A 56,973-nucleotide genomic window follows, 5' to 3' on the forward strand; every position below is an offset into this window, starting at 1 on the left:
GCAGTGACGGCGAGAAGAAGACCGTGACCGTCTACACCGCGGACGGCCTGGCCGACTGGTACAAGACCCGGTTCGACGCGTTCACCCAGAAGACCGGGATCAAGGTCCAGACCGTCGAGGCCGGCTCCGGTGAGGTGGTGTCGCGGCTGCAGAAGGAGAAGTCCAACCCGCAGGCCGACGTCGTCGTCACGCTGCCGCCGTTCATCCAGAAGGCGGACAAGGACGGGCTGCTGCAGAAGTACGACGTACCCGGCGCGGACCATGTGAAGGGCGTCAAGGGCGACGACTACGTGACGGTCGTCGACAACTACCTGTGTTTCATCGCGAACGCCCAGGCCGGTACGCCGAAGACATTCGACGATCTGCTCGACCCGAAGTTCAAGGGCAAGCTGCAGTACTCGACGCCGGGGCAGGCCGGGGACGGCACCGCCGTACTGCTGCTGCTCCAGCACCTGCTGGGCAAGGACGGAGCGCTCGAGTACCTGAAGAAGCTCGAGGCCAACAACGTCGGGCCGTCCGCCTCCACCGGCAAGCTGCAGCCGAAGGTCAGCAAGGGCGAGCTGTTGGTCGCGAACGGCGACGTGCAGATGAACGCGGCGTCGATCGCGAACGACAAGTCGGCGTTCAGCGTCTTCTTCCCGGCGGCGAAGGACGGCAAGCGGACGACGCTGGCGCTGCCGTACGTGATGGGGCTCGGTGCGGGAGCGCCGAACGCCGACGGTGGTAAGCAGCTGATGGAGTACCTGCTGTCGACCGATGCGCAGCAGACGATCTCGAAGGACGCGTTCGGGTTGCCGGCGCGGGACGACGTACAGCCGGCCGACGCGAACTTCACCTCGGTGCAGAAGGCGACCGGCGGGGTCGAGGTGTGGCAGCCGGACTGGGCGGCGGTGCTGACGGACCTGGATGCCGACGTCGCGGCGTACACCAAGGCTGTGGGATGACGGTTCAGCTCGAGGACGTGACGGTGCACTTTGGCAACAAGCACAGTGGCCGTACGTGCGCGCTGGAAGGACTGGACCTGAGCGTCGCGGCCGGTGAGACGGTCGCGCTGCTCGGGCCGTCCGGGTCCGGGAAGTCGACCGCGCTGAAGGCGGTGGCCGGGTTCGTCCGGCCGTCGCGCGGGCGGATCCGGCTCGGTGGCCGGGACGTCACCGATCTCCCGCCTGCGCGGCGGGGGATCGGGGTGGTGGTGCAGAACTACGCGTTGTTCCCGCATCTGCGGGTTTCGGAAAACGTGGCATTCGGTTTGAAGGCGGCGCACAAGCCGAAGGCCGAGGTGGCTGCGCGGGTCACGGAAATGCTCGACATGGTCGGGATGAAGGATTTCCGAACACGTTTTCCGCGGGAGTTGTCGGGTGGGCAGCAGCAGCGGGTGGCGATTGCGCGGGCGCTGGCGATCCGGCCGCCGGTGCTGTTGCTGGACGAACCGCTGGCGGCTCTGGATGCGCAGTTGCGGGCGGACATGCTCGGCGAACTGCAGAAGCTGCGGCGGGAGGTGCCGGACATCGCGATCGTTTACGTCACCCACGATCAGTCGGAGGCGCTGGCGCTCGCGGACCGGATCGCCGTCATGCGTGATGCCCGCCTGGTTGATGTGGCGCCCGCTGCAGAGTTGTACGCCGCTCCGCCGTCCGCCTTCACTGCTTCGTTTCTGGGCGGAGCGAACCTGCTGCCCGTCGAGGTCTCCGACGGTGCCGTGAAACTGGCAGGCCGCGAGGTCCCCGGACTGACAGCACAACCCGGCAAGAGCCTGCTGTGCATCAGACCCCACGCGATCCGTCTGGATCTGCTCGAGGCGAACGGCACGTCCGGCAGGAACGGCGTGCCCGGCGCGTCCGGCGCGTCCGGCGTGCCCGGCGCGAACGGTGGTGCGGGCGGCGCGACCGGTGCTGCGGGCGGTGCGGGCGGCGCGAACGGTGGTGCGGGCGGTGCGGCACACGGTGCGCGCGCTGAGGCAGGCGGTGGGCGCCTTGAGGTGAGGTTGGCCGGGCGGGTGGTTGGGGCGCAGTGGCGTGGGGCGTTCAATCAGGTCACGTGCACCGTTGACGGGTTGCCAGAGGTGCTGGTGCGGGTTGAGGTGCCGGCGGACAGGGCTCTGCCTGGGGTTGGGGAATCGGTCTCGGTGGTGTTTCCGGTGGGGGCTTGCAGTTTGGTGGTGGGGTGATGGCTGTCGAGGTGTTGGGAGCCTCGGTCGTCCCTCGTGGGGAGCGGCGGCGGGACGGGAAGTGGTTGTGGGTTTTGCCGCCGTTGCTGGTGATCGCGGTGCTGGTGGTCTATCCGTTGGTGCTGGTCGCTGTGGAGTCGGTGCCGGCCCTGGGGTGTGGTGGTCGGGTCGGCGGAGTTTCGGGATGCGTTGCTGCGGACCGTACAGATCGCGGTCAGTTCGACGATCGGGTGCCTGATCGTGGGGACGTTCCTGGCCGTGGTGATCAGCTTTGTGCCGTTTCCGGGAGCGCGGGTGGTCGCCGGTCTGGTGGACACCATGCTGGCGTTGCCGTCTTTCCTGGTGGCGTTGTCGTTCACGTTCATCTACGGGAGTACGGGGATCCTCCGAGCGGGCGGGTTTCTCACCTCGCCGTGGGCGGTGGTACTCGCCGAGGTCACGTTCTACACACCGTTCGTCATGCGCCCGTTGCTCGCGGCAATGAGTCGCCTCCCGCGCGCCCAGCTCGACGTCGCGGCCAGTCTCGGTGCGGGCCCCTGGCGGGTGCTGCGGCAAGTCGTACTCCCCGAAGTGCGACCGGCCCTGGTAGCGGGCGGCAGCCTGACGCTGCTGCTGACGCTGAACGAGTTCGGCATCGTCCTGTTCCTCGGCGCGAAGAACACCACCACGCTCCCGATGCTCGTGCACACCAAGGGCATCGTGATGTTCGACTACCCGGGCGCGTGCGTGATCGCCGTCGTCCAGATCGCGCTCTCGCTCGGCCTGTACGCCGTACTGCGGACTGCACTCGGAGGAGGTCGTCGTGCTCGTCTGGACTAAGTCCGGCAAGGCCGCCGTCTGGATCGCCTTCGCGGTCGTCTTCGGCGTACTCGTACTGGCGCCGTTCCTGGTCGTGATCGCCGCCGCGTTCGCCGGCTCCTGGAACGGCGTACTCCCGTCAGACCCCACAACCAGTCATCTCCAACAGGCCCTGTCCGGTGACGAGCTCGCGTCGCTCTCGGTCAGCCTGCAGACCGCGTTCATGGGCGGCCTGTTCGCGGTCCTTTTCGGCACCTGGGGAGCACTCTCGGCAGCGAACACCCGGTTCGCGCGAGTGGCCGACGCCCTGCACCACCTGCCGATCGCCGTGCCGTCCGTGGTCGTCGGCCTCGGCCTGCTGGTCGCGTTCTCCCGGCAGCCGATCCTGCTGAACGGCACCAAGTGGATCGTGGTGATCGCCCACCTCGTCCTGATGGTTGCCTTCAGCTACGGAACGGTGGCGGCCGCCCTGCAGCGCATCGATCCGTCGTACGCCGATGTCGCTGCTTCGCTCGGTGCTTCGCCGGCGCGTGTCCTGTGGCAGGTCCGGTTTCCGATGCTGCTGCCCGCGGTCGCCTCGGCCGCCGGGCTGTCCGTCGCGCTGTCGATGGGTGAGGTCGGCGCCACGATCATGGTCTACCCGGCGTCCTGGCGGACGTTGCCGGTGAGCATCTTCGCGTTGACCGACCGCGGTCAGTCGTTCGTCGCGGCCGCCGAGGCGGTCGTGTTGCTCACGGCAACCGTCGTCCTGGTGCTGGTCCTCGACCGGCTACGCGGCCGCGCCACAGAACGCTGACCGGCCACGCGTCCGTGCCACGGAACGCTGACCGGCGGCGCGACGCGCCGCGGAACGGCGAGCGGCTGCTGCGTCGTAGACGTGAGCAGCGCGGAGCGTCGGCCGGCTAGTGCGTCACCGACGCCAGGAGCTGGGAGAGGCGGCCCAGCTCGGGCTCCCAGCCCGTCCGGTGGTTCGCGGCGTCCTCCGCGTTCGCGAATCCCGTATGGCTGAGCCGCATCCGGGTACCGTCCGGCACCTCGGTCAGGTCGACCTCGACCCGGGTCGGCGCGTCCCCGGTCCCGTCCCACTGCCAGCTGAACACCAGCCGCGTCGGCGGCACGACCTCCAGATAGGTACCGCGGACCACATGCGGCCCCATCTCCACGACGTACGAACCGCCGGCCCGGACGTCCGCCCGCACTTTCAGCTCCAGCTGTGGATTCGGGCAGTACCACTTCACCAGCAGCTCGGCCCGCGTCCACGCGTCGTACACACGGGCGATCGTTGCCGGAAGCACCCTTTCGATCCGGATCTCAGTGTCCATCGTCGTCCTCCCGCAAGAGCTCTTCCAACCGGTCAACGGTGCTGTTCCAGTACGACGTGAGGTCGCCGAGCCATGACTCCACCTCGGAGATCGCCTCCGGCCGGAGCGTGCACACCACCGTCCGGCCGACCCGCCGACGGCGCACCAGGCCCGCGTCGACGAGGACCCGGACGTGCTTGGTCATCGCCGGCGGCGTGATCCGGTGCGGCTCGGCAAGCTCGCCCATGGTTGCCTCGCCGCGGCTCAGCCGGCCCACGATCGCCAGCCTCGTGGGATCTGCCAGGGCCCCGAAGGTCGTCGTCAGCACAGCCAACACTTCACCAACTGGTGAAGTGTCGTGTCAAGCCCGTACGCTGGCCGCATGCGGCAGCCGTTCACCGAAACCAGTGGAATCGCCCGGCACTGGGGCTTCGAGGATCTCGCCTCCACCGGACCCGTGCAGCGCTACACGATGTTCACCGGCGTCCCGGTCCAGCTCGTCACCGGGTACGCCGAGACCCGCGAGCTGCTCGCCCATCCGGACGTGGTGCGCTCGTCGACGGAGGGTCCGCACCGGGAGACGGTCATGGACGACCTGATCGCGAGCACCGAGCGGCACATGCTGAACGCCAACCCGCCGGACCACACCCGGCTGCGCAAACTCGTCACGGCCGCGTTCACCCGTCGCCGGATCGAGGCGCTGGAGCCGCGGATCCGCGAGATCGCCACCAGCCTGCTCGACGAGCTGGACGGCGCCGACGGGCCGGTCGACCTGGTGAACGCGTACAGCTACCCGTTGCCGATCACCGTGATCTGCGAGCTGATCGGCATCCCGGCGGTGCGCCGCGACGACTTCCGCCGCTGGTCGTCGGTGCTCGTGAACGCGGCCGTGCACACCGACGAGGAGTACGTCGAGGCGATCTCGCTGATGCGCGAGTTCGTGCACGAGCTGATCGCCCAGAAGCGGCTGGCGCCGACCGACGACCTCCTGTCCGGACTGATCGCCGTACAGGAGGACGGCGATCAGCTGAGCCAGGACGAGCTGACCTCGATGGTGTTCCTGCTGCTCGCGGCCGGCCACGAGACCACGGTCAGCCTGATCAGTAACGGAGTACATGCTCTGCTTCGGCATCCGGACCAGCTCGAGCTGCTCAGGTCCGAGCCCGAGCGACTGCCGGCGGCCGTCGAGGAGCTGCTGCGGTACGACGGCCCGCTGCAGGCGGCGATCCCGTACGTCGCCCGCGCGTCGATCGACGTCGCGGGCCGGCGGATCGACGCCGGTGACGTGATCGTGTTCGCGCTGCTGCCGGCGAACCGGGACGTCCGGAAGGTGGAGCGGGCCGACGAGCTGGACATCACCCGCTCGGACTCCGCGCACCTCGCGTTCGGGCACGGGATCCACCACTGCCTCGGCGCTCCGCTGGCCCGGCTGGAGGGCCGGATCGCGCTGGAGCTGCTGTTCGAGCGGTTCCCGCGGCTGCGGCTCGCCGTACCGAAGCAGGATCCGCCGCGGCACCCGAGCTTCCTGATGAACGCGATCCGCGAGCTGCCGGTACTGCTTTGAACATCGGGTGAAATGACAGCGATGGGATTGCCACCCGCTTGGCAGCCGGTGGCATCCTTTCGGGGTGACGGAGTTGATGGAGGTCGCGCGACACCTGCTGAGCATCGCGATGGCGTCGCAGTGGCTGCTGCTCATCCTGTTCGTCGCCGCCGCGGTCGACGCGGTGTTCCCGGTCGTGCCCAGCGAGGGCATGGTGATCACCGCCGGCATGGCCGCGGCCGCCGGCCATCAGAACCTGCCGCTGGTGATCGCGGTCGCGATGGCCGGCTCGGTGATCGGCGAGTCCTTCTGCTACCTCCTCGGCCGCGGCTCCGGCCCGGCGCTGCACCGCTGGATGATGCGCCAGGAGCGCCGCCAGCAGATCTACGACCGGGTCTCGGGCGCGCTGCACAAGCGCGGTGGGCTGATCCTGATGACGGTCCGCTACATCCCCGGCGCCCGGATGGTCGCGACCCTGACCGCGGGCGCGACCCGGTACTCGTTCAAGAAGTTCCTGGTCTTCACGTTCTTCGGCGTGACGATCGCGTACACGTACGTCGCGATGCTCGGCTACCTCGGCGGTGACGCGTTCGCGCACGACCAGCTGAAGGGGCTCGCGTTCAGCCTGAGTCTGGCGGCGGTGATCGGTCTCGTCCTGGAGACGTCCCGCCGGATCGCGAACCGGCCGCGCCGCGAAGGTCACAGGCGCCTAACGATCGCCGCGCCGGTTTGCCTCCCGGCGCGTGTCCCGGCCCAACCTTCCCGCCTTCCCGTGCGTCAGTAGGTAGGTGGTGAGGCCAGGGGTGAACCTCGCGGCCGCTGCGGTGGTCATCGCGGCGGTCATCGTCGGGTGTTCCGACGTACCTCCGGACGGCGCCCCGAAGCCCAGCAACGCCACGGTTCCGAGGACCGGTGTCACGCCGTCGGTGAAGCCGAGTACGCCTTCGGTCACGCCATCGACGGGGAAGTTGCCTGCCGCGGCTCCGGTACTGCGGTCCTTCCCGGCGCGGTTGCCGAACGGTAAGCCGCCGCTGTTCGTTGTGGTGTCGTTCGACGGCGCCGGAGATCTCGGGCTCTGGGCGCACTGGCGGGCCGTCGCCAAGCAGGTCAACGCGCGGATGACGTTCTTCCTGTCCGGGCCGTACCTCTACCCGGAGGACCACCGCACCGACTACAAGCCGCCGTACAAGAAGCCCGGCGCCTCCGACATCGGGTGGGGCGACACCGCGAACGTCCTCGGCCGTACGACGGTACTGCGCGCGGCGATCGCCGAGGGCCACGAGATCGGCACGCACGCGAACGGGCACTTCTGCGGCGCGAACGGCATCGGCCGCTGGACCACCGCACAGTGGACCGCCGAACTGAACGCGTTCGACCGGATGGTCCGGACCGGGCCGACGCTGGCCGCGGGCAAGTCCGTCGAGCCGCCGTTCGACCCGTCAACGGTGAAGGGCATGCGGACGCCGTGCCTGGAGGGCAACCGCGCCGCGTACCGGGCCGCGATGGTGCGGCGCGGCATGCTGTACGACGCCTCCGCGCCCGGCTACATCGCGTGGCCGAAGAAGGAGAACGGGGTATGGAACTTCCCGCTCGAGTCGGTCACGCTCGCGGGGACCAAGAAGACCACGCTGACGATGGACTACAACTTCTGGTACTCGCAGACCAAGGCGAAGCGGGCCCCGATCGCCCAGGCGCCGGCGATGAAGGCGCAGGTGCTCGCGACGTACCGGCAGGCGCTGGCCAAGTCGCGGTCCGGCGACAACCCGCCGCTGTTCCTCGGCAACCACTTCAACCACTGGAACAACAGCGTGTACTCCGACGCGCTCACCCAGTTCGTACTGGAGACGTGCAAGCAGCCCGACGTCCGGTGCGTGTCGAACATGGAGCTGGCCAGCTGGCTGGCGAAGAACGGCGTACCGGGCCGGTCATAGCTCCAGGTAGCCGAGACCGCTCTGCCAGGTCCCGCCGTCCTTGATCCGGCCGACCACCAGCCGCTGCAGGCTGGTGTCCTGCGGGAGCTCGTCTAGGTGGTCGGTGCCGTGCGTACGGAACGTGAAGAAGATCGCGCTGTCCTGGCTGTCGACCGGCGTCCCGTACGGCGTGAACCTGCGGCCGAACTTCACCATGTTCGAGTCCTGCGGGAGGTGGTCCAGCAGGTACGGGTCGATCAGCCACGACCAGAGCGTCGCGGTCCGCACCGGGTGCTCCGGGAAGTACCGCGGGAAGAACTCGCGCGCCTGCTGCAGGCTGTCGTCGACCAGCTCCGGTGTCAGCGGGCCGGTCTCCGGGATGTGTACGCCGATCACCCACTCGCCGGTCTCCACGCCCGGGGTCGGGTCCTTCTCGGTGACCTCGTAGAGCATGTACTGCAGCCGGCCGAGCGAGTAGATCTGGCCGTTCCAGAAGTGCCGCAGCCACCAGTGCGTCTCCAGGCCGTACTCACCGTGGGTACGGCGGCTGACCTTGAGCTGCTGCCCGAGGTCCGCGAGCGACGCCCAGCTGACCTCGTCCGGGATGCCGCGCTCCGCGTGGTACCGGCGGATGTCCGGCAGCGTGTCCAGGTACGCCTGGACCGAGTTCCGCGGGTCCTCGGGGAAGGTCGGCTCCGGCTCGCTGCCGAGCTTGCCGACCGCCGCCCGGAGCTGGTCGGCGAGATCCTTCACCGCCACCGGATCCGGCGCGAACGCCTCGGCCGCCTCCCGATCGAGCTCCGAAAACCCCAGCAGCCGGTACTCCTCAGCAGTCGTCACCGGTCAACCGTAACCGATGAAGGAACGGCCAGAACCTTACGATCTGAGGCGTGAGCTACGAGCGGTTTCCGGTGCCCGAGCGGTTGCGGGGTGTGATCGAGCACGTGTGGATGGTGGAGTCGGCGCCGTTGGCCGAGATCCGGCGGGAGATCCTGATCCCGACCGGGCGGCCCGGGCTGGCGATCGCGCTGGGCGATCCGGGGACGCGGCACGACCCGGTGACGCGGGCCGAGTGGATGAACGCGGCGTCGGTGTTCGGGGTGATGACGCGGCCGCACGTGCTGGGGCAGACCGGTACGTCGAGTTACGTCGGCGTGGAGTTCACGCCGTGGGGGCTCGCGGCGTTCGGGTTGCCGGCGTTGGTGGACGACGTACGGGAGCTGGCGGACTGGGTCGGCGCAGACACGACGGCCGGGTTGGTGGGTGAGCTGCGGGCGGTGTCCTTCGGGGCTGGGCGGGCCGAGCGGCTGGCGGGGTTCCTGGCGGCGCGGCTGACGGGTGTCGACGTACCGCAGGTCGTGGTGGAGGCGGTACGGGCGATCGACGAGCTGCGCGGGCGGGTCGCGGTGGCGGAGGTCGTCCGGCGGTGCGGGACGTCGTACAGCACTCTGTACCGGCTGTTCCGGCGGAGCGTCGGGATCGGGCCATGGGACGAATCATCCACGTCGAGATAGTTGCCGAGGACCACGATCGCGCTGCGGCGTTCTACACGAAGGTGTTCGGTTGGGCGGTCACCCCCGCACCCGTGCCGGACGGCTACCTGCTGGCGCGGACCGGCGCGGGCGAGGGCATCGACGGCGCGATCATCAGCAACCGCTACCAGACCCAACCAACCATCGCCTGGATCGAGGTCGACGACCTGGAAGCCACCCTGGAGGCCGCCCGCGCGGCAGGCGGCCGTCCAGTCGGCGACATCCAGGAACTGCCCGGCATCGGCCGCCTCAGCTACCTGCGCGACACCGAGGGAGTGCTGATCGGGGTTCGAGCTGTACCGAAGAACGGGTAGTGCACGGCTGACACACTGTACGCGCGACCGCGGGCGCGCTCAGGTGCACTAGGTGCGGACGCGGTACTGCCCGTCCTTCGGTACGCCGCTCAGCGTTCTTCGGCCAGGCCCAGGTAGAGGATCTTCGGGTTGGAGGGGTTGAAGGCGAGGGACGGGATGCCGTCGTTGCGGTTGTGGTGTTTGCTGAGGGCGCCGGTGGAGGGGACGAAGCGGTAGAGGTCGGCGCCGAAGTTGGCGAAGGACGTGCCGTAGCTGAAGTACAGGAGGTCCGGGTCGACCGGGGAGGCCCACATCCGGTTGCCGTTGATCAGGTCGGCGCGGCTCTGGTCCAGGACCTCGCGGAACTTCAGGCCGCCGTCGTCGGACTGCCAGATGAACCGGGTCGAGCGGTCCCGGTCGTACCCTTCCAGCCACACCTTCGACGGATCCGCGGGCGAGATCGTCAGGCTGAACGCGTTCACCCGCTCCACCGCCCGCGACCGCGCCCAGCTCCGGCCGCCGTCGTACGTCACGTAGACGCCGTCCGACATCACCCCGATGACGATGTGGTCCGGGTTCCGCGGATCCACCACCGCGTCGTACAGGTACAGGTCCCGCGCCGCCGGTACGCCGACCCGCTGCCAGCTCGTGCCGTCGTCGGTGGAGTCGTAGAGCTGCCCGTCGGTGGACACCGCCCGCAGCCGCCCGGCGCGAGCGTCGAGCGCGGCGAGGCCGTTCCACTCGACCGGCCCGAGGACCGTGCTCACCCGCGAGCCATGCACGCGGTGGATCGGCTGGTCGTTGACGCTGTAGATGTACGCCGAATCGCCCGGCCCCGGCTGGACGTCGTACGTGCTGAGGTCGTCAGGCGACTTGTCGAGCAGTTGCCAGCTGCAACCGGCGTCGCTGGACCGCTGGATCGAGCGTTTGCCGATGCTGATCAGCGTGTTGGGTTCCTGCAGCGCGGCGACCTTGGCGTACGTGACGGCCTGCAGCTTGCCGGTCGTCGGCGCGAGGGTCTCGCCGTCGGTCTCGGTGATCGTCACCGAGCCGTCGCCGTACACGGTGTCGCAGTGCGGCGGGTTCCAGAACCAGCCGGGATCCGCGGAGTACGACGGTACTAGTGCCAAGAGGACGGTCAGAGCACTCGTGATGGGGGTCATCCCTTAGATGTAAGGGCTTTCGGGCATGCCGATCCAGCGCCCGCCGTGGCCGACAGGCGTCATGGCGGAAAGCGGTCAGACTGCGCTCAGCCCGCGGCTGTGTCGATGTGCCGCGCGAGGACCAGGTCGTCCTCGGTGAGCCCGCCGGCCTCGTGGCTGCTGACCCGGAAGGTGATCGTCGTGTACCGGATGTCGATGTCCGGGTGGTGGTTCATCGACTCGGCGAGCTGCGCGACGGTCGCCACCAGCCGGATGCCGTCCAGGAAGTTGTCCCTCGTGACAATGCGGACCAGTTCGCCGTCCACGACCTTCCAGCTCGGCAGGTGGTCGCGCAGGGCGACCTCGATCTGGTCATCGGTCAAGAGGTCAGCCATGGGCTCACTCTAGGGCATGGCTCCTGAACCCACGCCTACCGCGCAGCACTCGGCACCGCACCTCGCCGCGCTCGTGGTGCCGCGAGGAAGCCAACCAGCGCCAGTACGGCGCCCATGGTGATGATCGAGCCGAAGACCCATGGTTGTGGGGCGTCGGCGTTGAAGGCGAGCAACGTGCCGCTGATCGCGAGGCCGGTGGCGATGCTCATCGTCGCCGCCATCTGACCGGCGCTGGTGTTGCGCCCGGAGTTGCTCCGGTCGGAGAGGTCGAGCGTCAGCACCGACAGGCTGGACGAGCTGAGCCCCATCCCGATGCCCGCGAAACCCCACCCGATCAGCCCGAACCACGTCGTCGCGTCGGTCCACGCGAGCAGCGACGTCACCGCCAGCCCGACCGTCATGAACGCCAGCCCGGTCCGCAGTACGACGACCCGCTCGAACCCGTGCTCCCGGCCCTGCAGCCACGACCCGAACGCCCAGCACACCCCCGTGATCGACAACGTCACCCCGGCTTTCGACGGGCTGAAGTCGTGCTGCAACGTCAGCAGCAGCGGCAGGTACGCTCCGACCCCGGCGAACGCCGCACCGCCGAGTGCACGGACCGCGACCACCGCCGGGAACCCCCTTCGCGCGGTGAACGTGCCCGCAGGCATCACCCGTACGGCGGCCCGTGCGAGGACCAGGAGCGCGACGAGTATCGCCGTACCGGCAAGCACCGGATGCGCTTCGAGGTGGTCGCCGGCGACGGTCATCGAGAACAGCGCGACCGACGCGGCGAGCGCCCAGGGGAGCGCCGCGCGCCACGCCTCCAGCTCGGCCGCGTCCTCCGCGGTGCGCTCCGGTGCCGGTACGTCGGCGGACTGGCGCATGGCCGGGCGGAGCAGGAGCCAGCTCGGTACGAGCAGAGCGACCGCGCCGAGGAAGACCCAGCGCCAGCCGAACTGCTCCGTGACGACACCGGTCAGCACCGGCCCGAGCACCGACGGCAGGATCCACATCGCGGCGAACAACGAGAACATCCGCGGCCGCAGTACGGCGGGCAACGCCCGGGCGACCAGCACCATCAGCGACACGTCGAGCAGGCCCTCGGCGAGACCGCTGAGCAGCCGGCCGGCGATCACCATCGGCATCGCGGCCGCCGTACCGACGAGCACCTGGGCGAGCGCGAACGAGATCGCGCCGGCCCGCAGGGTCGGGATCGGGCCGCGGCGGTCGGACCAGAGACCGGCGATCGCCAGCGAGATCAGGTAGCTGGCGTTCGGGGCCGCGTTCGCGAGCCCGAAGCTGCCCAGCGCGTCGAACTCGCGGACCATCGTCGGCAGCGCCGTACCGACCGCGCGGTTCTCGAACGCGCCGAGGGTGACCAGGCCGATCACCCCGAGGACCAGGGGCAGATGCTGTCCGGTGAAGAGCTTGGGGCGGTCCTCGGCGACGGTCATGCCCGCTATCGTCGAAGTTGAAGTGGGGTTTAAGTCAAGCGGTTGTCCGGGAGCCGGAAGATCAGCACCAGGACGCGGAGTACCAGCACCGCGCAGATCACCAGCAGGTTGTAGCCGAACAGCTGGAACAGCGACATCGTCGCGGTGATCCTCGGCCCGCCGGGCGTGCCGAGCAGCAGCACCGCCATGATGCCCGCGGTCGCGCCGAGGATCACCAGCAGCGCCTGATGGAGCAGCCCGGTGAAGTGCCGGCGGTCGCGCTCGTCGGCGAGCAGCCGGACGTTCACCCCGAGCCGCCCGCTCTCCGCGGCGGCCGCGATCCGGTCGATCCGGCGCGGCAGCCGGCGCAGCATCGGCAGCAGCTGGGCGAGCTCCTCGGTCGCCGTCCGGCGCAGCGAGTCCGGTGCGAGCCGGTCGATCACGTGCGCCCCCGCGAACTGCCGCGACGCCGCCACCAGGTCGAACCCGGGGGAGATCCGGGAGATCGTGCCCTCGATCGTCGCCAGCGCCCGGAACACGGCGGCGACCTCCGGCGGTACGCCGAGTTCGTGCGAGGTGATGATCCTGAACAGGTCGTTGAACATCGCCGGCCCGAGCGTGACACCCGCCGCCAGGTACTTCGTCATGAACTGCCCGACGGCACGCTCCAGCGAGCGTTCGTCGATCACGTCCGGACGGTAGACGATCTCCAGCAGCGCGTCGGTGGCCGCCACCGGGTCGCCGTGGTCGATGGCGAGCAGGAACCGTTGCAGCGCGTCCCGGGTGGCCGGGTCGAGGCGGCCGACCGAGCCGAGGTCGAGCATCCCGATCCGGCCGTCGGTGAGCAGCAGGAAGTTGCCCGGGTGCGGGTCCGCGTGGAAGACGCCGTCGATCGCCACCTGACCGAGCAGGCAGTCGAACAGCGTCCGCCCGAGCCGAACCGGATCGAGTCCGCGGTCGGCGATCGCCTGCCGAGCGTTCCCGAGGCCGATCCCGTCCAGGCGCTGCATGGTCAGCACCCGGCGGGTACTGCGCTCCGGGTACAGCCGCGGTACGACGAGGTCATTGCTACCGGCAACGGAACGGCCGGCCGCGACGGTGGTCATGTTCCCGGCCTCGACGGTGAAGTCGAGCTCCTCCCGCATCGCATCCGCAAACCCGTCGGCGAGCCCCCGAACACCCATCGCCCGACCCCAGTCGGTATTCCGCTCCAGCACCCGCGCAAGCCGCCGCACGATATCCAGATCCCGATCCACCAGCCCACCGATCCCCGGCCGCTGCACCTTCACCACCACGTCGGTCCCGTCGGTCAGACGGGCGGTGTAGACCTGGGCCACTGAGGCGGCGGCGAGGGGGGTTGGGTCGAAGTCGGCGTACAGCTGGTTGATCGGGGCGCCGAGTTCTTCGATGAGGACCTGCTCGACCTGGGGCCAGGGGGCCGGGGTGACCTGGTCCTGCAGGCGGCTGAGTTCGGTGGCGACCGACGCGGGGATGATGTCGCTGCGCGTGGACAGCACTTGGCCGAGCTTCACGAGCGTGACACCTGCTTCGTCGAGCGCCAGCCTCAGCGACCTGGCCAGCTCCGCCTGCCCGGCGGCGTTCTCCCGGCCGGGCCTCCGGCGACCGCGCAGGTACGGACCGAGCCCGTGCTTGATCGCGATCCGCAGGATCTGCAGGTACCGTCGGGTGCGCGCGATCCGCCCGCTCAGATCCCGCCGCAGATCCCGTGCCCGCGGCAACGACCCGGTCGGCACCAGCGCCTCCGCCAGTACCAGGAACACCAGTCCGGCCACCATCGAGACCAGCGCGATCAGTGCCATGAACGCGATCGCGGCACCGTTCGACCCGGTCCACGGCGGCGTACCGATCATCGCCACCGCCAGCGGACCGGACACGCTCAACGTGATCAGCGCCCCGACCGCGAGCCGCCCGAACCCGAACCGCACCCCGAGCAGCCGCTGCGCGATCGGCACGAAGATCACCATGAACACGACCAGGTTCCCCAGCCGCAACACGACAACGTCCATGCCCGAACCCTAGGCGCTGACCCGCCGCCCACAACTCCCCCACGCGAGGGGTTCCCCCCTGACCCGGAGGCTTGCCCCCTCAACTGGAGGGTTGTGCACAACGGGACGAGCCCCTGGCTCCGGATGGGGCCAGGGGCTCGGGGGTACTGCGTTCGTGCGGGTCAGGCGCGGCGGCGGATCTTGTTGCCGAGCCAGACGAGGGGGTCGTACTTGCGGTCGGCGACGCGTTCCTTCATCGGGATCAGCGCGTTGTCGGTGATCTTGATGTGTTCGGGGCAGACCTCGGTGCAGCACTTGGTGATGTTGCAGAACCCGAGGCCGTGCTGCTCCTGCGCCGCGTTCTGGCGGTCGGCGGCGTCCAGCGGGTGCATGTCCAGCTCGGCGATCCGCATCAGGAACCGCGGACCGGAGAAGTTCTCCTTGTTCTCCTCGTGGTCCCGGATGACGTGGCAGGTGTCCTGGCACAGGAAGCACTCGATGCACTTCCGGAACTCCTGCGAGCGCTCCACGTCCTCCTGCTGCATCCGGTACTCACCGGGCTTGAGGTCCGCCGGCGGCTTGAAGGCCGGCACCTCGCGGGCCTTCTGGTAGTTGTACGAGACGTCCGTGACCAGGTCCCGGATCACCGGGAAGGTCCGCATCGGCGTGACCGTGACGACCTCGTCCTCTTCGAACGTGTTCATCCGGCACATGCACATCAGCTTCGGCATGCCGTTGATCTCGGCGCTGCAGGAGCCGCACTTGCCGGCCTTGCAGTTCCAGCGGACCGCCATGTCCGGTGTCTGGGTGGCCTGCAGCCGGTGGATGACGTCGAGGACGACCTCGCCCTCGTTCACCTCGACCTCGTAGTCCTTCAGCTCGCCGCCGTCGGAGTCCCCACGCCACACGCGGAATTTGCCTTTGTAGCTCATGTGCTCGGCAGCTCCTCTTCGGTCAGGTACTTCGACAGTTCGTCGACCTCGAACAGCTCGAGCAGGTCCGCGCGCATCGGGATCTGCTGCTCCTCGGTGACGTTCACCGAGCCGTCGGAGTCGAGCGCGCAGACCAGCAGCTTCTTGCGCCACTCGGCGTTCATCACCGGGAAGTCGTCCCGGGTGTGACCGCCGCGGGACTCCTGCCGCAGCAGCGCGGCGCCCGCCACGCACTCCGACACGGTCAGCATGTTCCGCAGGTCGAGCGCCAGGTGCCAGCCCGGGTTGAACTGCCGGTGACCCTCCACCGTCATCTTCGCGATCCGGCCGCGGAACTCGGCCAGCCGGCCGAGCGCCTGCTCCATCTCGGCCTCCTTGCGGATGATGCCGACCAGGTCGTTCATCGACTGCTGGAGCTCCTGGTGGATCGTGTACGGGTTCTCGCCACCCTCGAGCTCGAACGGCGCCAGCGCTTCCGCCGCGGGCCGCGTCGATGTCGGCCTCGTCGATCTTCGGCCGCTCCTTGAGCGAGTCGACGTACGTCGATGCACCCATGCCGGCGCGCCGCCCGAAGACCAGCAGGTCGGACAGCGAGTTGCCGCCGAGCCGGTTCGAGCCGTGCATGCCGCCGGCCACCTCACCGGCAGCGAACAGCCCCGGCACGACGGACGACGCCGTGTCGGGGTCGACCTCGACGCCGCCCATCACGTAGTGACAGGTCGGGCCGACCTCCATCGGCTCCTTGGTGATGTCGACGTCCGCCAGCTCCTTGAACTGGTGGTGCATCGACGGCAGCCGCCGGGTGATCTCCTCGGCCGGCAGCCGGGTCGACACATCCAGGAACACCCCACCGTGCGGAGTACCCCGGCCGGCCTTCACCTCGGAGTTGATCGCCCGGGCGACCTCGTCCCGCGGCAGCAGCTCCGGTGGGCGCCGGTTGTTGTCGGCGTCCTTGTACCAGCGGTCGGCCTCTTCCTCGGTGTCCGCGTACTGCGCCCGGAAGACATCCGGCACGTACTCGAACATGAACCGCTTGCCCTCGGAGTTCTTCAGTACGCCGCCGTCACCGCGGACCGACTCGGTGACCAGGATGCCCTTCACCGACGGCGGCCAGACCATGCCGGTCGGGTGGAACTGGATGAACTCCATGTTGATCAGCGTCGCGCCGGCCCGCATCGCGAGGGCGTGACCGTCACCGGTGTACTCCCACGAGTTCGAGGTGACCTTGAACGACTTGCCGACGCCGCCGGTGGCCAGAATGACCGCAGGCGCGTCGAACATGATGAAGCGGCCCGACTCGCGCCAGTACCCGAAGGCGCCGGAGATCGCGTCCCCGTCCTTCAGCAGCTCGGTGATCGTGCACTCGGCGTACACCTTGAGGTTGGCCTCGTAGTCGCCGGTCTTCTCGAAGTCCTCCTGCTGCAGCGAGACGATCTTCTGCTGCAGCGTGCGGATCAGTTCCAGGCCGGTGCGGTCGCCGACGTGCGCGAGCCGCGGGTAGGTGTGGCCGCCGAAGTTTCGCTGGCTGATCTTGCCGTCCGGCGTGCGGTCGAACAGCGCGCCGTACGTCTCCAGCTCCCAGACCCGGTCGGGAGCCTCCTGCGCGTGCAGCTCGGCCATCCGCCAGTTGTTCAGGAACTTGCCGCCGCGCATCGTGTCGCGGTAGTGCGTCTGCCAGTTGTCGTTGGAGTTCGCGTTGCCCATCGCGGCCGCGCAACCGCCCTCGGCCATCACCGTGTGCGCCTTGCCGAACAGCGACTTGCAGATGATCGCGGTCTTCTTGCCCTGCTCACGGGCCTCGATCGCCGCCCGCAGACCGGCGCCGCCGGCCCCGATCACGACGACGTCGTACGAGTGTCGTTCCAGCTCAGTCATGAATCCTCAATTGATGAAGCGCAGGTCGGAGAACCATCCGGCGGAGACCGCCATGATGTAGAAGTCGGTCAGGATCACGGTGAACAGCGAGGTCATCGCGAAGGTGCCGTGCTTCGGGTTCAGCTTGGACACGAAGGTCCAGTACCGGTAGCGCATCGGGTGCTTGGAGAAGTTCTTCAGCCGGCCGCCGACGATGTGCCGGCAGGCATGGCAGGACAGGGTGTACAGCCACAGGCAGACGAGGTTGATCCAGATGATCAGCGTGCCGAGGCCGATGCCGAAGCCGCCGCCCTTGCCGTGGAAGGCCTGGATGCCGTCGTAGACGTTCAGCAGGCCGAAGACCAGTGCACCGTAGAAGAAGTAGCGGTGCAGGTTCAGCGCGATCAGCGGGAACTTCCGCTCACCGGTGTACTTCTTGTGCGGCTCGGGCACCGCGCACGCGGCCGGCGCGAAGAACAGCGACCGGTAGCCCGCCTTGCGGTAGTAGTAACAGGTGCCGCGGAAGCCGGCCAGGATCACGAACGTGATCAGGCTGAACGGCAGGAAGCGCGGGAAGTGGCCGAACCAGGTGCCGAGATGGCTGGAGCCCTCGACACAGCTGCTCGTCACACACGGCGAGTACAACGGGGTGAGGTAGTGGTACGCGCCGACCCAGTACCACTTGTTCATGAAGATCCGGATCGTCGCGTAGACGATGAAGAACGCCAGGATCACACCGATCCGCAACGGCGCGAGCCACCACTTGTCCGATCGTGCGGTCTTCAGGCCCACTTGAGCGCGGCCCGGTGCGCTTACTCCGGTGGCCATCAGAACCGTCCTCGCTTCGCTGCGGGCGATTCTGCCGGCCAGAACGCGCTCTGCTCAATTGTTCGCTCGCTGCGCTCGTTCACGGGGCGTGCCTGTCCGGTGCGCCGAAGCCTTCGTGCTCCGCGTCGGTCCACATGGACGCGTCATACTCCACGTCGGGAATCTCCTCGAGTTCCTCCGGAACTGGTCCGGGCCTGTGCCTGGCGTCGGGCGGGCCGAGTTCTGCGAGATCGTCGTTCAACCGAGCCACATCGGACACCAGGCGGCGAATGCCGAGGGTGTCACCGTACTCCTGGCTCAGCCGGCCGACGGCGGCGTGCAGTCCTTCGAGTGCTCGGGCGACTGCGGCAACCTCGCCTGCCCCCGCAGTGAACTCAGCGCTCATGCCGACTCCAGTAATGGTTGTGTAGCTGTCAGTATGGGCACACTTTGCCCCTGCCGAGCGCCCAACGGAAGACCCCTCGGTACGGCGTGTTTCCAGTTAGGGTTACCTCAGTTGCGACCTGCCGACGGGTGGAGTAATGGAGCGAATCCGCCCTGCAGCACAAGAAGATTCGCCGGCGGCGTCAGCGTCTCGACTTCATGAATACCGACCGGCCGGACCGGCATCCCGTACCCCTCCCAGGCCCACGGCAGCAGCCGACCGCCCAGCACCAACGCGGGCGAACCGTCGAACCGCACCATCGCACCGTCCGGCAGCTCGGAGAAGTTCTGGGTAGTCGTGAGCTGCCGCCGGGTCCGTGATTCGACCCGCTGATGATGCAGCACCGCATCCATCTCGGCCGCGCGCGGACGTTCGGTAAGGCCATGAGCAGTCGCCCATGCCCCGGCGTACAGCAGATAATCCCTGCGCCTGCAGTAATGACACGGCCGATGTCCCGCCGCCAGCGCCACCGCCTCGTCGAAGAAGAACAGTGCGGTCCACCGCCCCGGCGGCATCGGATCGCGCCGGATCCCTTTCCACTCAAGGACGCAGCAGATCCACGCCTTCGAGCGCCAGCGGGTCGTCCCGAGCGTCCGGTCCGGCCGGTGGATGCTGCCGCGGTTGCCCATCAGCAGCCCGCGGCCGGCCTCGGCCACGATCTCCTGGGTCGGCAGAACCCTGTTCGGTAAGGGCATAGCAGCATCGTGCCGCATCCCGCGGACAGTTTCTGGCAGAGTCGCGACAGTGAAGACAGTCGTCGGAGTGGCAGTAGTAGCGGACAACCGGGTGCTGGCGGCGTACCGGCCGGACCCGGACGGCGGCTGGGAGTTCCCGGGCGGGAAGGTGGAGCCGGGGGAGACCGACGAGCAGGCCGCCGTACGGGAGCTCCGCGAGGAACTGGACCTGGAGATCAAGGTCGGCGCGTCGCTCGGGCCGGCGGTGAACATCTCGCCCGAGTACCAGCTGCACGTCTATCTCGCGACAGTCGTTTCCGGCGACCCGGTACTGCGGGAACACTCGGAACTGCGGTGGTTCGCGGCCCCCGAGCTGGACGAAGCGGGCTGGCTGGTCCCCGATCGGCCTTTCGTACGGGAGCTTCGGGGCCGGCTCTGAGTGTTAGAAGTCACACTGCCGCCCGCCGCCGGTCGCTCACGCTCCGGAACTGTATGGGTCGTTTGTATGGGTTGTACCTGGTGAGTCGTCTACCGGCCGGACGAGAATCCTTGCCTGACTCTTGGGGAGGAGTGACCTATGTCGGTGTACCCGGCAGTCCCGGCGGTGCGGCGCGAGGCCAGGTACGAGGTCGATGGCGCGCCGGAGGTCGTCTGTGAGGTGTACGAGCTCGGCTCGCACCGGCGGACGCCCGTGGCGGTCCGGGAGCTGACCAGCCGCCAGGTGGCGATCGGCCGGATGATGTCGGCCGGTGCCAAGGACGCGGCGATCGCCCGCGAGCTCGGGCTCTCGCTGCGCACGGTGCGCGCGGAGATCAGCGCGCTGATCAAGGGCCTCGGCGCGAGGTCGCGGTTCCAGGCGGGCTGCCTGCTGGTCCGCCGCTTCGGCTGACCGGTCGGCCCCGGACTTCGCGCCGGCGCCGAAAGTTGTCGGCGGGCCGACGTAGGCTTTCGGCATGGTTGAGCTTGCTGAGCACCGGCTGCTGCTGGTGCACGCCCACCCGGACGACGAAACCATCAACAACGGTGTGACGATGGCGCGATATGTGGCCGAGGGAGCGCACGTCACGCTGATCACCTGCACTCTCGGCGAAGAGGGCGAGGTGCTGGTTCCCGAGCTGGCGCACCTGGCCGCGGATCAGGAGGACGACCTCGGCCGGCACCGGATCGGCGAGCTGGCGAACGCGATGTCCGAGCTCGGCGTCACCGACCACCGGTTTCTCGGTGCGGCGGGCAAGTACCGCGATACCGGGATGATCTACAACGACCAGGGGAACGCGGACGTCCCGCCGGACACCCGCAAGGACAGCTTCTGGCAGGCCGACCTGCTCGACGCGGCGAACGATCTGGTCCCGGTGATCCGCGAGCTCCGGCCGCAGGTCCTGGTCACCTACGACCAGTGGGGCAACTACGGCCACCCGGACCACATCAAGGCGCACCGGGTCGCGATGTACGCCGCGGACCTGGCCGCCGCCCGGTCGTACCGGGAGGACCTCGGCGAGGCCTGGGACATCCCGAAGATCTACTGGACAGCGATGGCCGAGTCCCGGATGCGCGAGCAGTTGCGGGCGCTCCGCGACGCCGGTGACACCACCACCTTCGAGGGGATGGACCCGGACGGCCCGCTGCCGCCGATGATCACCCCGGACCGGCTGATCGACTGCGTGATCTCCGGCGACGAGTTCCTGGACCGGAAGATGAACGCGATGAAGGCGCACGCCACCCAGATCACCGTCGACGGGCCGTTCTTCGCGCTGTCCAACAACAACGGCAACCAGATCTGGGCCTCCGAGCCGTACCGGCTGGTCAGGGGCACCGCCGCCCCGGACGCGGACGGCCTCGAGCACGACCTGTTCGCCGGCCTCTGAGAGGTGACCGTTCCCACACGCTCGGTCGAGCCGAGGTCAGTACAGGAGGCATAACCTGCTGACGTGTCCTCGACCGAGCCCAGTGGGAGCGTGCCCGCCGCGGAGTTCCGTGCTGCGCTCGGGCGGTTCGCGTCCGGCATCACGATCATGAGCACGCTGCAGGACGGTGTCGCGCACGCGATGACCGCGAACGCGTTCACCTCGGTGTCGCTCGATCCGCCGCTGGTGCTGGTCTGTGTGGACAAGGGTGTCCGGATGCACGCCGCCGTACTGGACTGCGGGTACTGGGCGATCTCGGTGCTGTCCGCGGAGCAGCAGCCGGTCGCGGAGCGGTTCGCCCGGTCCGGGCGGGACCTGTACAGCCAGTTCGACGGCATCGCCACGACGGCCGGCCCGAAGACCGGGTGCCCGACGGTCGACGGGGCGCCGTCCTGGCTGGAGTGCCGCACCTGGGCGACGTACGACGGGGGAGATCACACGATCGTGGTCGGCGAGGTGCTGAGTCTGGGGACCGGCGGGACGGCCGATCCGGGAGCGCTGCTCTACTCCTCCGGTCACTACCGGAAACTGCCCGGAAACTGACCGTTGTCCCCGGGCGACCAGGGGCTGCCCCGAGGGACGGCCAGACCGCTGGTGTCCCGTAGGATGTGCGCTTGTGCCCTGACCATGCACTCGAGCAGGAGGACTCTTTCCGGTGGGGAGAAAGCAACTCGCGGGGATCGTCGCCGCTGCGGGGCTCGGTGTGATCGTCGTCGGGTACGGCGCCGCGTTCGCATTCGCGGGCTCCAAGATTCCCGGCGATACGACAGTGCTCGGGATCCCGATCGGTGGCCTCTCGAAGGACGCCGCGCAGGCGAAGCTGACCGACGGCCTGAAGGACCGGGTGGCGGCGCCGATCGCGCTGTCCGCGGGCGGGTCGAAGTTCCAGGTGGTGCCGGCCGAGGCCGGGCTGTCGGTGAACGTCGGCAAGACCGTCGACGCGGCCGGCGCCGGCCGCAGCCTGGCACCCGGGCGGATCTGGCACGCGCTCACCGGCGGCGACGTGGTCGACCCGGTGCTGACCAAGGACGACGCGAAGCTGAAGGCCGCCGTCGACAAGCTGGCCGGCCAGGTGAACCGCAAGGCCACCGAGGGCACGATCACCTTCAGGGGCACCCAGCCGGTCAAGCACGAGCCCGCGGAGGGCCTGGAGCTGGACATCGCGAAGGCGGCCGGCGCGGTCGTCGCGGCGTACCCCACGGACGGGAAGGCCAAGGAGCTGCCGGTCAGCACGACCAAGCCGCAGGCCGCCTCCGAGGCGATCGACCAGGCCGTCAAGGAGTTCGCCGAGCCGGCCATGTCCGGTCCGGTCCGGCTGGCCGTCGGCTCGAAGTCGGTCGACCTGACGCCGGCCGAGCTCGCCCCGGCGCTGTCGGTCACCGTGCAGGAGGGCAAGGTCATCCCGGCGCTGAACACCAAGACCCTTGAGCCGCTGTTCCAGCAGCGCTTCAAGACTCTGGAGACGCTGCCGAAGGACGCGATGGTGCAGATCGTCGGCGCCGGCCCGAAGGTGGTTCCGGCGGTCGACGGGATGACCGTCGACCGGGCGAAGGTCGGGTCCGCGATCCTGTCGGTGCTGCCGAAGCCGGCCGGCCAGCGGCGGGCCGCCGTACCGCTGATCCCGACCAAGGCGACGTTCACCACCGAGCAGGCGGCCGCGTTCGGGATCACCCAGAAGATGGGCGAGTTCCAGACCGAGTTCCCGCCGGCGACGTACCGCAACGTCAACATCGGTACGGCGGCCGGCCGGATCAACGGCACGCTGCTGAAGCCGAACGAGATCTTCAGCCTGAACAAGATCGTCGGCGAGCGGACCAAGCAGAACGGGTTCACCGAGGGCACGATCATCAGCGGCGGGAAGTTCAAGGAGGACCTCGGCGGCGGGGTGTCGCAGTCCGCGACCACGACGTTCAACGCGGCCTTCTTCTCCGGGCTGAAGATCCTCGCGCACAAGGCGCACAGCGTCTACATCTCGCGGTACCCGGTCGGCCGGGAGGCGACCGTCGCCTGGCCGACGGTGGACCTGAAGTTCCAGAACGACTCCGGGCACGGCGTGCTGGTGCAGACGATCTTCAAGGCCTCGACGCCGGGCAGCAAGGGCAGCATCAAGGTCGTCATCTGGGGCACCAAGGTCTGGGACATCACCGCCGGGCAGTCCGGGAAGAGCAACGTCCGGCAGCCGAAGGTCGTCTACAACACCGCCGCCGACTGCAAGGTGCAGGCGCCGACCCCGGGCTTCGACATCACGGTCTACCGGTACTTCGCGAAGAACGGCGCACGGCAGAAGACCGAGACGTTCACCACGAAGTACAACGCGGCCGACGACATCCGTTGCGGACCGGATCCGGGCACGGTGACCCCACCGCCGGGCACCACGACGCCTCCCGCGGGCGGCGTCACCCCACCGGGCCGGAAGCCGAACTAACTGCGGTGCAGTTCGTGTAGCTGCGCCGCGACCTGGTTGAAGAGTTCTTCCTCGATGACCGCGCCCTCGCGGCGGACCTGCTGCGGGTCGATGCGCAGCACCCGGTCCAGCCGGACCTCGCTGTTGCGGTGTTCCTTGTCCCACGGGCCGCTGCCGATGTCCATCCAGACCCGGCCCCAGCGCGCCTCGTCCGCGGCGTCCCGGTCGTGGTCCTTGCTGGTCAGGATCAGCGCGAGCAGGTACGGCTCGTCCCAGCCCATCACCAGCACCGGCCGGTCCTTGCCGCGCGTGTAGTCCTCCTCGAACGGCACCCAGGTCCAGACGATCTCACCGGGATCCGCCACCCCGTCGTCCGGATGCGGCGCGTACTCCACCTGCACCGTCCCCCCGAAATCCCCCGCGTACTCCGGCCGCTCAACCACGTGATCCGCCATGGCAAGCGAGCCTAACGCCCTCACATCTCGACGGTCTCTCACCGTTCTATCTGCGTGCTCATCACTCGCAACCGGGGCGCGGTGCTCGCCGTGCTGCTCACCGGTCAGTTCATGGCCAACATCGACACCGCGGTGGCGAACATCGCCGGCCCGTCGATCGGGACCGACCTGCACGCCTCGCCGGGCGCGGTCGGGCTGGTCGTCTCCGGGTACGTCGTCGCGTTCGCGGTCCTGCTGATCACCGGCGCCCGGCTCGGCACGTCGCTCGGTTACCGGCGGACGTTCCTGCTCGGCCTGACCGTCTTCACCGCCGCGTCGCTTGCCTGCGGTCTCGCGCCCGGGATCGGCGCGCTGGTCGGCGCGCGCTTCGTCCAGGGCGCCGGGGCGGCGCTGATGGTTCCGCAGGTGCTCAGCGGCATCCAGCTGCACTTCCACGGCCGCGACCGGCTCAAGGCGCTCGGGTACTTCTCGATCGCGCTGTCCGGCGGCGCGGTGGCCGGGCAGCTGCTCGGCGGCGTACTGATCGCCGCGGACCTGTTCGGTACCGGCTGGCGCCCGATCTTCCTGGTCAACGTGCCGATCGGCGTCGCGCTGGCGGTCGCCGGACGGCGCCTGCTTCCGCCCGACCCGCCGGGTCGCCAGGACCGTCTGGATCTCGGTGGCGTCCTCGTCCTGTGTACGGCGGTTGTGCTCGTCATCGTGCCGCTCCTGCTCGGGGCCGAGCGCGGCTGGCCTACCTGGTCCTGGCTGTGCCTCCTGCTGAGCCTTCCGGCGCTCCTGCTCTTCGAGTACGGCGAACGGCGTACGGCTGCACGTGGTGGTCGACCGCTCATCGCACGGGAGGTGCTCGGCAGCAGGTCTGTCCGCGCCGGTCTGCTCGCCCACGGGTGTACCAGCGGCTCGTACTTCGCCCTGCTGTTCGTACTGGCTCTTTACCTGCAGGGCGGTCTGCACAAGGGCCCGGCGTACTCCGGGTTCGCCATGGTCGTGTGGGTGGCCGCTTTCGGGCTGGCGGGGCCTGTGCTGCCGAGACTGCGCCGGGGAGTGCAGTGGATGCCGGTTGTGGGCTGCCTGGTGCTGGCGGGGGGCTATGTGTGCGTGCTGGCGTACTTGGTGCTTGGTGGGCGTAGCGGGCCGTTGCTGTTCGTTCTGCTCGGTGTTGGTGGGTTGGGGCTGGGGATCAGCGCCAACACGTTGATCGGCGCAGTGACGTCCAGTCTGCCGCCGGAGTACGCCGCTGACCTGTCTGGGGTGGTTGCTACTAACGCACAGTTGTCCGGTGCGTTGGGGGTTGCTGTGGCGGGCTCTGCCTACACTGCGCTCGCGGCCGACCCTGGGAGGGCGTTGAGCGTCGTACTGGCTGGGTTTGCGGTGCTGGCGCTGGTTGGGGCCGGGGCTGCTCAGCGGTTGGTGAGATACCGGTAGCGGTAGGCCTCTTGGTAGCCGAGGCGGGTGTAGGTGGTCATTGCTGAGGTGTTCTCGAGCAGGACCTCCAGGTAGGTGCGGCGGCCGCCCTCGGGGCCCGCCCAGCGGGCGAGGCCTTGCACGATGGCCGTGCCGAGGCCGCGCCGCCGGAAGCTGTCGGCCACGTGGATGGCGTCCACGCCCAGCCAGTGCCCCGTCATGGACCCTCGCCCTACGGCGACCACTCGCCCGTCTAGGACGACCGAGGCAAACATCGCCTTCGCCGCCCCCTCGAGTACCTGCGGTGCAACAGCCGGTACAGGGCCTTCGAATGCGGCTCCGTACCACGTGGCGTCCGGGCGGTCTGTCAGCTGTACGTCGTACCTAGGAGCAGCGTTCACGTGGTCGAGCGTCGTGTGCATGACCAGTACGTCGGACTGCTCCGGGCGGGCGTCTACCCAGCCGAGGGCGCGAATCTGCTGCTCCTGGGGACTGCCGACGCGGACCTGTACCAGTGGAGGGAGCTGACGTTTCCGGTAGAAGTCCTCGGCCTGGGAGAGCGCGTCGGCGACCGGGACGCCGGGGTCACCTGCGGGGAGGAGGGAGTTGCCGCGGCCGGTCCAGCCGGCGGACGCGCGGAGCAACCAGTGGCCGATGTACGCCCGCTCGACGGCGGGGCGGCCGAGCGCGGTGGTCAGGAACATTTGCTCGACGTCGACCGGGCGGAGCGGCAGCTCGGGGATCCGTTTGGCGGCCGTGATGTCCGCGACCGGGATCTCGTACAGCGTGCTGTCCGCGTGCCGGACGGTGACGAGTTCCGGCGTACCGGCCTGCAGAACGCCGATCACGTCGGTCAGCCCGCCCGGAATCCGGTGGCGGACGACGACACGGTGGCCGATATCACGGCTACCAAGGCCTGACACGATCCGGACTCCTGGCACAGTGGGCGAGGTACTACCGTGATACTAGAGATACTTGCATCACCGCATCGCAGCACCCCGAATCCCGCGCTGCGCTTGCCTGCCATAGGAGGAGTAGCAGTGACCTACGTCATCGCGCAGCCGTGTGTTGACCTGAAGGACCTCGCTTGTGTCGAGGAGTGCCCCGTCGACTGCATCTACGAGGGCAACCGGATGCTGTACATCCACCCCGACGAGTGCGTCGACTGCGGAGCCTGTGAGCCGGTCTGCCCGGTGGAGGCGATCTACTACGAGGACGACACACCGGAGCAGTGGAAGGACTACTACACCGCGAACGTCGACTTCTTCAACGACCTGGGGTCGCCCGGAGGCGCTTCCAAGCTCGGCAAGATCGACAAGGACCACCCGTTCATCGCGGCCCTCCCGCCGCAGGAACACGACGAGTAAAGAGCAAAAGCAGTTGTGAGGGAGTTCGCCGCCTTGCCGCCGCAGGAACACGACGAGTAAAGAGCGAAAGCAGTTGTGAGGGAGTTCGTGGCTCTGCCGTACCAGGAGCACGACGAGTAGCCAAGACAGCACGTAGCGTCCGAAGATTCGTGGCCTGGAGGCCACGGTTCTTCGGACGTTGTGCTTTGGGGAGCTACTGCGCCAGGACGTCGACGTGGACGTGGTCGAGGTGGCGGAGAATTTTGGGGTCGCCGGTGCGTTCGGGTGGGGTGTACGGGCGCCAGCCCGCGTCCGACTGGCCGCCCGCGGTCCAGATCTTGTCGCTGAAGATCACCGTCTGGATGTTCAGCAGCTTCGCCCGGGCGACCAGGTACTGCGCGATCGCCCACCCCTTGGTGGTGTGCGCCGCCGAGATCGGCCGGACGAACACGTCGATCGCCCGCCCGTCGTAGTGCGCCGACCCCGCCGTGTGCCCGGTCCGCACCCCGCCGGCCGTGTACCCGCCGGTCGACAGCTTCCCGAACGTCCGCGACAGGTCCTTCCGCACCGCCTCCGCCCGCGGCGTCAGCCCGTTCCTGCCGATCGTCTCCTGCGGTACGTCGGAGCTGTTCACGGTGCAGCTGAACACGCTCTCCGACTGCCCGGTCAGCGCCGACGCCAGCACCCGCGCGTCCGCCTCGTGGTCGGCGTACGCGTTCGGGAACGCGCTGCGCTGCACCTTGTCCGCGGCGACCGTGATCGCGAGGCTCTGGTAGTTCTGGATCTTCACCAGCGCGTCGTAGAACTTCCCGGTCGAGTAGTACGGGTCCTGGACCTCTTTCGCCGTGCCCCAGCCCTGCGACGGCCGCTGCTGGAACAGCCCGAGCGAGTCCCGGTCCCCGTGCGCGAGGTTCCGCAGTTTCGATTCCTGGTACGCCGTGGCCAGCGCGATCGTCGCCGCCCGCGGTGGCAGCCCGCGCCGGACCGCGATCCCGGCGATGATCGCCGCGGACTCGGCCTGCTCGAAGTCGAGCACGACCTGCTGCCCGTTGACCGTCGCGGTGCACTGCTCGGTCGGCGGCAGGATGTTCGCGATGTTCTTCCCGCCGAGCCACGCGATCCCGGCGCCGATCGCGAGGCTGAGCACGCCGATGCCACCCAGGACCACGAGGGCACCACGCTTCATCGGCATATCGCTCCCAACGTACAGGCGCGGGTGACAGGTTCCTGCCTCACGAGAAGATTGACGTGCACAGCCTCACGCCGGTTGGCGAATTCATACTTTCGTATGGTCAGGCGTTGGCGTGCAGCGCCTCGTTCAGCGTGATGCCCTCGCCCTTGCGCGGGCGGGCCTCCACGGCGCCGGTGACCGAGTTGCGGATGAACAGCAGGCCCGGCTGCCCGGACAGGTCGCGGGCCTTGACGACCGTACCGTCCGGAAGCGTGACCTTGGTGCCGGCGGTCACGTACAGCCCCGCCTCGACCACGCAGTCGTCGCCGAGCGAGATCCCGGTACCGCCGTTCGCGCCGAGCAGGCAGCGCTTGCCGATCGAGATGACCTGCTTGCCGCCACCGGACAGCGTGCCCATGATCGACGCGCCGGCGCCGATGTCGCTGCCGTCGTCGACCACCACACCGGCCACGATCCGGCCTTCGACCATCGACGTACCGAGGGTGCCGGCGTTGAAGTTCACGAAGCCCTCGTGCATGACCGTGGTACCGGAGGCGAGGTGCGCGCCGAGCCGGACCCGGTCCGCGTCGCCGATCCGGACCCCGGACGGTACGACGTAGTCCGTCATCCGCGGGAACTTGTCGACGCTGGTCACGCTCAGGTGCTGCCCCGCGGCGCGGGTGCGGAGCCGGACGTTCTCGACCTCGTCGACCGGGACCGGGCCGAGCGAGGTCCACGCGTTGTTCGGGAGGGTGGCGAAGATGCCGTCCAGGTTGACGCCGTGCGGGCGGACCAGGCGGTGGCTCAGCAGGTGCAGCCGCAGGTACGCGTCCGCCGTACCGCTCGGGGCCTCGTCGAGGACCAGCTCGGTCACGACCACCTCACGCCGTACCTGCCGGAGGCCGTCGTTCCCTTCGGCGGCGACCAGCTCGGCCGGGGCCTTGGCGTCGTCCGGCCGGGACCCGAGCGCGGGCGCCGGATACCAGACGTCCAGGACATTCCCGGCGGTCGTAACGGTGGCGAGGCCGTAGCCCCAGGCGTGCGTGGCGTTCTCCGTCATGGGGACACCCTAATTCGAGAGCATCGAGCGACGAGGCGTGGTCTACTTTTCGGATGCTTCCTGGGTGGATTCCGAGGGCTGTGGTGCTGGAGGCGACGGCGGCTCCGGCTGTCGAGACGGTGAATCCGGAGCTGCTGCGGCAGTGGGGATCGTCCGAGGTCTGGCGGCTGTCGTACGGGTTGCGCAGCGTGGTCGTGAAGCGCGGGACCGGCACACAGTCCGGCGAGGAGACGGCGTACCAGCGGTACGTCGTACCGCTCGGGCTGCCGGCGCCGGAGCTGCTGTACGGCGCTGACGGCGTGATCGTGCTGGCCGATGTCGGCCGGGTGACCCTGGAACAGGAGCCGGCCGCGGACGGGTTCCTCGCGGCGGCCGAGCTGGCGGCGCGGATCCACGGCGCGACTGTGGACGGTGTGAGCGGGTTCCCGCCCGCACGGGTGAAGGAGCTGGCGGGGCGGATCGGGCGGATCGACCTCGATCTGGATCCGCTCGTGGAGGCGGTCGACCGGCTGCACCGGGAGGCGCCGCTCGGGGTCGTGCACGGTGATTTCGTACCGAAGAACCTGGTCACGGACGGCACCCGCTGGACCGCCGTCGACTGGCCGTTGGCGTATCTCGCTCCGCACCTCAGCGACCTCTACACGCTGATCCGGGACGCCGTTGCCCTCGGCTACGACCGCGGGCCGATCGTGGCGCGGTACGTCGAGGTCTCGGGCGCGGATCCGTTCCTGGTGGACCGGCAACTGCTGGTCGGCGGGGCGTGCTTCTGCCTGCTCGCGCTGACGTTCGTGATCGAGGAGGGCGTCCGGACGATCCCCGGCTCCGAGGACTGGATCGATCCGCTGCTCGCCGAGCTCGCCGACGTCGTCGGGCAGTTGTCGTGAGGCTGCTGGTCCTCGGCGGTACGAAGAACCTCGGCCGGCACGTCGTCGAGGCGGCCCTGCGCGACGACCACGAGGTGACCCTCTTCAACCGCGGCCTGACGAACCCGGCGCTCTTCCCCGACGTACGCCGGATCACCGGCGACCGCGCCGCGCCCGACGCGCTGGCCGCCGGCGAGTGGGACGGCGTGATCGACATGTCCGGCTTCCTGGTCCGCGACGTGTCGCTGAGCGCCGCCGTACTGCGGGACCGCTGCGGGCACTACACGTACATGTCCTCGATCGCGGTGTACGCGAGCCAGACAGACCTCGGCATGACCGAGTCCGCCCCGCTCCTGGGCTGGCCCGCGGGCGCACCGGAGGACCACTTCACGATGGACCTCTACGGCCCGTCGAAGGTCCGCAACGAATCGTTGCTCACCGCCACCTTCGGCACCCGCACCGCGGCCGTCCGCTCCGGCTTCGTGATCGGCCCGCACAACCCCGACTTCGGCAACTGGGGCTGGGCCCTCGCCCACGGCCGGCCCCTGGAATGCGCCGCCCGCCCCGGCCAGCCGATCCAGTACGTCGACGCCCGCGACCTCGCCGCCTTCCTCCTGCTGGTGACGGTGGCCGGGCTGCCCGGCCCCTTCAACGCGGTAGGCCCCACCCAAACCCTCGCCACCCTCGCCGAAACCTGGCGCGCCGTGGTCCCCGACCCACCACCCATCAACTGGTCCCCGTCGATGGACCGCTTCCACCTCCCCCACGACGGCTCCAACGACGGCACCTTCCACCTCTCCAACACCCACGCCCGCACCAACGGCCTCCACCTCCGCCCCGACACCGAGACAGCCCGCGACTACATCACCTGGGTCCACGATGGAAACACCCCACCCGACCCACCGCACTGAGTCGGGGCAACCCGGGGCATCGTGGGGCAGATATCCACAGGCCCGTTTCGCGGCCCGCCGTACCCCTGGCGTGACACCTGAGGTGTCACCCCATGTACTTCGAACGACCTCTTGTACGTGCCTACGTGGACGAGACCGGCGACCGTGGGTTGTCGTCGCGCGCGTCGCGATACTTCGGCATGGTCGCGGTGGTCGTCGCGGACGAGGACGACCCGCTGCTCCGTCGTGCGATCGCAGAGTGCCGCCGACGGCTCTCGGTCCCACTCGGCAAGCCGCTGCACTGGACCGAACACGTCAAGAGGTTTCCACGCCGGCAGTTCGTCGCCGGCCAGCTCTCGCTCGTCCCAGGAGTGGTGCTCAACGTCGCGCTGGTCGAGAAGGCAGCCGTCGCCCAGGACATCCCCGACCAGGTCGCCTTCTACAACTTCGTGGCGGGCATTCTGCTTCAGCAGGTCCTGGACACGGCCGATGAGGCTGCCTGAGTCCACGATGGAAACGTTCCGCCCGTGGCGCCGCATTGATTCGTAGGATTGCGGGGTGGATATCGAGACTGGTGGTGGGCCCGGTGGGGCTACGAGTTCGCGGGGCGGGTTCGGCAGTGTGGACGGGACGCGGTACTCGGGGGTCGGCGGCGGGCGGCAGGAGGTGGAGTGGCCTGGGGGTGGGCACGCGGTCGCGATGGGGGATCGACTGCGGTACAAGGTGTATCCGGAGCTTGACGAAGGGCTGACGTACGCGGCGACGTACGTGGCGGTCGAGGTGGTGTTCGCGGACGGGACGCGGTACGCCGGGGTCGACCAGTACGGGAAGCCCGCCGACGCGGCGGGGCAGGGCGCGGCGAAGATCCTGTACGCCGACCAGTGGAACGACGTTCAGGTCGACCTGAGTGCGGCGGCGGGACAGACGATCGCGCAGCTGGTGCTCGTGGTGGATGCGCCGGGCGACGGGCACGAGTTCGCGGGATGGATCGACGACGTCGAGGTCGGGCCGGCGCCGCTGGAGCCGGACGGGTCGGATCTGGCGGCGTACGTCGACACGCGGCGGGGTACCAACGCGAGCCACGACTTCTCCCGCGGCAACACGCTCCCGATCACCGCCTGGCCGAACGGGTTCAACTTCCTCACCCCGGTCACCGACGCCTCGACGTGCCGCTGGCCGTACGAGTACCACCGCGCCAACAACGCGGACAACCAGCCGGAGCTGCAGGGTCTCACGTTCTCGCACCAGCCGAGCCCGTGGATGGGCGACCGTAACCAGCTCACGATCATGCCGGTCGCGGCCGCCGAGCCGCTCGGCGACCCGGCCGAGCGGGCCGTCGCGTTCAGCCACGACGACGAGATCGCGCGGCCCGACCTGTACTCGGTCGCGCTCGCGAACGGCGTCCGTGCGGAGCTCGCCCCGACCGACCACGGCGCGATCTTCCGGTTCATGTTCCCGGCGGACGCGGCCGGGCGGCACCTGGTCTTCGACACGATCGACGAGAACGGCGGCTTCGGGTACGACGGGACCGCGGTCACCGGCTGGGTCGAGAACGGGTCGCAGCGGTCCGAGTCCGGGCTGACCCGGATGTACTGCTACGGCGAGTTCTCCAGCGCGCCGACCGGCTTCGGCCCGGCGTCCGGCGGTCGCGACAACGCGCGCGCCGCGAGCTTCGACGTACCCGAGGTGACGCTGCGGATCGCGACCTCGTTCATCGGCCTCGACCAGGCGCGGCACAACCTGTCGCTCGAACTCGCGGGCCGGTCCTTCGAGCAGCTCCAGGCCGCCGCGAACGCGATCTGGAACGAGCGCCTCCAGGTCGTCCGACCCGAGGGCGCGACACCGCCGCAGCTGCGGACCGTGTACGGCAACCTGTACCGGCTGAACCTCTACCCGAACTCGCAGTTCGAGAACACCGGGACCGCGGAACACCCGGAGTACCGCTACGCGAGCCCGGTCCTGCCCGTCGACGGTGCGGCGACGGAGCTTGCGACCAATGCTGTCGTGAAACCCGGAAAGATGTATGTGAACAACGGGTTCTGGGACACGTACCGGACCGCCTGGCCGGCGTACGCGTTCTTCTATCCGGAGCTGTCCGCGGAGCTGGTGGACGGGTTCGTGCAGCAGTACCGCGACGGCGGGTGGATCGCGCGCTGGTCGTCCCCGGGGTACGCCGACTGTATGACCGGGACGAGCTCCGACGTGTCGTTCGCGGACGCCTATCTCAAGGGCGTCGCGCTGCCGGATCCGTTGGCGACGTACGACGCCGGCCTGCGGAACGCGACCGTCGCGCCTCCGGCGACGGAGGTCGGGCGGAAGGGCGTCGACACCGGGTTCTTCGCCGGGTACGTGAGCACGGACACCGAGGAGAGCGTGTCGTGGTCGCTCGAGGCGTACCTGAACGACTTCGGGTTGGCGCAGATGGCTTTGCAGCTGGCGGAGGAGTTCCCCGAACGGCGTGAGCAGCTTCTCGAGGAAGCGGAGTACCTGCGTCGCCGGTCGCTGAACTACGTGCTGCTGTTCGACGACGCGGTGAACTTCTTCCAGGGGCGGCGGCCGGACGGGACGTTCGCGAAGAGCCCGGCGGAGTTCGACCCCGAGGAGTGGGGCGGTGACTTCACCGAGACCGACGGGTGGAACTTCGCGTTCCACGTCGCGCACGATCCGCGCGGGCTGGCGAACCTGTACGGCGGTCCGCGCGGACTGGAGGAGAAGCTCGACGGGTTCTTCGCGACGCCGGAGCTCGCCGTCAAGAAGGGCACGTACTCGATCGTCATCCACGAGATGGTCGAGGCACAGGCCGTCCGGATGGGCCAGTTCGGCTTCTCGAACCAGCCGGCGCACCACATCGCATGGATGTACAACTACGCCGGTACGCCGTACAAGACGCAGGCGATCGTCCGCGAGGTGCTGGACCGGCTGTACGTCGGGGAGCAGATCGGCCAGGGGTATCCGGGCGACGAGGACAACGGGGAGATGTCCGCGTGGTACCTGTTCGCCGCGCTCGGCCTGTATCCGCTCCGCGTCGGCGCACCGGAGTACGCGATCGGCTCACCGCTTTTCCCGCGCGTCGTGGTCTCCCCGCTGGGCGGCCGACCGCTGACGATCACCGCCTCCGGTGTGGAAGACCCATATGTGCAAGACGTCCAGGTCGACGGGAAGCAGTTGCCCGTAGCATCCATCACCCACGCCGACCTGACCGCCGCCACCCAGCTCGACTTCACGCTGGGCGCCGACCCGTCGGACTGGGCAACCCTGGACTCCCCGCCCTCCCTCACCGCCGACGACGCCGTCGCCGCGCCGCTGGTCGACCTGATCCCGGTCGACCCCGGCAACCCCCTCTTCGACGACACGTCCGCAACCTCGACGACCGTCGACGAGATCAGCTGGACCCTGCCGGCCGCTGCAACCCCGACGCTCTACACGCTGACGTCAGGCTCGGGCCCGGCCCCCAGCACCTGGACGTTGGAGGCCTCCACCGACGGCACCACGTGGACCGTCCTGGACACCCGCACCAACCAGTCCTTCCCGTGGCCGCACCAACTCCGCCCCTTCAGAATCACCACCCCCGGCCAGTACCAGCACTACCGCCTAACCCTCCCCGCCCCCACAACCCTGACCCAACTCGAGCTACTCACCTGACGATCGAACCGCTCGCCCACCGAGTCGTGGAAATCGGTCGCGTTTCACAGCCAAACTCCACGACTCGGCGTCGGGGATCCGAGCCATTCACCACGACTCGGCGGCCCGCGGGGACGTGGGCGGGCGAACGTCGGCCAGGTGACCGGACGTCGGCAGGTCGGGCGGCGTGGGGCGTCGGGCGTGGGGTGGGTGGGTCAGGTTGGGGGGTGGAGGGTGAGGGAATGTAGGCGGGTGGTTTTTTCGGGGATGGGGTCGGCTACTGGGCGGGTGATCAGTAGGCGGACGTAGCGGGCTGTGAATGGCGGCACCTCGCGGGCCGTGGTGGGGGCGGTGTTGTTGGTGACGGTGTCGCGGGTGGTCCACTGCTTGTTGTTGTTGCTGGACTGGAGCTGGAAGTCGCGGGTGTTGAGGTCTGCCTCGCCGGCGTGGGTGATGGTGTAGCGGGCGATGGTTCGGTCGGCGCCCAGGTCTATGGAGAGCCAGGCGTTGGGGGAGGGGTTGATCCACAGGCCGGCGGTGGGGTCGGTGAGGTGGTGGGCGGTGGTGTTCTCGGCGCTGGCGAGTACGGGGCGGTAGCGGGCGAGGTCCGGTACGTCGGCGACCGCGGCGACCGCGGCGACCGCGGCGAACTCGAGTACGCGGATGGTCGTGTCGTCCGACTGGGTCGGCCGCTGGACGGTCAGGCGGAGGTAGCGCGCGGGGACCGGATGGGGAAAGCGGCGGTCGGTCAGGTTGTGGATGTTGCCGGTGACAACATCCACCGGGCGCCACGGACCGGTGGACCGCTGGGCGGCCTCGACGGTGAAATCCCTGGTGTTGAAGGCGGTCTGACCACTCTCGTACCCGGCGTGTTTGATGCGATACCCGGACACCGTCCGCAACCCACCCAGGTCCAGAACCCGGCCGCCGGCGACCAGATCGGTGGTCGCCCGTGGCGCGGAGGGCTCGTCGGCGAAGCGGTGCAGGTCCAGCCAGACGAAGCGGGGCCGGTAGATCTCGGTCGTCAGCGGATCGGCCCCGAGCCGGTTGACGTTGTAGCTGATCAGCAACCGCCCGTCCTCCGACAGGCTCGGGTGCGCCTTCGCGTTGTAGCAGTACGTGCCGCCCGCGGTCTGCGCCTCGTACACATAAGGCTCCGGGCAGTTGTAGAACCGTACGCCGGGACCGAACGGCCCGATCGGCGACGACCCGATCGCGTACTCCAGCCCGGTCGAGTTCACGTTCCGCAGGTAGACGAGCAGGTACCGCCCGCCCGGGATCGGCGTCACGCTCAGCTCGGTCGACACGTCGGCATGCAGTACGGCGGCATCGGAGACGCTGACCGTGATGTCCGGGCTCCACGTCGTACCGCTCCAGAACCGCCAGGACGCGATGTCGGCGAACTCCTCGCGGCGTACCCGCGCGCAGACCAGGTCCTTCTGCCCGCCCGCCAACGTGTTCCGGTACCCGTAGACGTACACGAATCCGTCGGTACCTGGCATGATCCCGACGCCGAACATCACGATGTACGTGCCGTCCCGGACCAGCAGCCGGACGTCCTCGGTCCGGCGTACCGCGGTGTAGTCCGGGACCCCGTCGGCCAGCGGTACGGCGATCAGGTCGACCCGGGCCGCGTTCCAGTCGGCGTCCGGTGCGAACCCGGTGGCGTACAAGGTGTCGCCGATCGCGATCCCGTCGTTCATCCAGAACCCGTTGCCGAAGGCCCCGTTCTCCGGGACGACGAACGTCGTACCCGCCGGGTCGGGCCGGTTGCCGACGAGGACGGCCGACGAGTTGTTGACGAACCCGGTCTGCCGGTACGTCAACGTGTCCGGGTCGACGGTGCCGATCCGGGTGTCGCTGAAGATGAACGCGGTCCGCGAGCCGGGTGTCGCGGAGCCGATGCCGTCGCGGCCGTCGAGCGGGACGGAGTAGATCCCGTCGGCGCCGATCCAGCCGGAGCGGCGGTCGAACAACTGGGTCCACTCGTCGGCACGGGTGGCACGTAGCGGCCGGCCGGAGGAGGAAGTGGTGGGGGCGGACCAGGAGGGCGCCGGCAGCGCGGCGGAGACGCTCAGGCCGGCGGCCAGAGCGGCGTTGGTGCGCAGGAAAGTACGGCGGGAAACGGTGCTCACTGCAGGCACTTTAGGAAGAAATGTCAACGTTGACAAGGCTATGTCAACGTTGACATCATCAAATCGCTTCGCACCTGTTGCTGTCACTCAGTGAGGGAGTACCAACCGTGCGTCAACCCCGCATCCCCCTCGTCCTCGCGGCGCTGCTCGCCGCCACCGCCCTCTCCGTGCCGGCCGCGGCCGCCCCGGCCCTGCCCCCACCCGTCCAGCCCGGACCCGCCCAGCCCGGACCCGCTCAGTCCGGACCCGCCCAGGCCGGACCCGCTGAGCCCGGACCCGCTCAGAGCAGGCAAGCCCGGCATCGCTCCTCGAACCTGGTGGTCGAGAGCGCGACCGAGCTCGGCCCGATCACCCAGAACCCGCACAACGCCGCCCGCGACAACGGCCAGAGCGTCCGGTACGGCAACCAGTCGGTGTGGTTCTTCGACGACACGATCCTGAAGAACCCGGACGGCTTCCTGACCAGTACCGCCGCGACCACCAGCGACCTCGACGCGAGCGACAACATCACGCTGACCTCGGCGAACCCGCTCGACGAGCACTCCACCGGCGTACCGCCGGAGTTCGTGCCGTTCTCCGCCGCCGAGCTCGCGTTCCAGCAGCAGCACGCGTCGACGGACTGCACGAACTCGACCGACGAGTACTGCGGGACCGTGTTCGCGCACTGGCCCGGTCCGGCCGTGGTCGACCAGGCGCGGCACCGGATCCTGGTGTCGTACGGCAAGCTCTGCCGTGGCGGCCGCGTCGGTACGCCGTGCGAGTCGGGCTTCGTCGGCCAGGCGCAGGGCACCGGCCTGGTCTCGGTCGACATGAACAGCAGGACCATCACCCGGCTCGCCGCGACCAACCGCCCGGCCGACATCCCGAGCCCGGAGGGCGCCGACAACACGCTGTTCTTCCCGCCCGGGCAGGACTGGGGCGGTCAGGCGATGGTGCTGGCCGGCAACACGCTCTACGGCTACGGCAAGTGCACCCTGGACGGCTGCGCGGTCGCGAAGGTCCCGGTCGCGCAGGTCACCGACATCTCCCAGTGGCGCTTCTACATCGGTGCCGACGGCAACGGTAATCCGCAGTGGTCGACGGACCCGAGCAAGACGGTCCAGGTGAAGGCGAACGGCGCCGCCGGCTCGACCGTGTACTGGGACAGCGCGTTCGGCGCCTACGTCAACACGTTCATGCAGTTCCAGTCCCAGGACGTCCAGTACCAGACGGCGCCCAACCCGTGGGGTCCGTGGAGTACGCCGACCAAGCTGTTCACAGCCGCGAAGACGAGCGGGATCGAGTACGCCGCGTTCGCGCACCCGGAGTACACCAGCGCGGACGGGCTGACGAAGTACTACACGTACTACACCTCGTCCACCGGCGCCCAGATGCTCGTCAAGGTCCGCTTCGCGAAGGGGTCGTGATGCATCAGCATCCACAACGCACGATCGACCGGGCCCGCCGGATGCTCGACGAGCGGGTTCAGCCCGCCGTCGAGCGCCGTGCGGCGGCGCTGACCGTCTCGGTACGGCGCCTGCCCGGCGAACCCGAGCCGTTCGAGCTGGCGACCGCCGGACCGTTCGAGCCGTTCACCGCCGGATCCACCTGGGGTCCGGCGTGGACGACCGCATGGTTCCACCTGCAGGGCGACGTACCGGCCGGCTGGGACGCCTTGGTGCCGACAACCTACTCGGTCCACAGCGCCGCGGTAGTGGTCGACCTCGGCTTCGACGGCGGCCCGGGCTTCCAGTCCGAAGGCCTCGTGTACCGCGCGGACGGCAGCATCGTGAAGGGCGTGCACCCGCGCAGCCGGTACGTCCGGCTCGACCCTGGCACGACGACCGTCGACCTGTACGTCGAGGCCGCCGCGAACCCGGACATCGCCGCGCGGGCGTTCCGGCCGACCGTGCTCGGTGACGGGCTGGACGCCGACGGCGAACCGCAGTACCGCTTCCGCCGGGCCGAGCTGGTCGCGCTCGACGACCGGGTCGACGCGCTCGCGGTCGATCTCGACGTACTGATCGGCTGGGCGGCCGAGCTGGCCGCCGACGACCCGCGCCGGTCGAAGATCCTGCGGGCGCTCGACCGCGCCTGCGACGTGATCGATCCGGACCGGATCCACGACTGCGTCGACGCCGCGCGGGCCGAGCTCGCGACGGTGCTCGCGCAGCCGGCCGCGGCGAGTACGCACCGGGTCGCGGCGGTCGGGCACGCGCACATCGACTCGGCCTGGTTGTGGCCGATGCGGGAGACCGTGCGCAAGTGCACGCGGACGTTCGCGAACGTGCTGGCGCTGATGGACGACTACCCGGAGCTGCGGTTCGCCTGTTCGCAGGCGCAGCAGTACGCATGGATCGAGGAGCACCAGCCGAAGCTGTTCGCGCGGATCAGCGACGCGGTCGCGGCCGGCCGGTTCGTGCCGGCCGGCGGGATGTGGGTCGAGTCCGACACCAACCTGCCGGGCGGCGAGGCGCTCGTCCGGCAGTTCGTGCACGGCAAGCGGTACTTCGCCGAGCGGTTCGGCGTCGAGCCGCGGGAGGTGTGGCTGCCGGACTCGTTCGGGTACTCCGCCGCGCTGCCGCAGATCGCCGTACTGGCCGGGTTCCGCTGGTTCCTGACCCAGAAGCTGGCGTGGCATCCGACGAACCCGTTCCCGCATCACACGTTCTGGTGGGAGGGGATCGACGGCACCCGGCTGTTCGCGCACCTGCCGCCGGTCGACACGTACCTGGCCGAGCTCACTCCGGCCGAGCTGAACCACGCGACGCAGAACTTCCGCGATCACGCCGGTGCGACGACATCGTTGGTCCCGTTCGGGCACGGCGACGGCGGCGGTGGACCGACTGCGCTGATGATGGAACGGGCTCGCCGGCAGGCCGACCTGGAGGGTGCGCCGCCGATCGAGCACCTGACGCCGACGGCGTTCTTCGAGCGTGCCGAGGCGGAGTACCCGGACGCGCCGGTGTGGGTCGGCGAGCTCTACATGGAGGCCCACCGCGGTACGTACACGTCGCAGGCTGCGATGAAGCGCGGCAACCGGCGCAGTGAGCACCTGCTGCGTGAGGCCGAGCTGTGGTGTGCGACGGCGACGATCCGGACCGGGGCGGAGTACCCGTACGACGCCCTGGACCGGATCTGGAAGACCGTGCTGCTGCACCAGTTCCACGACGTACTGCCCGGCTCCTCGATCGCCTGGGTGCACCGGGAGGCGCGGGAGGCGTACGAACAGGTCGGGGCCGAGCTCGAGGAACTGATCACGACCGCGCTTGGGACGCTTGCCGGTGAAGGCGACATCCCGATCCGGTTCAACGCCGTACCGCTGCGGGTCGCCGGCATCCCGGCGCTGGGCGCCTCGGACGCACCGGAAGCGGCCGGCCAGGCGGTGACCGCGCGGCTGGACGGTAATCGGTGGATTGTCGACAACGGCGTACTGCGGATCACGATCGCCGCGGACGGGACGATCACGTCGCTCGTCGACACCCGGTACGACCGTGAACTGGTCGCCGAGGGTGCCCGGCTGAATGACCTGGTCCTGCACCACGACCTGCCGAACGCCTTCGACGCCTGGGACCTGGACTCCTTCTACCGTACGACGGCCTCGCCGCTGCGGACGGTCGACTCGTTGCGCGTCGCCGAACGTCCCGACGCGGTGCTGGTCGAGGTACGACGTGTGCACGGTGCGTCGACGTACCACCAGACGATCACGATCCCGGCCGGCGTGGACCGGGTGGAGTTCGCGATCGACGTCGACTGGCACGAACGGGAGAAGTTGCTGAAGGCAATGTTCGGCGTGGACGTCCGGGCCGAGCACGCGACCGCGGAGATCCAGTTCGGGCACCTGCGGCGGCCGACGCACGACAACACCACCTGGGACGAGGCGAAGTTCGAGGTGTGCGCGCATCGCTGGGTGCACGTCGGCGAGCCCGGCTTCGGCGTAGCGGTCGCCAACGACTCGACGTACGGGCACGACATCCGGAGGCTGCCGGGGGAGTCCGGCGATCCGCTGGCGGGCCGTGCGGGCACCGGGATCGGGCTGTCGCTGCTGCGCGCGCCGCGCTACCCCGACCCGGAGACCGACCAGGGCCGGCACCACGCCCGCTACACGCTGGTGTCCGGCGCCGGAATCGACGACGCGGTCGAGGCCGGTCTGCGGCTGAACCTTCCGGTCCGGGAGATTCGCGGTACGTCGGCACCGGCGCCGCTCGTCGCGGTCGACGGCGACGGGGTGGTGATCGAGACGGTCAAGCTGGCCGAGGACCGGTCGGGCGACGTGATCGTCCGTCTCTACGAGTCTCTCGGTGCGCGTACGACGGCGCGGCTGAGCTGGGACTTCGTTGCCGTGGGCGCCGAAATCGTCGACCTGCTCGAACGGCCCCTCGCGACCGTCGGCGAGCCCCGGTTCGAGCTCCGGCCGTTCCAGATCCTCACCGTACGGATCCGGGTCCAGGAGGTGACTGATGACTAAACGACACCGGGACACGATCCTCGGGTACCTGTTCGTCTCGCCCGCGATCATCGGGTTGCTGCTGTTCGTGGCGTACCCGATGGTGACGTCGCTCTACCACTCGTTCACCCAGTGGAACGGGCTGACCCCGGCCAAGTGGGTCGGGCTGGACAACTACAAGTTCCTGTTCACCAGCGATCCGACGTTCTGGCCGTCGTTGAAGGTGACCGTGCTGTGGGTGGTTATCTCGGTACCGGCCACGTTGGCCGCCGGGCTCGCGCTCGCGGTCGTGGTGAACCGGACGATCAAGGGCGTCAAGGTGTTCCGGACGATCTTCTACCTGCCGGTGGTGCTGCCCGCGGTCGCCGTACTGACGTTGTGGAAGTACATCTACGACCCGACGTACGGGCTGGCCAACCAGGTGCTGACGTTCCTGCACCTGCCGACCAGTCTGTGGCTGGGCGACGCGCACGTGGCGCTGCCGGCCATCCTGATCGTCGGGGTGTGGAGCGTCGGCGGCACGATGATGATCTTCCTGGCCGGCCTGCAGGCGGTGCCGGAGGAGATCCAGGAGGCGGCCAAGGTCGACGGCGCGAACGCGTTCCGGCGGTTCACCCGGATCACGCTGCCGATGATCGGGCCGATCATGATGCTCCAGCTGATGCTGGCGCTGAACGGCGCGTTCCAGACCTTCAACCAGGTCGCGATCCTGACCAAGGGCGGACCCGGGCACTCGACCAACCTGTTGATGTACAAGATCTACAACGACGGGTTCGCCGACTTCATCACCTCACCGCAGCTCGGGTACGCGACCGCCGAGGTGTGGGTGCTGTTCGTGATCGTGATGCTGGTGACCGTCGTGATGCTCCGGCTCACCCGCAGCCGCGTCTATCAAGGAGAAGGCGCATGACCGCCGAAGCTCTTGTCCTGGCGCGCCCGGCGGCGCTTACGCAGCGGGTGCCGTTCATGGTGTCGCGCGTTGCCTGGTACGCGTTGTGCGGGCTGCTCGCGGTCTCGATGCTGCTGCCGCTGGTGTGGATGATCAGCATCGCGCTGAAGGGCAACGGCGACATCAACCAGCTGCCGCCGACGTTCCTGCCGCGGGAGTTCCGGGCCGCGAACTTCGTCGACGGCCCGGCGCAGATCGGGTTCTACCGGTTGCTGCTGAACACCGTGATCGTCACCGTACTGTCCACGATCGGCGCGGTGGCCAGCTCGATGATCGTCGGGTACGGCATCTCCCGGATCGACTTCCCGGGCCGCCGGTTCTGGTTCGCGCTGATCTCCGGCAGCATCTTCGTCCCGGGCATCGTCGGGCTGATCCCGCTGCAGCACCTGTACATCAGCCTCGGGCTGATCGACACCTGGGTGCCGCTGATCCTGCCGGCCTTCTTCGGCAGCCCGATCTTCGTGTTCCTGGCCAGGCAGTACTACCAGTCGATCCCGAAGTACCTGGACGAGTCGGCCACGATCGACGGCGCCGGGCACTGGATGATCTTCACCCGGATCATGATCCCACTCACCAAGCCGGTCTGGATCACGATCGCGATCATGTCCTTCCAGTTCGCCTGGAACGACTACCTGAGTCCGTTGGTCTACCTGCAGGACGCGAAGAAGTTCACGCTGCCGCTCGGGATGGCCGCGTTCCTCTCCGACCAGGCCGGCTCTCAGTACAACTACTACATGGCGACGAACCTGCTGTTCGTCGTACCGCCGCTGGTGCTGTTCTTCCTCGCCCAGCGCTACTTCATGGAGGGCCTCGGCGCCCTCGGAACCATCGCGAAATGAGGAGATCGATCATGCCCACACTCAGGGCGACAGCAGTACTCGTCGTCGCCGGGCTGGCCCTCGCCGGGTGCGGCGGCGGTTCCGGCGCCGCGAAGGGCGGCGGGTCCGTCAGCTACATGACCTGGGAATCCGTTCCCACCAACCAGGCCCTGGACAAGAGCATGGCCAAGCTGCAGGGCGTCACCGTGCAGCGCGAGGAGTCGCCGAACGCGGACTACGCGCAGAAGCTCGCCTCGCTGATCATGTCCAAGAAGGCGCCGGACTTCTTCTGGTGCTCGAACTCGCAGGAACAGAACCTGGCCGCGGAAGGCCTGCTGTACGACTGGTCGTCGTACCTGAAGAAGGGCGACGGACTGCAGGAGGACAAGTTCTCGCCCGGCTCGCTCGATTTGTGGCGGAACCCCGAGGGCAAGCTGTACGGGATCCCGACGCTCGCGAACACGTACGGGTTCTTCTACAACAAGGCCGACTTCGACAAGGCCAAGCTGAAGGCCCCGGCGATCGGCTGGACCTGGGACGAGCTGTACGCCGACATCGCCGCGCTGCGGCGTACCGACGCCAAGTCCACGCCGCTGGTGAACGCGTGGGCGTTGCTGGAGAGCCCGCAGGGCGTTTCGGCGTACTCGGTCGCGAACGGCGGCGCGCCGATCGTCGAGAAGCCGATCGGGTCCAAGCAGGTCCAGGCCGACGCGACGTTCCGGACCGGGGCCGAGCGGATGGCGAAGGCGATCAAGGCCGGCGAGATGACCAACCCGGACTACGACGGCTCGAACGCGGTCGCGAAGTTCGCGAACGGCGGCATCCCGCTGATGTTCGGCGGCCAGTGGCTGCACCAGTCGATCACCCAGAACAAGCCGAAGTTCGAGTGGGGCTACGCGCCCTGGCCGGCCGGTACGGCGAAGTCCGTGCAGCCGATCGAGACCAACGGCGTCTGCTCGCCGGCCACGCTGAAGGACCCGGGCAGCACCTGGAAGGTGATCAGCTACATGGAGGTCACCGGCTTCAACGAGACGATGAAGGACCAGCCGATCGCCCCGATCGCGTACGAGCCCGGCTCCAAGGGGTACTACGAGTCGCTGCAGGCCGGCGACGCCGCGGCGAAGACCATCGCCGCGACCGCGACGTACGAGCTCGGGGTGAAGGACAAGTTCGTGACGCAGTTCCTGGACCCGTGGTCGACACCGGCCGGTGATGTCGTCGGGACCACCTGGAACCCGGCGCTGTCCGGCAAGCAGGACGTGAACGCGGGCATCGACGGAATGGTTGCCGGGATCAACAAGCTGGCGGCCAAGTGAGTACGCCGGCGGTCGACTACCCGTTCGGCCCGTTCGTGCCGCGGCCGGAGAACCCGGTCCTCCGGCCGGGGCGGCACGAGTGGGAATCGGCGAACGTGTACAACCCGGCGGCGCTGGTGGTGGACGGGCGGATCGCGCTCGTCTACCGGGCGCATGCGGACGACGTCGTGTCGCATCTCGGGCTCGCCTGGTCCGACGACGGGATCACCTTCGAGACCGAGCCGGATCCGGTCATGGTGCCGACCGAGGACTACGAGCGGTACGGGTGCGAGGATCCGCGGGTCGTCTTCATTGGCGGCACCTACTACCTGACCTACACCGGGTGGGACCGGCAGACGGCGCGGTTGTGCCTGGCGACGTCGACGGACCTGCGGCAGTGGGAGAAGCACGGGCCGATGTTCCCGGGGATCAACACGTTCGCGGGGATCCGCGAGACGCCGGGGCCGGACTGGAGCAAGGGCGGCGTGATCCTGCCCGAGCCGATCGACGGGCGGTACCTGATGTGGTTCGGCGAGGGGAACATCCACCTCGCCGAGTCGGACGACCTGCTGCACTGGAAGGCCGATCCGACGCCGGTGCTGCGTCCGGAACCGGGCACGTTCATGGGCGACCTGGTGGAGACGGGTCCGCAGCCGATCCGTACCCGGACCGGTCATGTGTTGCTGATGCACAACAGCGCGGTCAACCAGCCCGGCGGCGGGGTGTACTACGCGTGCGGGCAGGTGCTGATCGATCCGCGGCGGCCGGACACCGTGGTCGCGAAGCTGACCGAGCCTTGGCTGGAGCCCAGTACCTACGAGGACCAGCACGGGTTGGTGAGCAACGTGACGTTCGTCGAGGGGCTGGTGTTCCATCGCGGGACCTGGTTCGCGTACTACGGCCAGAGCGACACCACGATCGGCGTCGCCACGTTCACCCCTCCGGAGGAGTCGTGATCGTGCTGGCGGACGGAGCCCGGGTGATGTTCACGGGTGACTCGATCACCGACTGCCATCGGCGGGAGACCGACAATCCGCTCGGGTACGGGTACCCGCTGCTGGTGGCGGGGCTTTGGGGCCGCCGGCAACCGGATCGGGTACCGGTCTGGACGAACACCGGGATCTCCGGCGACACACTCGCCGGGCTGGGCGGCCGGTGGCAGTCCGACGTACTCGATGCACGGCCGGACGTGGTGTCGATCCTGATCGGGATCAACGACTGCGGGTACCGGTTCTCGTTCGGGCACGACGAGGTGCCGGCGGAGGTGTTCCGCGCCGGGTACCGGCGGTTGCTGGAGCCGCTGGCCGACGTACAACTGGTGCTGATCGAGCCGTTCCTCCTGCCGGTGAAGGAGGAGCAGTGGGCGTGGCGGCCCGACCTGGACGCCAAGATCCAGGTGGTGCGGGAGCTGGCCCGCGAGTACGACGCCCACCTGGTCGCCGCCGACGCCATGTTCACAGAACTTGCCGCACGCAACAAGAACCCGGACCACTGGCTCTCCGACGGCGTCCACCCCACCCCCGCCGGCCACCAAGCCTTGGCCGAAGCCTGGCTGAACCAACTCACCTAACCCACCCCACTCCACCGCCCGCTGCCCACCTGCCGCCCGCGCGTCGGACGCCCACGCCGGCGAAACCCCTCGACCACCTGACACCGTCCGGCCAACGCCCACACCTACGCCAGGACAGCCTCATTTCGGGGGTTAACCAATGCGGTTGTCCCTTTGCTGCTGGTATGCAGGAGGCGAAGGGACAATCAGCGGGGTTAACCGTCTGGACGTCGGCCGCCCAGCGGGGCGGTGGAGGTTCTAGTACGTCGGGTTGGCGTTGACGATCAGGCGGGCGGGGACCTCGAGGCGTTGGGGGGTGCGGGTTGGGTCGGCCAGGCGGTCGAAGAGGAGTTGGGCGCCGGCGCGGCCGACGTCGTACGGGTCGCTGTCGATGACCGAGACGCCGAACGCCGCGGCCAGTTCGAACCGGTCGAAGCAGACCGTGTCGATCCGGCGGCTCGCGAACGCCTGCGACTGCAGCAGCCCGGTGCAGAGCCGGTTGTTGTCGACGAACACGGCGTCCGGGGGCCGCCGACGGCAGCAGGTCGTCGGCGGCGCGGCGGGCGTCGTCCTCGCTGACCAGGTTGTTCCGGACGAGGGCGGGATCCACCGCGATACCGGCGGCGCCGAGCGCGGCGACGTACCCGGCCCAGCGTTCCTCGGCACCGCTGCCGCTGCGCGGGTGCCCGAGGTACGCGATCCGCCGGCGGCCCTTCGCGAGCAGGTGCTCGATCCCCGCGCGGGTGCTGGCCGCGTTCGTGGTGGTGACCGAGTCCATCGACTCACCGAGGCCCGGGGGAGGTGAGTCCACGAACACGATCGCCGAACCGAACCGCGCCTCGTTCGCCAGGTATCCGAGGTCGTTCCCGACCGGCGCGATGATCAGCCCCGCGACCCGGTGCGCGAAGAACGACCGGATCGCCCGGTGCTCGAGCTCCGGATCGTTCTGCGCGTCGGCGGTCAGCACCAGGTACCCGCGCTCGGAGGCGACCGAGTGGATGCCTCGCAGCATCGGCGCGAAGAACGGGTTCGTACAGTCGCCGAGCGTGACCCCGATCGACGTCATCGCCTGATTCTTCCGCCGCAACCCCGCAGCGACGTCGTTCAGCTGCACCCCCAGCCGATCCGCCTCGGCCACGATCCGCTGCCGCGTCGACTCCCGCACCTTCGGATCCCCACGCAGCGCCCGCGACACCGTCTTGATGCTGACACCGGTAGTCGCCGCCACATCCTCGAGCCGCGGCCGCCGCGGAACTTCACTCTCCATGCCAACAGTGTAATGTCAACGTTGACATAGCAGCTCCATCCGCGCGGGCAAGGTCCTCCAGCAGCGTACGACGACCAGCCGCCTCCTGAGGCTGTCCGGGGAGTGAGCCTCGCACGGACGACGAGTATCCCTGGAACCCGCGACGAATGACCTGACGGACCACCGCCCGCCGCGCTCCCGCCGCGGACCGCCGCCCGCCGCGCTCCCGGCGTCGGCCCGCGCTTGGCACCAGCACCTCTTCCTGGTAGTACGTCCCGCGCACGGTGCCGGAGGCGGCCGAAGGAACTGCCGCCGCGGAGCAGTGTCCTTTGTGGGGGGTCTGCTACTTCTTCGGGGCGGAGGTGGCTCGGATGTGGAGTTCGGTGCGGAGGGTGACGGTGGAGGGTGGGCGGCCGGGGGCGGTGGTGCGGTCCTTGAGGAGCATGCCGGCGGTGCGGCCCAGCTCGTACGTGGGCTGGGCGACGGTGGTGAGGCTGGGGATGACCAGGTCTGCCCACGGGATGTCGTCGAAGCCGACGATCGCGATGTCGTCCGGGGCGCGGAGGCCCTTGCGGGCCAGGCATTCGAGGGCGCCGACGGTCATCAGGTTGTTGGTGGCGAAGAGTGCCTCGGGCGGATCGGGCAGCTCCAGCAGGCTTTCCATCGCGGCGTACCCACCGGCCTCGCGGAAGTCGGCGTGCCGCACGAGGTCCTTGTCGTACCGGATCCCGCCCGCCCGCAGCGCCGACCGGTACCCGGCCAGCCGGTCCATCGCGGTCGACACCTTCCGCGGCCCGGTGATGCAGGCGATCCGCCGATACCCTCCGTCGATCAGGTGTTTGACACCTTCGAACGCGCCGTGCTCGTTGTCCACCAGCACCGTGTCCGCCTCGACGCCCTCGACCCGCCGGTCGATCATCACCAGCGGGATCTTCGCGTCCGCGAGCAGCTGCACGCCCTCCGCGGTCGACGTCGGCGAGATCACCACCCCGGCCATCTGGTCGGTCAGCACCGCCGACGCGTACGCCGCTTCCTTCGCCGGGTCCTCGTCGGAGTTGCACAGGACGACGTGGTATCCCTCGGTCTGTGCGACGTCCTCGAGCCCGCGGACCAGCGAGGTGAAGAACGGGTTCTCGATGTCCGAGATGACGACCGCCCACAGGTTCGTCGAGGACTTCCGCAGGTTCCGCGCGACGCCGTTCGGGCGGTACCCGAGCTCGGCGACCGCGGCGCGGACCTTCTCGGACAGTTCGGGGTCGACGTTGCGCCGGCCGCTCAGCACCCGCGACACCGTGGCCGGCGACACCCCCGACCTACGCGCGACGTCGTAGATCGTCGTCATACCCGCTCCCCGCTGGAGATCCGATGGTCGTCTGGATCGCACTCTAACCCCGATCCCGCCCACAGGATCTTAGAGGGTGTCTTGGAGCTCTGCGCCTACTGCGCGGCACTCGGCGGGCACCTCGGCGCACAGCTCCAAGACACCCTCTCATGACTGTGAGGCACCGGTCCGGAGGAGGGCGAGGGCGGTGGCGCGAGTGGGGGCCGAGGCGGCGGCGCCGTTGACGGTGGTGGAGAGGGCGCCGGCGGCGTTGGCGAGGCGGACGGCGTCGACGAGGTCGGCTCCGTCGGCGAGGGAGGCGGCGAGTGAGCCGCAGAAGGCGTCGCCGGCACCGACGGTGTCGATGGTGTCGACGGTGTACGGCGCGATCCGCTCCTCGAAGCTCCCCGCGCGGTCGAGCACGTACGCGCCGCGCGCGCCGAGCGTGACGACGCATCCGCGCAGGTCCCAGTCCTCGGCGAGTTTGCGCGCGATCATCGGCACCTGGGACTCGTCGTCGCAGTCCAGCCCGGTGAGCGCCGCGGCCTCCACCTCGTTCGGCACCAGGATGTCGACGTACGCCGCCAGCGCCGGATCGATCGGTCCGACCGGGGCCGGGGTGAGGATCGTGGTCACGCCCGCGGTCGAGGCGAGCCGGAGGGCGGCGTGGCTCGCCTCGACCGGGAGTTCGAGCTGCACGCTGAGCACCTTGCTCCCGGTCAGGACGTCGCGGGCGGCATCGACCTCGACGGCGGTGATCGCAGCGTTCGCCCGGGACACGATGATGATCGAGTTCCCGCCGTCGGGCAGCACCAGCGGCAGTCCGACGCCGGTGCCGAGCGACGGGTGCCGGACGACCCAGGACGTGTCGACCCCGTTCGAACGGAGCAGTTCGAGGAACTCCTCGCCGTACCGGTCCTCGCCGATCGTGCCGACGATCGCGGTCCGGGCGCCCATCCGGGCCGCCGCGATCGCCTGGTTCACGCCCTTCCCACCGAGGAACTCCGCGAACCCGGTGCCGTGCAGCGTCTCGCCCGGCAACGGCCGCCGCTCCGCGGACGCGACCAGGTCCTTCATGAACGACCCGAGCACACACACGTCGTTCATGCCTCGTCCTCCGACAGACGTTTGCCCAGGGCACCTGATGGATGGAACTGCGCGAAGTCCTGGTGACTGAACTCCCGCAGTACGACGAGGGCGCACGCCAGCGCGTCGCCCATCGCGAGCGTCGCGGTCGTGGACGCGGTCGGCGCCAGGTTCAGCGGGTCGGCCTCGCGCAGCACCATGGTGTCCAGCGTGTACGTCGCCAGCTGGGCGAGTGTCGACTCCTCGCGCCCGGTCATCGCGATCACCGGGATCTGCCGCTCGCGCAGCATCCGGGCGAACGCGCACACCTCGGCGGTCTCGCCGGACGCGGACAGCGCCAGTACGAGATCGCGGGAGGTGACCGCCCCGGAGTCGCCGTGCAGGGCGTCGCCGGCGTGGATGAACGTGGCCGGCGTGCCGGTACTGGCCAGGGTCGCGGCGATCTTCCGCCCGACCAGACCCGACTTGCCCAGGCCGGTCACCACCAGGTGACCCTCGCACCGGGCGACTGCGGTCAGCACCTCCAGGAAGACGCCGTCCAGCCGGTCGGCCAGTGCCGACACGGCTGCTGCCTCGGTCTCGATCGCGTCCCGCGCCGCTTGCAGCCCCCGTGCCACCAGGTCCCTGGACAGCTCGTCGGCCGTGCGGTGGGCGGACGCACGGTTCGGCACAACTGGCATCCCCAGCGCCTCTCATCTCAGAAATCGATTTCCGCAGATTAGGCAGTGGGACGAGCTGGTGTCAATGTCTACGGCCAGCACAAAACCCTGTGTGCACGCGGGAATCGGCGGAGTTGACCACATCGTCACCTGATCGACACTTGACCGGCTCGGACGGCGCTCGTAGATTGCGAGAAATCGATTGCCCTTCGAGCCGACTGCCACCGCCCGGCTCGACGGTTCCGAGCTACCTCTGGAGCACGTGATGGCTGCAACACCGTCCCCTGCCCGGAGATCGAGGGACCGGGGCCGATCAACCACATCTGGTGCACCGTCGCGCGGGACAGCCCATGGGGTCCTGACGAGGCCGACGGGGACTATCTGCGGAAGCGCATCCTCTCCGCATCGCCTGGGTGGACGCGTCGCAGCCGGGCGTCCTGGTGCCGCTCGGCGACTTCTTCGGTGTCGGTACCAAACCTTGAAGGGATAGTTCATGAAGCGTGGGGCCTTGCTTGCTGTCCTGCCGCTGGTCTTCGGAACGGCGACACTGCTCACCCAACCGTCCATCCCGAAGACTCCGCCAACCACCCCGATCGGCACCGTCCAGGTCGAGTCGAAGGGTACGCCGAGCAAGAGCGACGGCGACCTCTGGCCGTCCTGCTGGGCCGGCAACGACAAGCTGTACGCCGCGAACGGCGACGGCAAGGGCTTCAGCACCGACGGCGCCTTCGCCGACGTCGCGGTCAGCGAGATCACCGGTACGCCGGGAAACTTGTCCGGGGCAACGACCTCGAAGGGCGACCAGGTCGGGCAGATCTGGAGCGGAGCCGGGTACAACCGGAAGCCGACCGGGATGGTCTGCGTCGGGGACACGTTGTACCTCGCCGTCCAGGACCTCGCGCTGGACTTCAACGACGTACCAGCGGCGACGATCCTGAAGTCGACCGACCACGGCCGCACCTGGACGTGGGACAAGTCCAAGCCGATGTTCTCGGGCCATGTGTTCACGACGATCTGGTTCGCGGACTTCGGTCGCGGTGGGGCCTCGGCTCCCGACGGTTACGTCTACGCCTACGGGTTGGACGGGAACTGGCGGGACTCGTTCGACGACACGGTCGCGGATCCACAGTCGGTGTTCCTGGCCCGGGTGCCTAAAGCCGATGTGCAGAACCGGAGCGCGTGGAAGTTCTACACCGGGTCCGGATGGTCGCCGAAGCTCGCGGACCGCAAGCCGGTGCTGACCGACACGCGACGGCTCTACGCGCAGACGTACGGGACGAACGCGTCGAACCTGAGCGTGATCAGCCAGGGCGGCGTCACGTACCTCCCGGCGCAGAAGCGATATGTCTACACGTCGTGGACCGAGTACACCTTCGAGTTCTACGAGTCGCCGACACCGTGGGGACCGTGGAAGCACTTCCTGTCCAAGGACTTCGGGGGTTATCCGTGGTCGACGTCGAAGTACGGCGGGTACGGCGTGACGATCCCGTCGAAGTTCGTGCAACCGGACGGCAAGACGATGTACATCCAGGCGAACGTGTGCCCGTGCGGTGGCGGCGGGATCGGTACGTCTGTGTACAACTTCAACCTGCGCAAACTGGTGCTCACGCCTGCTTCGAACGCGCCCGCCGCCAACCTGCCGGGCGCTGACAACCTCGCCGCGCCTGCCACTGGTGCGGTTGCGATTTCCAAGTCGACGCAGTCGGGCAGTCTCGCGTTGCTGAACGACGGCTTGAAGACTGGCAGCGAGTCCGACTTCGACGACGAGGTGAAGGGTGCCTCGTGGTGGGGGTACGAGTGGCCGGCGCGGCACAAGGTCAACAACGTTGAGTTCACGTCCGGCGCGGTGTCCGCCGAGGGCGGGTACTTCACTGGTCGTCCCCGGGTGCAGGTTCGTCGCGACGGGCAGTGGGTCGAGGTCGGGTCGCAGACGGTGTCCCCGGCGTACCCGGGTGATGCGTCGGCGGGTGCGAACACGACGTACACGATCACGGTCCCGACGCAGGAGACGGACGGGGTCCGGGTGATCGGGCTGCCTGGTGGGACGCGTTCGTACACGACCGTGTCGGAGCTGGCGGTGCGGTACGTGTCGCAGTTGGCGGATGGCGGCTTCGAGGGCACCGGTGGTGGTAAGCCTGCCTGGCTCTTCGAAGGTACTGCGGCCAACGGGGTGGACCGTGGACTCGGCTTCGCGCACTCGGGGGCTAACAACGGGTGGATCCGCTGTACGTGTACGGGGTTCAGCGATCTGTATCAGAGCGTGCCGGTGGTGCCCGGGGCGACGTACACCTTCGGCTCCTGGATCAACGCCTCAGCCAACCTCCCCGCTGATGTGGGCCGCTTCGGCGTCCGCAACGGAGGGACAGTCCTCGCCAGCACCACCTTCGGCGCCGGCACGGGCTACGTCCACCACGAGGTCACAGTGCAGGTCCCACCAAACGTCCACGAACTAACGGTCTACGCCGGCTTCAACGCCCCCAACAAGGACACCTGGATCCAGCTGGACGACTTCACCGTCAGTTGACCGCCGCTTTCCGGAAAGAATCAGTCGCTCCGTGCGGGATTCTTTCCGGAAAGGTCACGGCCAGGGGAGGAGCTCGGGGATTCGGCCGGTGATCAGGCCTGTGGTCGGGCGGCCGGCGTACCAGGCGGTTAGGGCGGTGAGGGGGCCTTCGAGGGTGATGGGCTTGCCGGTGCCGTTGGTCCAGGTGGTGGTGGGGGACTGGAGGATCAGCTGGGTGTTGTCGGGGGTGCGAGGGCGGAGGAAGTCCAGGAGGTGCAGGCAGAAGTCCTCGGACCAGCTCGCGGGGGTGACGCCGAGGTCGAGGTCCGAGGTGTGGATGGTGAGTTCTCGCCAGGTGGCCTGTAGACCCGCGGACAGGTTGCTGTTGCGGTGGAGGATAGGAAGGGGCCAGTCCGTGGGGCTGACCTTGTCCCAGGAAGCCATGAGTCTGGTGACAGCCCGGTGCAGGTGGGTGCGGAGCTCGGCGGCGGGGCGGTCGGCGCCGGCTTCGATCGCGGCGTCGCGCGCGGGGCGGCCGCCGTCGTACACCTCGACGAGCCGGCCCTGGAGCGCCTCCTCGACCTGGCGGGTCATCGCCTCGGAGAAGTACGCGAGGTGCGTGATCACGTGACCGCGGGACCAGCCCGGGAGGACGGAGTCGCCGCGGGCGGTCGGGTCGTCGAGGTCCGCGGTCAGGGCGAGCAGTCGGTCGGCGATCGCGTGTACGTCGTTCAGGGCCACAGGAGCTCCTTCGTCCAGGTGTCGTCGAGGGTGTAGCGCAGCCGTACATGCCGGCGGTCCGGGTCGGCCTGCCAGAACTCCACCTCGTCGGCGTGCAGCGTGTACAGGGTCCAGTTCGGCGCGACCAGGTCGGGGTCGAGCGCGATCCGGTCCTGCTGTTCCTTGACGGCCGCGTCGATGTCCGAACGATCCGCCAGTACTGCGCTTTGCCTGCCGACCAGCGCCTCCGCCCGAGCCGCGACCGGCCGGAGCAGGAAGTCGCGCGCCGAGTCCTCGGGTGACGCGGGGGCGACCCGGCCGGACACGCGAACCTGGCGAGCGAGCGGGATCCAGTAGAACGTCAGTGCGGCGTACGGCGAAGTGGTCAGCTCCTCGCCCTTCCGGCTGGTCGAGGTGGAGGCGAACTGCCAGCCGTCGGCGGTGACATCCTTCAGGATCAGGACCCGCGCGTTCGGGCGGCCGTCAGGGCGGACCGTCGAGAGAGTGGCGGCGCAGGGCTCGGCCACGCCGGCGTCGATCGTGGTCAGCAGCCAGTCGACGAAGAGGTCGTGCGGCGCGTCGGGGGTCCGGGCCGGATCCCAGTCGGGCGGGGTCCCGGTCAGCGTCGGCACGGCGCGCAGCCGAGTACGGAGATCACTCACGCTCCGAGACCCTAGAGCAGGTATTCACATGGCAGCAATAGCTTTTCCCATTAGTATCGCCGGATGACCACCCTGGCCTTCGCCCTGGCCGCCACCATCAAGCACGACGGCCACGGCGGCATCGCGGACCTCCTCTCCACCCCGGAGGACACGCTCATCTGGCTCCACAACCAAGAGCCCCTCCTCACCCAGGTGCTAGGCCCCGCGGCCGCAACCGATCTGGGGAGGTTTTTGTACCCGATTCGGGCAGAAATCCTCCCCAACCTGGACGAGCCCTGGCGCGGGTTGGTGCGGATTCGGGGGGCTGTGCGGGTGTTGTTTGCGCGGGCGGTTGCGGCTTCTAGGGCTGATGCGGATCGGTTGATGGAGCTTGAGGACGCGCTGGGGGTGGTGAACGAGGCGGCGGATCAGTTGGGTACGACGCACCTCGAGTGGGTCGAGGAGCCGACGATGCGGTGGTCGCCGAGGACGGCGGACCCGATCGACCTGCTCGTGGGAGCGGTCGGGCGGTCGGCGATCGACTTTCTCGTCGGGCCGGATCGGGCGAGGTTGCGGGCGTGTCCGGCGGCGCGGTGCGTGAAGTACTTCCTGCAGGACGACCCGCGGCAGACCTGGTGTTCGCCCGCCTGCGGGAACCGGGAGCGGGTGAACCGGCACTACCGGAAACGGACCGCCGGATAGCCTTGGAGTTATGACTGTCGCGCGGTTCAAGGACCTGTGTGTGGACGTGGCGTCCCCGAGTGAGATGGCTGCGTTCTGGGGGCGGGTGATCGGGCTGACGACGCCCGCCGACAACCCCGGCGTGCTGGTTGGCGACGTACCGGAGAAGACCATCTGGATGTGCCGGGTGCCGGAGCCGAAGATCGTGAAGAACCGCGTCCACCTGGACGTGCACACCGGCGCCGTCGCGAATCTGCAAGCAGCAGGTGCGACCATTCAGTCCGACGAGCAGCGCTGGACCGTGCTCACGGATCCGGAAGGCGGCGAGTTCTGCGGGTTCGTGCGCGACACCGACCCGGCGTACCGGCTGATGGAGTTGGTGGTCGACTCGACCGACCCGGAGCGGCAGGCGCGCTGGTGGGCGGGCGTCGTCGGCGGTGATGTCGCGAGTACGCCGGACGCGCCGTGGTACTGGCTCGAGAACGTCCCCGGCCTCCCGTTCCCGTACTGGGTGTTCGTCCCGGTCCCGGAGGCCAAGACCGTCAAGAACCGGATCCACTGGGACGTCACCGCACCCGCCCTGCAACCGGTGATGGACGCGGGTGCGACACTGCTCCGGCCCCGGGACGGCGAGATCGGCTGGCACGTCTGCGCCGACCCCGAGGGCAACGAGTTCTGCGTGTTCCTGCCTGCCTGAGGAGTCTGCATGACCAAGTTGGACCTGACCACGGGTGCCGCGGACCTGACCGAGGCGCTGGTGAACGTCTCCTCGGTCAGCGGTACCGAGGAGAAGCTCGCCGACAAGGTGGAGAAGGCGCTCTCGGCGTACCCGCACCTGAAGGTGTTCCGGCACGGCAACACCGTCGTTGCGCGGACCGACCTCGGCCGCGACGAGCGCGTCGTCGTCGCCGGCCACCTCGACACCGTGCCGCTCAACGACAACCTCCCGGCCCGCCGCGCCGACGGCCTGATCCACGGCCTCGGCGCCTGCGACATGAAGGGCGGCGTCGCGGTCGCACTCCGCCTGGCCGCGACCCTCGACGAGCCGAACCGGGACATCACCTATGTCTTCTACGACTGCGAGGAGATCGAGGCCGAGCGGAACGGTCTGTACAAGCTGACCCGCTCCAACCCCGAGCTGCTCGAAGGCGTGTTCGCGGTCGTGATGGAGCCGTCGAACGCGGTCGTCGAGGCCGGCTGCCAGGGCACCATGCGGATCGAGGTGACCACCCGCGGCGAACGCGCGCACTCGGCCCGCTCGTGGATGGGTTCGAACGCGATCCACGCCGCGGGCGAGGTGCTCGCGCGGCTTTCGGCGTACGAGCCGCGCCGGGTGCCGATCGACGGGCTCGAGTACCGCGAGGGGCTGAACGCGGTCGCGATCAGTGGCGGCGTCGCGGGCAACGTCGTACCGGATCTGTGCACGGTGACGATCAACTACCGGTTCGCTCCGAGCCGGTCGGAGGCGGAGGCCGAGGCGCATCTGCGGGAGGTGTTCGAGGGGTACGACGTGGTCGTCACGGACTCGGCGCCCGGCGGACTGCCCGGGCTGGAGCGGCCGGCCGCGGCGGCGTTCCTGCAGGTGGTGGGCGGGGATCCGCAGCCGAAGTTCGGATGGACGGACGTGGCCCGGTTCACGCTGCTCGGCGTACCGGCGGTGAACTACGGGCCGGGCGACCCGCTGTACGCGCACAAACAGGACGAGTTCGTGCCGGAGGCGGAGATCGAGCTGTGTGAACAGCGGCTGAGGAGTTGGTTGACAGGCCGCGCCTGAAGCAGGCTCGGCTACCGGTCAGGCAATAACCTGGAGGCATGTCAGAACCATCGATCCACCCCGACCGTCCGGTCGGCCAGCAGCAGCGCGGGCCGGTCACGATGCGGCGCAAGCAGGTGCAGCAGTCCACGTCCGAGCAGCGGCTGCTGGACAGTCGCGGCCCGTCGGACTGGGTGCACACCGACCCGTGGCGGGTGCTGCGCATCCAGTCGGAGTTCATCGAGGGATTCGGGATGCTGGCCGAGCTCGGGTCCGCGATCAGCGTGTTCGGGTCGGCGCGGACGAAGCCGAACGACGCGATGTACGTCGCCGCGGAGCAGTTCGGGCGGAAGCTGGTCGAGGCCGGGTACGCCGTGATCACCGGCGGCGGGCCGGGCGTGATGGAGGCCGCGAACAAGGGCGCGTCCGAGGCCGGCGGGGTGTCGGTCGGGCTCGGGATCGAGCTGCCCTTCGAGAACGGCATGAACGAGTGGGTCGACATCGGGATGAACTTCCGGTACTTCTTCACCCGGAAGACGATGTTCGTGAAGTACGCGCAGGGGTTCGTGGTGATGCCGGGCGGGTTCGGCACGCTGGACGAGCTGTTCGAGGCGCTCACGCTGGCGCAGACGCGGAAGGTCACGTCGTTCCCGGTCGTGCTCTTCGGTACGTCGTACTGGGGCGGCCTGGTCGACTGGCTCCGTACGACGATGCTCGAGGACGGCAAGATCTCCGCGGCCGACCTGGACATGTTCGTGGTCACCGACGACGTGGACGAGGCGATCAGCTACATCGTCAAGGCCGGCGAACTGGCCGACGCCGCCGCCGACGAAGCCGCCGAGACCGCCGCGGCCCA

General features: G+C 68.9%; 54 protein-coding genes and 2 pseudogenes (2 of these 56 only partly in view). 32 read left to right on the forward strand and 24 right to left on the reverse strand.

What is annotated here, in order from left to right; genetic code table 11:
* The 4 genes from JOF29_RS06775 to JOF29_RS06790 form a co-directional block, all read left to right on the forward strand.
* Positions 1-944, forward strand: the 3' portion of a protein-coding gene (locus JOF29_RS06775; protein WP_209693370.1) for a 2-aminoethylphosphonate ABC transporter substrate-binding protein. Its footprint begins 85 nt before the window's first position; 944 of the gene's 1,029 nt are visible here — the last part of the coding sequence; the start codon falls outside the window, past its left edge; the stop codon is at positions 942-944.
* The gene (locus tag JOF29_RS06780; RefSeq protein ID WP_209693371.1) at positions 941-2,167 is read left to right on the forward strand and encodes an ABC transporter ATP-binding protein; all 1,227 of its coding nucleotides are present in this window, start codon (positions 941-943) and stop codon (positions 2,165-2,167) included. The genes JOF29_RS06775 and JOF29_RS06780 overlap by 4 nt, the downstream gene beginning before the upstream one ends.
* 159 nt (positions 2,168-2,326) lie before the next feature.
* Positions 2,327-2,986 (forward strand): 2-aminoethylphosphonate ABC transporter permease subunit, encoded by a 660-nt coding sequence (locus JOF29_RS06785; RefSeq protein WP_307863179.1) that lies wholly within the window; start codon positions 2,327-2,329, stop codon positions 2,984-2,986.
* Positions 2,970-3,761 (forward strand): ABC transporter permease, encoded by a 792-nt coding sequence (locus JOF29_RS06790; protein ID WP_209693372.1) that lies wholly within the window; start codon positions 2,970-2,972, stop codon positions 3,759-3,761. Before JOF29_RS06785 ends, JOF29_RS06790 begins: the two co-directional genes overlap by 17 nt.
* 106 nt (positions 3,762-3,867) lie before the next feature.
* Here the strand turns inward: JOF29_RS06790 and JOF29_RS06795 are convergent, their stop codons facing one another.
* Together JOF29_RS06795 and JOF29_RS06800 are read right to left on the reverse strand one after the other, a co-directional pair.
* A complete protein-coding gene (locus JOF29_RS06795; RefSeq protein WP_209693373.1) occupies positions 3,868-4,287 on the reverse strand; it encodes an SRPBCC family protein in 420 nt (139 codons plus the stop codon).
* Entirely contained in the window at positions 4,277-4,594 is a 318-nt protein-coding gene (locus tag JOF29_RS06800) for an ArsR/SmtB family transcription factor (protein WP_209693374.1), read from the reverse strand. The genes JOF29_RS06795 and JOF29_RS06800 overlap by 11 nt, the downstream gene beginning before the upstream one ends.
* A 54-nt stretch (positions 4,595-4,648) precedes the next feature.
* Here JOF29_RS06800 and JOF29_RS06805 point away from each other — a divergent pair, with 54 nt between their 5' ends.
* The 3 genes from JOF29_RS06805 to JOF29_RS06815 all read left to right on the forward strand — a co-directional run bounded on the left by JOF29_RS06805 (position 4,649) and on the right by JOF29_RS06815 (position 7,740).
* A complete protein-coding gene (locus tag JOF29_RS06805) occupies positions 4,649-5,830 on the forward strand; it encodes a cytochrome P450 family protein (RefSeq protein ID WP_209693375.1) in 1,182 nt (393 codons plus the stop codon).
* 64 nt (positions 5,831-5,894) lie between these two features.
* Positions 5,895-6,593 (forward strand): DedA family protein, encoded by a 699-nt coding sequence (locus JOF29_RS06810; protein WP_209693376.1) that lies wholly within the window; start codon positions 5,895-5,897, stop codon positions 6,591-6,593.
* Positions 6,594-6,597: 4 nt separating this feature from the next.
* Positions 6,598-7,740, forward strand: a complete 1,143-nt coding sequence (locus JOF29_RS06815; protein WP_209693377.1) for a polysaccharide deacetylase family protein — start codon at positions 6,598-6,600, stop codon at positions 7,738-7,740.
* On the opposite strand, the gene JOF29_RS45190 is transcribed toward JOF29_RS06815, so the two are convergent.
* Positions 7,735-8,559 (reverse strand): acyltransferase domain-containing protein, encoded by an 825-nt coding sequence (locus tag JOF29_RS45190; RefSeq protein WP_209693378.1) that lies wholly within the window; start codon positions 8,557-8,559, stop codon positions 7,735-7,737. The two genes, JOF29_RS06815 and JOF29_RS45190, sit on opposite strands and share 6 nt — an antisense overlap.
* Positions 8,560-8,609: 50 nt before the next feature.
* Between JOF29_RS45190 and JOF29_RS06825 the strand changes: the two genes are divergently transcribed.
* Together JOF29_RS06825 and JOF29_RS06830 are read left to right on the forward strand one after the other, a co-directional pair.
* Positions 8,610-9,233 (forward strand): DUF6597 domain-containing transcriptional factor, encoded by a 624-nt coding sequence (locus JOF29_RS06825; RefSeq protein WP_209693379.1) that lies wholly within the window; start codon positions 8,610-8,612, stop codon positions 9,231-9,233.
* Positions 9,206-9,565 carry a VOC family protein gene (locus JOF29_RS06830; protein WP_209693380.1) on the forward strand — a complete coding sequence of 120 codons (360 nt, stop codon included), beginning with the start codon at positions 9,206-9,208 and terminating at the stop codon, positions 9,563-9,565. The genes JOF29_RS06825 and JOF29_RS06830 overlap by 28 nt, the downstream gene beginning before the upstream one ends.
* Before the next feature lie 89 nt (positions 9,566-9,654).
* On the opposite strand, the gene JOF29_RS06835 is transcribed toward JOF29_RS06830, so the two are convergent.
* The 10 genes and pseudogenes from JOF29_RS06835 to JOF29_RS06875 form a co-directional block, all read right to left on the reverse strand.
* Positions 9,655-10,707, reverse strand: a complete 1,053-nt coding sequence (locus tag JOF29_RS06835) for a VPS10 domain-containing protein (RefSeq protein WP_209693381.1) — start codon at positions 10,705-10,707, stop codon at positions 9,655-9,657.
* 86 nt (positions 10,708-10,793) lie between these two features.
* Entirely contained in the window at positions 10,794-11,081 is a 288-nt protein-coding gene (locus tag JOF29_RS06840; protein WP_209693382.1) for a 4a-hydroxytetrahydrobiopterin dehydratase, read from the reverse strand.
* Between the two features lie 35 nt (positions 11,082-11,116).
* Entirely contained in the window at positions 11,117-12,520 is a 1,404-nt protein-coding gene (locus JOF29_RS06845) for an MFS transporter (protein WP_209693383.1), read from the reverse strand.
* 29 nt (positions 12,521-12,549) lie between these two features.
* The gene (locus tag JOF29_RS06850) at positions 12,550-14,526 is read right to left on the reverse strand and encodes an ABC1 kinase family protein (protein ID WP_209693384.1); all 1,977 of its coding nucleotides are present in this window, start codon (positions 14,524-14,526) and stop codon (positions 12,550-12,552) included.
* A 161-nt stretch (positions 14,527-14,687) separates the two neighbouring features.
* Entirely contained in the window at positions 14,688-15,437 is a 750-nt protein-coding gene (locus JOF29_RS06855; protein ID WP_209693385.1) for a succinate dehydrogenase/fumarate reductase iron-sulfur subunit, read from the reverse strand.
* Positions 15,434-15,841: a hypothetical protein gene (locus tag JOF29_RS42750; RefSeq protein ID WP_307863544.1), complete on the reverse strand. Its 408-nt coding sequence runs from the start codon at positions 15,839-15,841 to the stop codon at positions 15,434-15,436. The genes JOF29_RS06855 and JOF29_RS42750 overlap by 4 nt, the downstream gene beginning before the upstream one ends.
* Before the next feature lie 136 nt (positions 15,842-15,977).
* A pseudogene (locus tag JOF29_RS06860) lies at positions 15,978-17,312 on the reverse strand (fumarate reductase/succinate dehydrogenase flavoprotein subunit); the annotation flags it as partial.
* Between the two features lie 6 nt (positions 17,313-17,318).
* A complete protein-coding gene (gene sdhC, locus JOF29_RS06865; RefSeq protein WP_209693386.1) occupies positions 17,319-18,119 on the reverse strand; it encodes a succinate dehydrogenase subunit SdhC in 801 nt (266 codons plus the stop codon).
* A gap of 79 nt (positions 18,120-18,198) precedes the next feature.
* Positions 18,199-18,504, reverse strand: a complete 306-nt coding sequence (locus tag JOF29_RS06870; protein ID WP_209693387.1) for an Rv0250c family protein — start codon at positions 18,502-18,504, stop codon at positions 18,199-18,201.
* 107 nt (positions 18,505-18,611) lie between these two features.
* Complete coding sequence (locus JOF29_RS06875; protein WP_209693388.1) at positions 18,612-19,238, reverse strand: hypothetical protein; 627 nt, start codon at positions 19,236-19,238, stop codon at positions 18,612-18,614.
* 49 nt (positions 19,239-19,287) lie between these two features.
* On the opposite strand from JOF29_RS06875, the gene JOF29_RS44365 reads away from it, so the two are divergent.
* The 5 genes from JOF29_RS44365 to JOF29_RS06900 all read left to right on the forward strand — a co-directional run bounded on the left by JOF29_RS44365 (position 19,288) and on the right by JOF29_RS06900 (position 23,546).
* Positions 19,288-19,656, forward strand: a complete 369-nt coding sequence (locus tag JOF29_RS44365; protein ID WP_307863180.1) for a (deoxy)nucleoside triphosphate pyrophosphohydrolase — start codon at positions 19,288-19,290, stop codon at positions 19,654-19,656.
* Positions 19,657-19,794: 138 nt separating this feature from the next.
* Positions 19,795-20,106 (forward strand): response regulator transcription factor, encoded by a 312-nt coding sequence (locus JOF29_RS06885; RefSeq protein ID WP_209693390.1) that lies wholly within the window; start codon positions 19,795-19,797, stop codon positions 20,104-20,106.
* A gap of 64 nt (positions 20,107-20,170) precedes the next feature.
* Positions 20,171-21,082 carry an N-acetyl-1-D-myo-inositol-2-amino-2-deoxy-alpha-D-glucopyranoside deacetylase gene (mshB, locus tag JOF29_RS06890; RefSeq protein ID WP_209693391.1) on the forward strand — a complete coding sequence of 304 codons (912 nt, stop codon included), beginning with the start codon at positions 20,171-20,173 and terminating at the stop codon, positions 21,080-21,082.
* 63 nt (positions 21,083-21,145) lie between these two features.
* Positions 21,146-21,664 (forward strand): flavin reductase family protein, encoded by a 519-nt coding sequence (locus JOF29_RS06895; protein WP_307863181.1) that lies wholly within the window; start codon positions 21,146-21,148, stop codon positions 21,662-21,664.
* Between the two features lie 112 nt (positions 21,665-21,776).
* A complete protein-coding gene (locus tag JOF29_RS06900; RefSeq protein WP_209693392.1) occupies positions 21,777-23,546 on the forward strand; it encodes a VanW family protein in 1,770 nt (589 codons plus the stop codon).
* On the opposite strand, the gene JOF29_RS06905 is transcribed toward JOF29_RS06900, so the two are convergent.
* Positions 23,543-23,980, reverse strand: coding sequence for a type II toxin-antitoxin system PemK/MazF family toxin (locus tag JOF29_RS06905; protein WP_209693393.1), 438 nt, complete (start codon positions 23,978-23,980; stop codon positions 23,543-23,545). The two genes, JOF29_RS06900 and JOF29_RS06905, sit on opposite strands and share 4 nt — an antisense overlap.
* Positions 23,981-24,034: 54 nt before the next feature.
* Here JOF29_RS06905 and JOF29_RS06910 point away from each other — a divergent pair, with 54 nt between their 5' ends.
* Positions 24,035-25,405 carry an MFS transporter gene (locus JOF29_RS06910; protein WP_307863182.1) on the forward strand — a complete coding sequence of 457 codons (1,371 nt, stop codon included), beginning with the start codon at positions 24,035-24,037 and terminating at the stop codon, positions 25,403-25,405.
* Here the strand turns inward: JOF29_RS06910 and JOF29_RS45195 are convergent.
* Positions 25,381-26,307 (reverse strand): GNAT family N-acetyltransferase, encoded by a 927-nt coding sequence (locus JOF29_RS45195; RefSeq protein ID WP_307863183.1) that lies wholly within the window; start codon positions 26,305-26,307, stop codon positions 25,381-25,383. The genes JOF29_RS06910 and JOF29_RS45195 overlap by 25 nt on opposite strands.
* Before the next feature lie 117 nt (positions 26,308-26,424).
* Between JOF29_RS45195 and fdxA the strand changes: the two genes are divergently transcribed.
* A complete protein-coding gene (gene fdxA / locus JOF29_RS06920) occupies positions 26,425-26,751 on the forward strand; it encodes a ferredoxin (RefSeq protein WP_012923087.1) in 327 nt (108 codons plus the stop codon).
* Between the two features lie 193 nt (positions 26,752-26,944).
* Here the strand turns inward: fdxA and JOF29_RS06925 are convergent, their stop codons facing one another.
* Positions 26,945-27,916, reverse strand: a complete 972-nt coding sequence (locus JOF29_RS06925; protein WP_372446234.1) for a VldE C-terminal domain-containing protein — start codon at positions 27,914-27,916, stop codon at positions 26,945-26,947.
* 106 nt (positions 27,917-28,022) lie between these two features.
* Complete coding sequence (dapD, locus tag JOF29_RS06930; protein WP_209693395.1) at positions 28,023-28,961, reverse strand: 2,3,4,5-tetrahydropyridine-2,6-dicarboxylate N-succinyltransferase; 939 nt, start codon at positions 28,959-28,961, stop codon at positions 28,023-28,025.
* Between the two features lie 53 nt (positions 28,962-29,014).
* Here dapD and JOF29_RS06935 point away from each other — a divergent pair, with 53 nt between their 5' ends.
* The 4 genes from JOF29_RS06935 (at position 29,015) to JOF29_RS06950 (ending at position 34,356) form a co-directional block, all read left to right on the forward strand.
* Positions 29,015-29,845 (forward strand): phosphotransferase family protein, encoded by an 831-nt coding sequence (locus JOF29_RS06935; RefSeq protein ID WP_209693396.1) that lies wholly within the window; start codon positions 29,015-29,017, stop codon positions 29,843-29,845.
* Complete coding sequence (locus tag JOF29_RS06940; RefSeq protein ID WP_209693397.1) at positions 29,842-30,735, forward strand: Rossmann-fold NAD(P)-binding domain-containing protein; 894 nt, start codon at positions 29,842-29,844, stop codon at positions 30,733-30,735. Before JOF29_RS06935 ends, JOF29_RS06940 begins: the two co-directional genes overlap by 4 nt.
* A gap of 92 nt (positions 30,736-30,827) precedes the next feature.
* Entirely contained in the window at positions 30,828-31,217 is a 390-nt protein-coding gene (locus JOF29_RS06945) for a DUF3800 domain-containing protein (RefSeq protein ID WP_209693398.1), read from the forward strand.
* Between the two features lie 55 nt (positions 31,218-31,272).
* On the forward strand, positions 31,273-34,356 hold the full coding sequence (locus JOF29_RS06950; RefSeq protein ID WP_209693399.1) for a GH92 family glycosyl hydrolase: 3,084 nt from the start codon (positions 31,273-31,275) through the stop codon (positions 34,354-34,356).
* 194 nt (positions 34,357-34,550) lie between these two features.
* On the opposite strand, the gene JOF29_RS06955 is transcribed toward JOF29_RS06950, so the two are convergent.
* Positions 34,551-36,470 carry a DUF5005 domain-containing protein gene (locus JOF29_RS06955; protein WP_209693400.1) on the reverse strand — a complete coding sequence of 640 codons (1,920 nt, stop codon included), beginning with the start codon at positions 36,468-36,470 and terminating at the stop codon, positions 34,551-34,553.
* A 107-nt stretch (positions 36,471-36,577) separates the two neighbouring features.
* Here JOF29_RS06955 and JOF29_RS45200 point away from each other — a divergent pair, with 107 nt between their 5' ends.
* From JOF29_RS45200 to JOF29_RS06990, 7 genes are read left to right on the forward strand one after another with little or no spacing between them, the layout of a single operon-like run.
* Positions 36,578-37,876: a DUF4185 domain-containing protein gene (locus JOF29_RS45200; protein ID WP_209693401.1), complete on the forward strand. Its 1,299-nt coding sequence runs from the start codon at positions 36,578-36,580 to the stop codon at positions 37,874-37,876.
* Positions 37,876-40,917, forward strand: coding sequence for an alpha-mannosidase (locus JOF29_RS06965; RefSeq protein ID WP_209693402.1), 3,042 nt, complete (start codon positions 37,876-37,878; stop codon positions 40,915-40,917). Before JOF29_RS45200 ends, JOF29_RS06965 begins: the two co-directional genes overlap by 1 nt.
* A complete protein-coding gene (locus JOF29_RS06970; protein ID WP_209693403.1) occupies positions 40,910-41,806 on the forward strand; it encodes a carbohydrate ABC transporter permease in 897 nt (298 codons plus the stop codon). Before JOF29_RS06965 ends, JOF29_RS06970 begins: the two co-directional genes overlap by 8 nt.
* On the forward strand, positions 41,803-42,684 hold the full coding sequence (locus JOF29_RS06975) for a carbohydrate ABC transporter permease (protein ID WP_245357475.1): 882 nt from the start codon (positions 41,803-41,805) through the stop codon (positions 42,682-42,684). Before JOF29_RS06970 ends, JOF29_RS06975 begins: the two co-directional genes overlap by 4 nt.
* An 11-nt stretch (positions 42,685-42,695) precedes the next feature.
* Positions 42,696-43,979: an ABC transporter substrate-binding protein gene (locus JOF29_RS06980; RefSeq protein WP_209693404.1), complete on the forward strand. Its 1,284-nt coding sequence runs from the start codon at positions 42,696-42,698 to the stop codon at positions 43,977-43,979.
* Positions 43,976-44,914 (forward strand): glycoside hydrolase family 130 protein, encoded by a 939-nt coding sequence (locus tag JOF29_RS06985; RefSeq protein WP_209693405.1) that lies wholly within the window; start codon positions 43,976-43,978, stop codon positions 44,912-44,914. Before JOF29_RS06980 ends, JOF29_RS06985 begins: the two co-directional genes overlap by 4 nt.
* Positions 44,911-45,528 (forward strand): SGNH/GDSL hydrolase family protein, encoded by a 618-nt coding sequence (locus JOF29_RS06990; protein ID WP_307863184.1) that lies wholly within the window; start codon positions 44,911-44,913, stop codon positions 45,526-45,528. The genes JOF29_RS06985 and JOF29_RS06990 overlap by 4 nt, the downstream gene beginning before the upstream one ends.
* A gap of 237 nt (positions 45,529-45,765) precedes the next feature.
* On the opposite strand, the pseudogene JOF29_RS42770 reads toward JOF29_RS06990, so the two are convergent.
* From JOF29_RS42770 to JOF29_RS07010, 4 genes and pseudogenes are all read right to left on the reverse strand, one after another.
* A pseudogene (locus JOF29_RS42770) lies at positions 45,766-46,774 on the reverse strand (LacI family DNA-binding transcriptional regulator).
* 322 nt (positions 46,775-47,096) lie between these two features.
* Positions 47,097-48,095: a LacI family DNA-binding transcriptional regulator gene (locus tag JOF29_RS07000; RefSeq protein WP_209693407.1), complete on the reverse strand. Its 999-nt coding sequence runs from the start codon at positions 48,093-48,095 to the stop codon at positions 47,097-47,099.
* 147 nt (positions 48,096-48,242) lie between these two features.
* Positions 48,243-49,181, reverse strand: a complete 939-nt coding sequence (locus tag JOF29_RS07005) for a ribokinase (protein ID WP_209693408.1) — start codon at positions 49,179-49,181, stop codon at positions 48,243-48,245.
* Positions 49,178-49,831 (reverse strand): KpsF/GutQ family sugar-phosphate isomerase, encoded by a 654-nt coding sequence (locus tag JOF29_RS07010; protein WP_209693409.1) that lies wholly within the window; start codon positions 49,829-49,831, stop codon positions 49,178-49,180. The genes JOF29_RS07005 and JOF29_RS07010 overlap by 4 nt, the downstream gene beginning before the upstream one ends.
* Positions 49,832-50,312: 481 nt before the next feature.
* Between JOF29_RS07010 and JOF29_RS07020 the strand changes: the two genes are divergently transcribed.
* Positions 50,313-52,343, forward strand: a complete 2,031-nt coding sequence (locus JOF29_RS07020; RefSeq protein WP_209693410.1) for a DUF5005 domain-containing protein — start codon at positions 50,313-50,315, stop codon at positions 52,341-52,343.
* A gap of 54 nt (positions 52,344-52,397) precedes the next feature.
* Here JOF29_RS07020 and JOF29_RS07025 read toward each other — a convergent pair whose 3' ends face one another.
* Both JOF29_RS07025 and JOF29_RS07030 read right to left on the reverse strand, forming a co-directional pair.
* On the reverse strand, positions 52,398-53,063 hold the full coding sequence (locus tag JOF29_RS07025; RefSeq protein ID WP_209693411.1) for a maleylpyruvate isomerase family mycothiol-dependent enzyme: 666 nt from the start codon (positions 53,061-53,063) through the stop codon (positions 52,398-52,400).
* A complete protein-coding gene (locus JOF29_RS07030; protein WP_307863185.1) occupies positions 53,054-53,704 on the reverse strand; it encodes a pyridoxine/pyridoxamine 5'-phosphate oxidase in 651 nt (216 codons plus the stop codon). Before JOF29_RS07030 ends, JOF29_RS07025 begins: the two co-directional genes overlap by 10 nt.
* A 63-nt stretch (positions 53,705-53,767) precedes the next feature.
* Between JOF29_RS07030 and JOF29_RS07035 the strand changes: the two genes are divergently transcribed.
* The 4 genes in view from JOF29_RS07035 to JOF29_RS07050 are tightly spaced (at most 38 nt apart) and all read left to right on the forward strand, a layout consistent with a single transcriptional unit that may run on beyond the window.
* Positions 53,768-54,385: a CGNR zinc finger domain-containing protein gene (locus JOF29_RS07035; RefSeq protein WP_209693412.1), complete on the forward strand. Its 618-nt coding sequence runs from the start codon at positions 53,768-53,770 to the stop codon at positions 54,383-54,385.
* 10 nt (positions 54,386-54,395) lie between these two features.
* Positions 54,396-55,061, forward strand: coding sequence for a VOC family protein (locus JOF29_RS07040; protein WP_209693413.1), 666 nt, complete (start codon positions 54,396-54,398; stop codon positions 55,059-55,061).
* A gap of 9 nt (positions 55,062-55,070) precedes the next feature.
* On the forward strand, positions 55,071-56,138 hold the full coding sequence (dapE, locus tag JOF29_RS07045) for a succinyl-diaminopimelate desuccinylase (RefSeq protein WP_209693414.1): 1,068 nt from the start codon (positions 55,071-55,073) through the stop codon (positions 56,136-56,138).
* A 38-nt stretch (positions 56,139-56,176) separates the two neighbouring features.
* A protein-coding gene (locus JOF29_RS07050) for an LOG family protein (RefSeq protein ID WP_209693415.1) crosses the window boundary here: on the forward strand, positions 56,177-56,973 show its 5' portion. 49 nt of this gene lie beyond the right edge of the window; only the first 797 of its 846 coding nucleotides appear in the window; it begins with the start codon at positions 56,177-56,179; its stop codon lies off the right edge, out of view.

Source organism: Kribbella aluminosa (genome assembly GCF_017876295.1).
In the GTDB taxonomy this organism is placed as follows: Bacteria; Actinomycetota; Actinomycetes; order Propionibacteriales; family Kribbellaceae; genus Kribbella; species Kribbella aluminosa.

Bases quoted from the DNA above. Each gene is read 5' to 3' on its own strand.
- JOF29_RS06840 (WP_209693382.1), bottom strand. From the start codon at position 11,081: ATGGCTGACCTCTTGACCGATGACCAGATCGAGGTCGCCCTGCGCGAC.
- JOF29_RS42750 (WP_307863544.1), bottom strand. From the start codon at position 15,841: ATGAACGACCTGGTCGGCATCATCCGCAAGGAGGCCGAGATGGAGCAG.
- JOF29_RS06965 (WP_209693402.1), top strand. From the start codon at position 37,876: ATGCATCAGCATCCACAACGCACGATCGACCGGGCCCGCCGGATGCTC.
- JOF29_RS06850 (WP_209693384.1), bottom strand. From the start codon at position 14,526: ATGGACGTTGTCGTGTTGCGGCTGGGGAACCTGGTCGTGTTCATGGTG.
- JOF29_RS06835 (WP_209693381.1), bottom strand. From the start codon at position 10,707: ATGACCCCCATCACGAGTGCTCTGACCGTCCTCTTGGCACTAGTACCG.
- JOF29_RS06870 (WP_209693387.1), bottom strand. From the start codon at position 18,504: ATGAGCGCTGAGTTCACTGCGGGGGCAGGCGAGGTTGCCGCAGTCGCC.
- sdhC (WP_209693386.1), bottom strand. From the start codon at position 18,119: ATGGCCACCGGAGTAAGCGCACCGGGCCGCGCTCAAGTGGGCCTGAAG.
- JOF29_RS07035 (WP_209693412.1), top strand. From the start codon at position 53,768: ATGACCACCCTGGCCTTCGCCCTGGCCGCCACCATCAAGCACGACGGC.
- JOF29_RS06830 (WP_209693380.1), top strand. From the start codon at position 9,206: ATGGGACGAATCATCCACGTCGAGATAGTTGCCGAGGACCACGATCGC.
- dapD (WP_209693395.1), bottom strand. From the start codon at position 28,961: ATGACGGAGAACGCCACGCACGCCTGGGGCTACGGCCTCGCCACCGTT.
- JOF29_RS06780 (WP_209693371.1), top strand. From the start codon at position 941: ATGACGGTTCAGCTCGAGGACGTGACGGTGCACTTTGGCAACAAGCAC.
- JOF29_RS06980 (WP_209693404.1), top strand. From the start codon at position 42,696: ATGCCCACACTCAGGGCGACAGCAGTACTCGTCGTCGCCGGGCTGGCC.
- JOF29_RS06805 (WP_209693375.1), top strand. From the start codon at position 4,649: ATGCGGCAGCCGTTCACCGAAACCAGTGGAATCGCCCGGCACTGGGGC.
- JOF29_RS06945 (WP_209693398.1), top strand. From the start codon at position 30,828: ATGTACTTCGAACGACCTCTTGTACGTGCCTACGTGGACGAGACCGGC.
- JOF29_RS06795 (WP_209693373.1), bottom strand. From the start codon at position 4,287: ATGGACACTGAGATCCGGATCGAAAGGGTGCTTCCGGCAACGATCGCC.
- JOF29_RS06970 (WP_209693403.1), top strand. From the start codon at position 40,910: ATGACTAAACGACACCGGGACACGATCCTCGGGTACCTGTTCGTCTCG.
- JOF29_RS06875 (WP_209693388.1), bottom strand. From the start codon at position 19,238: ATGCCCTTACCGAACAGGGTTCTGCCGACCCAGGAGATCGTGGCCGAG.
- JOF29_RS06905 (WP_209693393.1), bottom strand. From the start codon at position 23,980: ATGGCGGATCACGTGGTTGAGCGGCCGGAGTACGCGGGGGATTTCGGG.
- JOF29_RS07000 (WP_209693407.1), bottom strand. From the start codon at position 48,095: ATGACGACGATCTACGACGTCGCGCGTAGGTCGGGGGTGTCGCCGGCC.
- JOF29_RS06925 (WP_372446234.1), bottom strand. From the start codon at position 27,916: ATGAAGCGTGGTGCCCTCGTGGTCCTGGGTGGCATCGGCGTGCTCAGC.
- dapE (WP_209693414.1), top strand. From the start codon at position 55,071: ATGACCAAGTTGGACCTGACCACGGGTGCCGCGGACCTGACCGAGGCG.
- JOF29_RS06855 (WP_209693385.1), bottom strand. From the start codon at position 15,437: ATGAGCTACAAAGGCAAATTCCGCGTGTGGCGTGGGGACTCCGACGGC.
- JOF29_RS07040 (WP_209693413.1), top strand. From the start codon at position 54,396: ATGACTGTCGCGCGGTTCAAGGACCTGTGTGTGGACGTGGCGTCCCCG.
- JOF29_RS06935 (WP_209693396.1), top strand. From the start codon at position 29,015: ATGCTTCCTGGGTGGATTCCGAGGGCTGTGGTGCTGGAGGCGACGGCG.
- JOF29_RS06885 (WP_209693390.1), top strand. From the start codon at position 19,795: ATGTCGGTGTACCCGGCAGTCCCGGCGGTGCGGCGCGAGGCCAGGTAC.
- JOF29_RS07020 (WP_209693410.1), top strand. From the start codon at position 50,313: ATGAAGCGTGGGGCCTTGCTTGCTGTCCTGCCGCTGGTCTTCGGAACG.
- JOF29_RS06975 (WP_245357475.1), top strand. From the start codon at position 41,803: ATGACCGCCGAAGCTCTTGTCCTGGCGCGCCCGGCGGCGCTTACGCAG.
- JOF29_RS07005 (WP_209693408.1), bottom strand. From the start codon at position 49,181: ATGAACGACGTGTGTGTGCTCGGGTCGTTCATGAAGGACCTGGTCGCG.
- mshB (WP_209693391.1), top strand. From the start codon at position 20,171: ATGGTTGAGCTTGCTGAGCACCGGCTGCTGCTGGTGCACGCCCACCCG.
- JOF29_RS06845 (WP_209693383.1), bottom strand. From the start codon at position 12,520: ATGACCGTCGCCGAGGACCGCCCCAAGCTCTTCACCGGACAGCATCTG.